Genomic DNA, 54,743 nt, shown 5'->3' on the forward strand with positions numbered 1-54,743 from the left:
TGGTACAACCTCAAACGCCTGCACAGCAGCCTCGGCTACCGAACCCCCGCCGACTACGAAGCCGCCGCCACAGCGGCCTGACCACCACACCGACGGTGTCCGTCAAAGCGGAACAAGCTCACCCGGGCCACGCCATAGGTAGAGGCTCATCCGCTGGAGCCGACATAAGGAATCGTTATGCCCAGGGATCTGGAGACCGCATGGCTGCGGTCCTTCGTCACCATCGTGCGCGCGGGCAGCATCAGCCGTGCCGCGGCGGCGCTCGGATGCGACCCGTTGCGCGACGAGGGCCTCGCCTACGCGGACCGGCTGCCGTCCGCGCGGCGACGTACCGCGCCGGGCGTCTTCCACGGCTTCCTCGCCTTCTTCGGCCTGCTCCCCGAGGCCCGCGAGGCCCTGGACGAGGCGGCGGCCTGGCTGCGGGAGCGGCCTGGCTGCAAGAGCGGCTGGCCCCGCGGACGTGACGCCCCCCGTGCGTGCCGTCCAGGTCTCTCCGCCCTCTGTACCTTTTGCACGCTTCCTCCGAATGGCCTAGCGTCGAACGGGACGCGTGACCCGTGGGCTCGCGGGCCCGTGGACCCGTGACCCGCGGCCCGTGACTCGTGACCCGTGCGAGGAGGCGCCCATGAGCACCGTGACGGCCCGCGACGGTACGGAGATCTTCTACAAGAGCTGGGGCGAAGGCCCCGCGGTCGTCTTCATCCACGGCTGGCCCCTCGACGCCGACGCCTGGGACGACCAGCTGAAGCTCGTCGCCGAGAACGGCTACCACGGCATCGCCCACGACCGCCGCGGCCACGGCCGCTCGGCACAGCCCTGGGACGGCTACGACTTCGACACCTTCGCCGAGGACCTCAACTGCCTCCTCACCCACCTCGACCTGCGGGACGTGGTGCTGGTCGGACACTCCATGGGCGGCGGCGAACTGGCCCGGTACATCGGGCTGCACGGTGCGGGGCGGGTCAGCAAGGCGGTGCTGCTGTCGGCGATCACGCCCGCCATGCTGCGCTCCGAAGGCAACCCCCAGGGCGTGCCGGGTGAGGTGTTCGACGACATCAGGAACGGCATCCTGCGGGAGCGCTCGCAGTACTGGCAGGAGCTGGCCGGGCAGTTCTTCAGCGCGGACGCCCCCGACTCCCGCGCCACCCAGGGCAACAAGGACGCCTTCTGGTACATGGCCATGCACCAGAGCATCAAGGCGGGGGTCGACTGCGTGACGGCCTTCCAGTACACGGACTTCACCGACGATCTGCGGCGGTTCACCGTGCCCACCCTCGTCGTCCACGGCGACGACGACCGGATCGTGCCTCTGGAGGCCACGGCCCGCAGGGCGGCCGGCCTCCTCCCGGACGCGACGCTGAAGGTCTACGAGGGCGGCTCCCACGGTCTGGCCCTGGTCCCCGGCGACAAGGAGCGCTTCCACGAGGACCTGCTCGCCTTCCTCGGCAGCTGAGCCGAACCGGTTCCCGGCGCACGGGCGCGTCGGGCCGCCGGTTCTCCGGTGCGATCGGTTCTTCGGTGCAGTCGAGCCGTCGGTGTCGTCGGGCTTCGGCCGTCAGGGATCCGGTTCGCCCACCAGAAGTTCGCCGCGCAGGGCGGCCAGGTCGTCGCTGTCCAGGCGCAGGCCGGAGGACAGGTAGTGGTCGAAGCTGCCGTAGTCCCGCTCGACGCGCGCGAAGGACGCGGCGAGGTAGGTCTTGCGCACACCGAGCAGCGGTTCGTAGGCGTCCTCCACCGCGTCGGGCAGGTGGGCGCGTGCCTGGCGGTTGTAGGCGGTCAGGTAGCGGTTGGAGGCCAGGTAGTCGCGCACGACGGTGGAGCGGGGCACGCCCAGCGCCGTGAGGAGGGCGGCCGAGGCCCAGCCGGTGCGGTCCTTGCCCGCGGTGCAGTGGTAGAGGACCGCCTCGCCGTCCGGGTCCGCGGCCTCGGTGAACAGGTCGCGGTAGGCCCGCGTCCGGTCCCCGCGGCGACGAACTCGCCGTAGGAGTCCCGCAGCAGCGTGCGGGCGTGGTCCGCCGAGGTGGGCTGGGTGTTGGCGATGGACGCACCGCCGCCCAGCACGTCGAGCCGCCGCGGCCGCTCCCCCTGGCCGAGGGCGTCGGGCTGCTTCCGCGCCTCGCCGGCGGTGCGCAGGTCGAGCACCGGGTCGATGCCGAGCCGGTGCAGCGTGCGGCGGTCGGCGGCGGAGAGCCGGTCGAGGCTCGCCGAACGGTAGAGCTTGCCCATCGCCACCCACCGCCCGTCCGCGGTGCGGTATCCGCCCGCGTCACGGAAGTTGGGGAGGGAGGCGAGGTGGAGGGAGCGGTCGGCGAGCCGCAGGGAGCGGCCCTTGTCGGGAACCAGCCGGAACCACCGGCGCCCGTCCTGCTCGGGGGACCGCAGGGTGACCGCGCCGCGTGCCTCCCCCTCGGCGACGCGGCCGCCGCCCTCGTCACCCTCTTCCTCGCCCTCGCCCTCGCCCTCGCCCTCGCCCTCGCCCTCGCCCTCGCCCTCGCCCTCGCCCTCGGCGTAGACGGTGACCGATCCGGCGCCCGGGGCCGACCACCGCACCGTCGAGGTGCCGTCCGCGTGGTCGGTCACCACCGCCGAGGTGAACGGGACGACGCCCGGCGCCACTTCCGCGCGCCTCTGGCGGGACCCGTCGCCGCACCCTGCCGCCACCAGGGCGACGACGACCGCCGCCCCTGCCCTCGCACGTTTCCGGCCCCTCGGGGCTCTCCTCGTCAGTCGCATGCCGTGAACGGAGGAAGGGCGGCGCGGCGCTGACAGGCGCGCGCCCGGTGACCGGGACGAGCCGCCGTACGCGGACCTCCCGCGCCGTGGTGTTCCCCGGCAGCAGGGGGTCAGTCGGGCAGCGGTCCGTCCGCGAGGACGGCGGCCCGGCAGGCGGCCTCGGTGCCCCACGCCGTCCGCAGGGCATGGACCTTGCGGAGCAGCAGGGTGAGGTCGTACTCGTCGGTGTAGCCGACGGCGCCGTGCACCCGCAGCGCGGTGCGGGCCGCGCGGTGGGCGGCCCCCGTGCAGGCCGCCTTGGCGGCGGGCAGGTCGCGTGGGTCCGCCGCCGCGTCCCCGCGTACGGCCAGCGCCGCGCCGCGCAGCAGCGGCGCCGCGAACTCCAGCGCGACGGCGGCGTCCGCCAGTTGGTGCTTGACGGCCTGGAAGGAGCCGATGGCCCTCCCGAACTGGTGCCGCGCACCGGCGTACTCCACGCTGCCCGCGAGCAGCGCCTGGCCCGCGCCCAGCAGTTGCGCCGCCGTCAGCAGCGTGGCCAGCGCCCGCAGCCGTCCGGTGTCGCCCGGCACCGCCTCGCCCGGGGTGCACAGGGTCAGGTGCCGGGTCGGGTCGAGGGACGGCAGCGGGGCGCCGCACGGGGCGGCGACGCAGAGCGCCGCGGGTCGCGCTCCGGCTGCCGGGGCCCAGCTCCCCGGCCCCGGTGCGCCGCCCCCGCGCGCGGGTGACGCGCCGGTCCGGTGGGTCAGGACGTAGGCGGCGTCGGCGGCGTGGGCGTCGACCGCGTAGCCGCGGGCCGCCGGGTCGGCGACCGTCGCCAGCAGGTCGCCCGTCAGCAGGTCCTCGCTCCAGGAGGGGGTACCCGGCAGCGCCGCCGCCAGGGCGACCGTCTCGACGAGCGGCCCCGGGGCTCCGGCGTGGCCGATTTCGACGAAGGCGGCGGCCAGTGCGGCCGGGTACCAGCCGAGGCCGCCGCTTGCCTCGGGTACGGCGAGGGCGGGCAGGCCGGTCGCGGCGAGGGAGCGCCACAGGGCGCGCCCCTGCGCGTGGTCGCCCGCGGCCCAGGCCCGGGCGGCCTGGGGTGGCGAGGCGTCGGTGAGAATCCCGCGCACCGTGCGGGCGTAGGCGGTCTGGTCCTGGTCGGGCAGCAGGCGCATGGCTGTTCAGCGTCCCCTCGGCAGGCCGAGCACGCGCTCGGCGACGATGTCGCGCTGGATCTCGTTGGTCCCGGCGTAGACCGGGCCCGCTTGTGCGAAGGTCCAGCCGTCCAGCCAGGCGGACTCCTCCAGCCCCTCGGTGATCTCGGCGGTGCCGGGTCCGAGCAGGTCGAGGGCGGTGTCGTGGAGTTCGATGTCCAGTTCGGACCAGAAGAGCTTGTTCATGGAGGAGGGGATGGCGGCCTTCGGGTCCCCGGGCGCGGACGCCGCCGCGTAGCCTGCCAGTTGGTAGGCGCGGGCCTTGATCCACACGTCGGCCACCTGTCCGGCGCGCGCGGTGTCGGCGGGGTCGGCGTACTGCCGCCACAGGTCCCGCAGGCGTGCGGCGGCGGCCGTGAACCGCCCGGGTGAGCGCAGCGTGAGTCCGCGCTCGTTGCCCGCGGTCGACATGGCGGCGCGCCATCCCGCTTGGGCCTCGCCGATGACGTCCGCGTCCGGCACGAACACGCGGTCGAGAAAGATCTGTGCGAAGGCGGGCTTGCCGTCCAGGCGTCCGATGGGCCGCACGGTGACGCCCTCCGCGTCCAGCGGGAACATCAGGTAGCTCAGGCCGCGGTGCCGCTCCGCCTCCGGATCCGTGCGGAAGAGCCCGAAGGCGCGGTCGGCGAACGCGGCCCGCGACGACCAGGTCTTCTGACCGCTCAGCAGCCAGCCGCCGCCGCCGCGGTCGGTGCGCTCGGCGCGGGCGCGCAGCGAGGCCAGGTCGGACCCCGCCTCCGGTTCCGACCATGCCTGGGCCCAGATCGTCTCACCCGAGGCCATCGCGGGCAGGACGCGGGCCAGTTGGTCCTCGGTGCCGTGGGCGAAGAGGGTGGGGGCGAGGAGGTTGATGCCGTTCTGGCTCACGCGCCCCGGAGCGCCCGCCGCGTAGTACTCCTCCTCGAAGAGCAGCCACTCGGTCAGGCTCGCCTCGCGGCCACCCAGGGCACGGGGCCAGGAGACGACCGACCAGCCGCCGTCGTAGAGCAGGCGTTCCCAGGCCCGGTGGGCGGCGAAGCCCTCCGCCGTCTCCAGCGAGGGCAGCGGCTCGGCGGGCACGTGCGCGGCGAGCCAGGCCCGCGCCTCGGCCCTGAACGCCTCCTCGGCCGAGGTGAGGTCCAGATCCATGGTCAGGCTCCCTCGGGTGCTTCGGCCGCAGGTGAGGCGGGGCGCCGTGCGGCGTCCCGCATCGCGCGCGCGTCCATGCCGCCGAGCGCGTCGGCCCCGGTCTCGGCGTTGTGCGCGTGCGCCACGTGGTGCAGGCCGAAGACGGAGTCGAGGCCGTTGTGCAGGCCCATCAGGTCCTCGGCCTGGTTGACGGCACGCTTGGTCAGGGCGAGTCCGAAGCGCGGCATCCCGGCGATGCGGGCGGCCAGCGCGTCGGCTTCGGCGGCGAGGCCGGCGCGCGGGACGACGCGGTTGACCATCCCGATCTCGTACGCGCGCCGCGCGCTCATCCTCTCCCCGGTGTAGAGGAACTCCTTGGCGATGCGCGGCCCCATCACCCAGGGGTGGGCGAAGTACTCGACGCCGGGGACGCCCATGCGCACGACCGGGTCGGCGAAGAAGGCGTCCTCGCTGGCCACGATCAGGTCGCACACCCAGGCGAGCATCAGTCCGCCGGCCACGCAGGCGCCCTGCACGGCGCAGACGACGGGCTTGGGCAGCTCGCGCCAGCGGCGGCACATGCCCAGGTAGACCTCAAACTCGCGGGCGTACCGCGCGTCGGCGCCCTCCTTGCCGACGTGGTCCCACCACAGTGACGCCTTGCGGGGGAAGGTCAGGTGGGCGTCGCGTTCGGGGGTGCCGATGTCGTGTCCCGCGCTGAAGTGCTTGCCCGCGCCCGCGAGGACGAGCGCATGGACCTCGTCGTCGGCGGCGGCGCGCTGGAAGGCCGCGTCGAGGGCGTAGGTCATCGCGGAGTTCTGCGCGTTGCGGTAGTCGGGCCGGTTGAGGGTGACGCGGGCGACCGCGCCGGCGCGCTCGTAGGTCACGACGTCGGCCGCGCCGGGGTTCTTCTCGGTGTCGTCGGGCATGGGCTGCTCTCCTCGGTGCTCGCGTGCTCTCCTCGGCGAAGGCTTCCCTAACAAGTGTTTGGTAGATTAGCTTGGCCCCGACGGCACGTCGAGACCCGCACCAGGCGGCGGAGCCGGCCGCGACCACCGCCGGACCGGGGAAACACCACCGCAGAACCGGGGAAGACGGCGACCACCACAGAAGGGGCCCCGCGTGATCCGAGCGAGCAGCACCCCGCCCGCCTGCCCAGCCCCGCACGGGCTGCTGGCCGGCCGCTCCGTCGTCGTCACCGCCGCCGCCGGAAGCGGGATCGGCGGGGCGACGGCACGCCGCGTCCTGGAAGAAGGCGCCGAGGGCGTCGTCATCGGCGACACCCACGAACGCCGCCTCGGCGAGAGCGCGCGGGCGCTGGCCGCGGAGTTCGGAGCCGAGCGCGTGCGGGCCGTGCGCTGCGACGTCACCGACGAGGACGAGGTGCGTGCCCTCCTGGACGCCTGCACCGCCCACCACGGCCGCATCGACGTGCTCGTCAACAACGCGGGCCTCGGCGGCACCGCCGAAGTGGCGGAGATGACCGACGAGCAGTTCTCCCGCGTCGTGGACGTCACCCTGGGCGGCACCTTCCGCTGCACCCGCGCGGCCCTGCGGACGATGCGCGACCAGCCCGACGGCGGAGTGATCGTCAACAACGCCTCGGTCGTCGGCTGGCGTGCCCAGCGCGGCCAGGCGCACTACGCGGCGGCCAAGGCCGGCGTCATGGCACTGACCCGCTGCGCCGCGCTGGAGGCCGCCGAACTCGGCGTACGGATCAACGCCGTCTCGCCCTCCCTGGCCCTGCACGACAACCTGGTGAAGGTCACCACCCCCGAACTCCTGGCCGAACTGACCTCCCGGGAGGCGTTCGGCCGGCACGCCGAGCCGTGGGAGGTCGCCAACGTGATCGTCTTCCTGGCCAGCGACTACTCCTCGTACATGACGGGCGAGACGGTCGCCGTCAGCAGCCGCCACCCGTGAGGCCCGAGGAGCCCATGAAGCCCATCGGGCCCGTGAGGCCGGCAACGATCCTGACCAGCGCCCGCGCCGCCCGACGGACAATGGACGCATGGTGACGTCGAAGAAGACCCCCCACAGCGCCGGGCGCCGGGCCGAACTGCTGGCGACCGCGGCCGAGGTGTTCGCGGAGCTGGGCTACAACGCCACGACCGTCCGCACCATCGCGGACCGCGCCGGAATGCTCGCGGGCAGCCTCTACTACCACTTCGACTCCAAGGAGTCGATGGCGGACGAGATCCTCAGCGCCTTCCTCACCGACCTGTGGGAGGGCTACCAGCGGATCGAGGAGACCGGCGCGGCACCACGCGCCACATTCGAAGGGCTGGTCACCGAGTCGTTCCGGCAGATGGAACGGCACCGCCCCGCCGTCGTCATCTACCAGAAGGAAGCACGCCGGCTCGCCTCCCAGGAACGGTTCCGCTACCTGGCCGACTCCCAGGAACGGTTCCAGAAACTGTGGACCCGCACCCTGGAGCGCGGCGTGGCCGACGGCAGCTTCCGGGCCGGCCTCGACGTGCCCGTCGCCTACCGGTTCGTGCGCGACACCGTCTGGGTGGCAGCCGTCTGGTTCCGGCCCGAGGGGCGCAAGAGCGCGGCCGAGATCGCCGAGCAGTACACGTCGATGGTGCTCGACGGAATCGCCACCTGAGACGCACGTTTCCGGTGGCCCCACCCAAGCGAGGAGTGTGAACGGGATGTCCCGCGGCGAGGCCCTCATAGTCGAAGCGGTCAGGACCCCCGTCGGCAAGCGCGGCGGCGCGCTGGCCGACGTCCACCCGGCGGACATGGCCGCGCACACGCTGCGCGCGCTGGTCGAGCGGGCGGGCGTGGACCCGGAAGCCGTCGAGGACGTCGTCCTCGGCTGCCTGGACACCGTCGGACCACAGGCCGGGGACATCGCCCGCACCGCCTGGCTGGCCGCAGGACTGCCCGAGTCGGTGCCCGGCGTCACCGTCGACCGCCAGTGCGGCTCCTCCCAGCAGGCCCTGCACTTCGCGGCCCAAGCCGTCATGTCGGGCACCTGCGACCTGGTGGTGGCCGGCGGCGTGCAGAACATGTCGCAGATCCCCATCGCCTACGCCTCCCGCCAGGCCGGCGACCCCCTCGGCCTCACCGAGGGCCCCTACCACGGCTCCACCGGCTGGCGGGCCCGCTACGGCGACGCGCCCGTCAACCAGTTCCACGGCGCCGAACTGATCGCCGAGCAGTGGGACGTCAGCCGCGAGGAGATGGAACGCTGGGCCCTGCGCTCCCACCAGCGCGCCGTCCGCGCGCTCGACGAGGGCCACTTCGAGCGGGAGACCGCACCGCTGGGCGACCACGCGACCGACGAGGGACCCCGGCGCGGCACCACCCTGGAGAAGATGGCCTCCCTCGACCCGCTGGTCGAAGGCGGACGGCTCACCGCGGCCGTCTCCTCCCAGATCTCCGACGCCTCCTCAGCCGTGCTGCTCGCCTCCGAAGAGGCCGTGCGCGTCCACGGCCTGACCCCGCGCGCCCGCGTGCACCACCTCTCGGCGCGCGGCGAGGACCCCGTCCGCATGCTCTCGGCGCCCATCCCGGCGACCGCGCACGCCCTCGAACGGGCCGGCATGTCCCTGGACGACATCGACCTCGTCGAGATCAACGAGGCGTTCGCCTCCGTCGTCCTGGCCTGGCTCAGGGACACCGGCTGCGACCCCGAGAAGGTCAACGTCAACGGCGGCGCCATCGCGCTCGGGCACCCGTTGGGTGCCACCGGTACCAGGCTGATGACGACACTGCTGCACGAACTGGAGCGCACCGGTGGGCGGTACGGCCTCCAGACCATGTGTGAGGGCGGTGGGCAGGCGAACGTGACGGTCATCGAACGGGTGTGACGCGTGTGCGCCTCTCTTTTCAGAGAGGCGCGGGTCGTTCGGTGGCTGCGGCGCCGTTGGGGCTCGGCGCGCCGTTCCCCGCGCCCGCTGGGTGTCGGCCGTGACGGGGTGGGTGGCTAGGCACGTTGGTCGTGTGCGGCGCCGTCCTGGTTGGTCGCGCCGTTCTCCCCGGCCCATTGGGGTGCACACGCGCCCCTGCCGTGCGGCCAGTCGTGTTGAGAGCGCAGCAGGGCGACGAAGGCGCGTTCGGCCGGGGAGAGCAGGCGGTCTCTGCGGCTCACCAGGCTGATGGGCCGGGCACGTGGCCGCGGGTGCACCGGGAGCACGGCCAGCGTGCCCGCCCGTGCCTCGCCGTCCACCGCGTGCTCGGAGATCAGCGCGAGCCCCAGCCCCGCGGCCACACACTGTTTGACGGCCTCAGGGCCCCACACGTCACCGCGCGGCGCCTGCCCCAGCCCCCACTCCTCCAGCACCTGCTCCTGGAGTTCCCTGGTCTGGGAGCCCGGCTCACGCAGCAGGAAACGCTGCTCGGCCAGCGCCTCGGGGGTGACCGGGCCGCCTGCCGCGGCGAGCGGATGCCCGGGCGGGGCGATCAGCACGAGCCGCTCCCCCAGCACCGCCTCCGCACGCAGCTGCGCGGCGTGCGGAAGACCCGCGACCACGGCGACACCGATCTGGCCGCTCAGCAGACGCTCCTGGACGGCCTCGTTGTTGCCGACGTAGATGTCGCACTCGATCCCGGGGTGCGCGGCGCGGTAGCGGGCCAGCAGCGCGGGCAGCAGGTAGGTGCCGACCGTGGTGGAGCCGCCCACCAGCAGCCGCCCGGTGACCAGCCCGCTCACCTGCCGGACCGCCGCGACGGCCTCCTGGGCGAGCAGGAAGACCCGCTCGCCGTACGCGGCCAGCACCTCGCCCTCGGCGGTGGGGGTGGCGCGCACCCCCGACCGGTCGATCAGCGGCACGTGCAGGGACTGTTCGAGGCGGCGGACCTGGTTGGAGACGGAGGGCTGGCTCATGTACAGCTCTCGCGCCGCGGCGGAGAAGCCCTGGTGCTCGACGACCTTCATGAAGATCCACAGTCGGTGAAGGTTGAGTTCCACGGCGCTCCCATGACGACCGGCACGACCGGCGTGCGCGGCGAGAGTACCCCGGAAAACCGCTGACCGTGAGGGGTCGGGCCGGGATGCGCGTGGTTATGGGCGGTATAGCGCTTCCGGTGGTTCTGACGGCCTCGCGGCCGGTGCTACCCATGACGGCAGCCCCTCGCCCCCTCACACCCTCATCTCTCCCCCCTTCCGCCGAGGACAGGACCCGCCATGGCCGACCTCGCACCACCGGACAGAGAGCACGGGACAACCGGACACACCGAGCGACCGCTGAGCACCCGGGAGGCGGTGCGCCGCACCCAGCCCTGGCGCCGGGCCACCCGCTGGCGCCGGCAGATCTTCGCCATCACCTGGATCGCCTACGCGGGCTTCTACTTCGTACGGCAGGCGTTCTCCGTCGCGAAACTCGGCATCCTCGACGACCCGCTCGTGGGCGGCGTACTGACCGAACGCGTGCTGGGCGTGGTGGACGCGATCTACCTGGTGGCGTACGCGGTGGGCCAGTTCACCTGGGGGATGTGGGCCGACAGGTTCGGCCCGCGCGTGGTGGTGGCGGGCGGCATGGCGGGCGCCGTGGTGGCCGCGGTGACGATGGGGATCAGCGGCACCCTGCTGGCGTTCGGCGCCGCGATGGTCGTCCAGGGCCTGGCCCAGTCCGCCGGGTGGGCGCCGCTGTGCAAGAACATGAGCAACTTCTTCGCCGTCTCCGAGCGCGGCCGGGTGCTGGGGGTGTGGAGCACCAACTACGCGTTCGGCGGGCTGGCCGCACCCCCGTTCCTCGGCTGGTGGGCGTACTCCGTCTTCGACACCTGGCGTGCCGCGTTCTTCACCGGCGCCGCCACGCTCACGGTGGTGCTCGCGCTCTTCCTTCTCCTCCAGCGGAACCGGCCGCAGGACGTGGGGCTCGAACCGGCCACCGACGAGCCGGACGGGGAAGAGCCGGCACGGGAGGAGCGGCCCGAGCCGCCGGCCACGGCACGGCGGGGCATGGCGGCCCTCTACCGCGAGACGCTGCGCGAGAAGATGGTGCCGACGCTGGGCGCCGCCTACTTCCTGCTGAAACCCGCCCGCTACGCGATCCTGCTGTGGGGCCCCGTGCTGGTCTCCAGACGGCTGCCGGAGATCGACAAGGTCGGCGCGACGCTGATCCCCGTCGCCTTCGGCGTCACCGGGGTCATCGCCCCGATCCTCAGCGGCTGGCTCTCCGACACCCTCTTCCGCTCCCGCCGGGTGCCGCCCTGTGTGCTCGCGCTCGCCCTGCTGACGGCGGCCATGGCCCTGTTCATGCCGCTCACGGAGACCGGCAGCCCCGGCGTGATGATCGCCGTGCTGGCGGTGATCGGGCTGGCGGTGTACGCGGCCGACGCGCTGATCTCCTGCGTGGCCGCCGTCGACTTCGGTTCCGAGCGCGGCGCGGGCACGGCAGCCGGGCTGGTCAACGGCTGCGGCTCCGTCGGCGCGGTGCTGGGCGGCCTGCTGCCCGGCTTCCTGTCAGGCGACGCGCTCTTCTACGGCTTCGCGGGCGCCGCACTGCTCGCGGGACTGCTCCTGCTTCCGCACTGGAACCGGCGCCCACGCGCCGCCGGAGAAGGGAACACACATGACAGCCAAGAGCGTTGACACCGCGGTCGTCGGCGGCGGCATCGTCGGACTCGCCCACGCGCTGGCCGCCGCGCGGCGGGGGGACCGTGTCGCCCTCTTCGAGCGCGACACGTTCGCCACCGGCGCCTCGATACGCAACTTCGGCATGATCTGGGCCATCGGCCAGCAGCGCGGCCCCATCTACGAGCGGGCGCTGCGCAGCCGCCAGGTGTGGCTGGAGGTCGCCGCCAAGACGGGGCTGTGGGCGGCGGAGGCCGGCTCGCTGCACCTGGCGCACCACGAGGACGAGGTGGCCGTGCTGGAGGAGTTCCTGGCCGCCGCGCCCGCGGCCAGGGAGCGCGGCGCCCGGATGCTGACCGCCTCCGAGGCGGCGTCCCGCGGCCCCGCCGTACGGCGCGAGGGGCTCAGCGCCGCGATGTGGAGCCCCACCGAGGTCAACGTCGATCCACGCGGCGCGATCCCCGCGGTCGCCTCCCACCTGGCCGGGGAGTACGGCGTCCACGTGCGGTTCGGCGAGACCGTACGCGCCATCGACATGCCGCACGTGACCACGACGGGCGGCACGTGGCGGGCCGAGCGCGTGTACGTGTGCAGCGGCAACGACTTCGCCACCCTGTATCCGGAGGTCTTCGCCGACAGCGGGCTGGTCCGCTGCAAACTGCAGATGATGCGCACCGGCGTGCAGCCCGGCGGCTGGCAGCTCGGCCCGATGCTGTGCGGCGGACTGACCCTGCTGCACTACGCGGCCTTCGACGGCCTGCCCGCCCGGCAGCGGCTCACCGAACGACTCGCCGCCGAGCTGCCGTTCGAGCGGGAGCACGGCATCCACGTGCTGCTGTCGCAGACCGCGGACGGGCGGCTGACCGTGGGCGACTCCCACGCCTACGCGATGACCCACGACCCGTTCCAGGACGAGTCGGTCAACGAGGCGGTGCTGCGCTACCTGGCACGCTTCGCCGAGGTGCCCTCCACTGAGATCACCGAACGGTGGGAGGGGTACTACCCGTCGCTGCGGGACGGCCGTACGGAGTTCGTCGCCACCCCCGAACCGGGAGTGACCGTGGTCAACGGCGTCGGCGGAGCGGGGATGACCCTCTCGTTCGGACTCGCGGAGGAGGTCGTCGGCTGAGCCGTCCACCGCCTGACGGCAGACGGTGAGCGGTGGGTGGTGAGCCGTGGGTGCTGGGCCACCACGCATAGGAACGCGGGAGCCGTTCATCCGAACGGCTCCCGCCCGCTCGCGCGCCCCCACCGCGCCCTCACTGTGCCCCGTAGACCGGTTCGGGGGCGGGGGCCTCGTCCAGGAGCTTGCGGATCGGAGCGTCCAGTTCCGTCACGTCCCAGCGGGCCGACTTGTCGGTGTGGGCGGTGCGGCGCCAGCCGTCCATGACGGTGATACGGCCGCCCTCGGCCTCGAAGACGCGTCCTGTGACACCGGCGGACGCGGCAGAGCCCAGGTAGACGACGAGGGGTGAGACGTTCTCCGGGGCCATCGCGTCGAAGCCGCCGTCGGTGGGCGCCGCCATGTCCTCGGCGAACGTCTGCTCGGTCATGCGGGTGCGGGCGGCCGGTGCGACGGCGTTGACCTGGACGCCGTAGCGGCCGAACTCCGCCGCCGCGACCAGGGTCAGCGCGGCGATCCCCGCCTTGGCCGCCGTGTAGTTGCCCTGGCCCACCGCGCCCAGCAGACCCGCGCCGGAGGAGGTGTTCACCACGCGGGCCCCAGAGGTGCGGCCCGCCTTCGTCTCGGCACGCCAGTGCGCCGCCGCGTGCTTCATCGGCAGGAAGTGGCCCTTGAGGTGGACGCGGACGACGGCGTCCCAGTCGTCCTCGTCGAGGTTGACCAGCATCCGGTCGCGCAGGAAACCGGCGTTGTTGACGAGGGTGTCGAGGCGGCCGAAGTGGTCGAGCGCCGTGCGGACAAGACCGGCGGCGCCCGCGCTGTCGGCGACGTCGTCGGTGCTCACGGCGGCTTCACCGCCCTCGGCACGGATTTCGGCCGCCACTTGTCGGGCGGGCGTCTTTGCACCGGTGGCGCCGTCCAGCGCGACGCCGAGGTCGTTGACGACGACCCGTGCGCCGGCGCGGGCGAACGCGAGCGCGTGCGCCCTGCCGAGACCCCGCCCCGCTCCGGTGACGACGACGACCCGGCCCTCGGCGGGCCGGGGAGCTGACGCGTGCTGTGCGGACATGTGTCCTCCTGGGGGTGGCCGAGCCCGGCCTCGGGTGGGACGGCCTCGGTCGGTGGTGGGCGGCTCAGGGCCTGTTGACGTTCGCCGCGTGCAAGAAGGCGGGGCGTTCGCCGCCGCCGTGGACCGCGAGCGAGGCGCCGGAGATGTAGCGGGCGGCGTCCGAGGCCAGGAAGACGCAGGCGTCCCCCACCTCCTCGGGTTCGGCGAGCCGCCCCATGGGCACCGTGGCGCCGACGGCCGCGACCCCGGCCTCGTCCCCGTAGTGCAGTGCGGTCCGCTCGGTGCGGGCCATGCCGACAACGACCGTGTTGACCCGGATCCGCTCCTGGGCCCACTCCATCGCCATCGACCGCGCCAGGTTCTCCAGGCCCGCCTTGGCCGCCCCGTACGCGGCCGTGCCCGGCGACGGGCGCTCGCCGCTGACGCTGCCCACCATCACGATCGCGCCGCCTCCGGTCTGTTCGCGCATGACGGCGTGGGCGGCGCGGGAGAGGTGGAGCGGGGCCAGCAGGTTGAGCTCGATCACGCGGGCGTGGTTGTCCGCCGAGCCCTCGGACAGGGGGCGGTAGGGGGTGCCGCCCGCGTTGTTGACCAGGACGTCGAGGGCTCCGTGGTCGCGGGCGACCTGGGCGCAGAATTCCTGCGCGGCGTGCGGGTCGCGGACGTCGAGGCGGAGGTAGCGCGCTTCGCGGCCCGCCGCGGTGAGCGGGGCCCCTGGTGGGTGGCGGCCGCAGACGACGACCTCGGCGCCGGTGCTCAGGAACGCCCGGCCGATGCCCGCTCCCACTCCGCGGGTTCCGCCGGTGACGACGACCACGGTCATGGTGCTCCCTCTGGTTGGTTCCGTAACGCCCGCGGCGGTCCGGTGCCGGGCCACAGATCCCGGTCGCGGACCCGGTGCCGGGTCCCAGATCCCGGTCGCGGTGCCGACCGGGCAGGACCGGTGAAACGGCTTCCTCTCTTCCGCGGCGCACCGGCGCACTGCTAGCTTCTCACCAAACAAACGTTAGGTGGAAAGGTAGCTGATCCGGCCATGACTGTCTCCACCTCCACACCACGCGACGGCGTCGCCGTGGTGACCGTCGACCATCCACCCGTCAACGCCCTCCCCGTACGCGGCTGGTACGACCTGGCCGAAGCCCTCACCGCCGCGGGCCGCGACCAGGCCGTACGCGCCGTGGTGCTGGCCGCCAGGGGCCGCGGGTTCAACGCCGGGGTCGACATCAAGGAGATGCAGCGCACCGAGGGGCACGAGGCCCTCATCGGGGCCAACCGGGGCTGCGCCGCCGCGTTCGCCGCGGTCTACGAGTGCGAGGTCCCCGTCGTCGCGGCCGTCCACGGCCACTGCCTCGGCGGCGGCATCGGCCTGGTGGGCAACGCCGACGCGATCGTGGCGAGCGAGGACGCCACCTTCGGGCTCCCCGAGCTCGACCGGGGAGCCCTCGGCGCGGCCACCCACCTCTCCCGTATGCTGCCGCCCCACCTGATGCGCACCCTGTACTACACGGGGCGCACCCTCACCGCCCGCGAACTGCACCGCCACGGTGCCGTGTGGGAGCTGGCCGAGAGCGCGGACACGCTGCCGGCTGCGGCGCTGGGGCTGGCGGAGGAGATCGCCGGCAAGGACGGCTACCTGCTGCGCCTGGCCAAGGAAGCCCTCAACGGGATCGACCCCGTGGACGTGCGCCGCAGCTACCGCTACGAACAGGGCTTCACCTTCGAGGCCAACCTGAGCGGTGTCGCCGACCGGCACCGGAACTCCTTCGTCGACGCGCGTGCCGCGCAGGGAGGCTGAGCGACGTGAGTGACCTCGACAAACGGCTGACGACCGAGGAGTTCGCCGCCCGCATCGAGTCCGGCATGACCGTCGGCATCGGCGGCTGGGGCTCACGCCGCAAGCCGATGGCGCTGGTGCGGGCGCTGCTGCGGACCAACGTGAAGGATCTGACCGTCCTCTCCTGCGGCGGGCCCGACGTGGGGCTGCTGGCGGCGGCCGGGCGGATCGGCAAGCTGGTGGCGCCGTTCGTGACGCTGGACTCGGTGCCGCTGGAGCCGCACTTCCGGGCGGCCCGCGAGTCGGGGGCTCTCGCCTTCGAGGAGTGGGACGAGTCGATGTTCCTGTGGGGGCTGACGGCGGCCGCGCACCGGCTCCCGTTCATGCCGGTGCGCGGCGGCCTCGGCTCCGACGTGCCGCGCCACAACCCCCGGCTGCGCACCGTCACCTCGCCGTACGACGACGGCGAGGAGCTGCTGGCGGCGCCCGCGCTGCGGATGGATGTGGCGCTCGTCCACGTCGACCGTGCCGACGTGCGGGGCAACGGGCAGTTCCGCGGCCCCGACCCGTTCTTCGACGACCTGTTCACCGAGGCCGCCGAGCGTACGTACCTGTCCTGCGAGCAGCTCGTGGAGCGGTTCGAGGGGCCGCCGCAGTCGCTGCTGGTGCAGCGGCAGAACGTCACCGGGGTGCTGCACACGCCGCGCGGCGCGCACTTCACCAGCTGCGCCCCCGACTACGGGCGCGACGAGGCGTTCCAGCGCGCGTACGTGCGGGCCGCGCGGGACCCGCAGGCGTGGCGGGCGTTCGAGGAGCGCTTCCTGGCCGGAGACGAGGACGACTACCGCAGGGCCGTCGACGACCTCGCGGAAGAGACCGGTTCACAGCGGAAGGACGCCAGCCAGTGACCCGCACTGCCACCGCCGCCACCCGTGCCGAAGTCTGCGTCGTCGCCTGCGCCGAGGCGTGGCGCGGCGACGGGGAGGTGCTGGCCGCCACGGCCGGCACCGTCCCGGCCCTCGCCGCCCGCCTGGCGCGGCTGACCTTCGGCCCCGAGCTGCTGCTGACCGACTCGGAGGCCATGCTGCTGGCCGACCCCGAGGACCCCACGCACATCGAGGGCTGGCTGCCGTACCGCAGGCACCTCTCCCTCGCGGCGCGCGGCAGGCGCCACATGATGATGGGCGCCAGCCAACTCGACAGGTACGGCAACCAGAACATCTCCTGCATCGGCCCGTGGGAGCGGCCCGCGCGGCAGCTGCTCGGCGCGCGCGGCGCCCCCTCCAACACCGTCAACCACCCGGTCTCCTACTGGGTGCCCCGGCACTCGGCGCGGGTGTTCGTCGAACGTGTGGACACGGTCAGCGGCGTGGGCTTCGACCGGGCGGCCGAGGCGGGGCCCGCGGCCGCCCGCTTCCACGGGCTGCGGCGCGTCGTCACCGACCTGGCGGTGCTCGACTTCGCCACCGCCGACCACCGGATGCGGCTGGCGAGCGTCCACCCGGGCGTCGACGTCCCACTCGTGCGGGAGCGCACGGGGTTCGAGCTCCAGGTGCCGGACGAGGTGCCCACCACCCGGGAACCGGGCGCGGAGGAACTGCGGCTGATCCGCGAGGTGCTGGATCCGGGCGGCGCCCGCGACCGGGAGGTGCCCGCATGACCGCGGGCCCCGCGGGCCCCCTCACCACGCCGCTGACCTCGCTCGCGGGGGTGCGCCACCCACTCGTGCAGACCGGCATGGGCTGGGTGGCCGGGCCACGGCTGGTCGCGGCGACGGCAGAGGCGGGGGCGCTGGGCATCCTGGCGTCCGCCACGATGTCGCTGCCCCGGCTCAGGGAGGCGGTGCGTGAGGTCAGGTCCCGCACGGCGGCACCGTTCGGCGTCAACCTGCGCGCCGACGCCGGGGACGCGGCAGAGCGGGTGCGGCTGTTGACCGAGGAGGGGGTACGCGTGGCCTCGTTCGCACTCGCTCCCTCGCGGGAGCTGATCGGCACGCTCAAGGACGCCGGGGTGGTCGTCATTCCGTCCGTCGGCGCGGTCCGGCACGCGGAGAAGGTCGCCGCGTGGGGTGCGGACGCGGTCCTGGTGCAGGGCGGTGAGGGCGGTGGGCACACCGGGCAGGTCGCCACCTCGGTGCTGCTGCCGCAGGTCGTCGACGCCGTGGACCTGCCGGTCATCGGCGCGGGCGGCTTCCGCGACGGGCGGGGGCTGGCCGCGGCGCTGTGTCACGGCGCGGCCGGCGCCGCCATGGGCACCCGGTTCCTGCTGACCCGCGAGTCGACGGTGCCCGACGCGGTCAAGGCCCGCTATCTGGCGGCGAAGGTCACCGACGTCACCGTCACCACGAAGGTCGACGGACTGCCGCACCGGATGCTGCGCAGTGAGATGGTCGCCGCGCTGGAGTCGTCGGGCCGGGTGGGCTCCCTGCTGCGGGCGCTGCGCCACGCCGCCGCCTTCAAGAAGGAGTCGGGTCTGACGTGGGCGGCGATGCTCCGCGACGGCCGGGCGCTGCGCCACGGCAAGGATCTGACCCTCTCCCAGACGCTGCTGGCCGCCAACACCCCGATGCTGCTGAAGGCCGCCATGGTGGAGGGACGTACCGACGCGGGGGTGATGGCGGCGGGGCAGGTCGCCGGGCTGATCGACGACCTGCCGAGCGTGGCGGAGGTGGTGGAGACGACGGTCGCGCAGGCGGCCCGGCGGTTGACCGAACTGGCCTCGCGGGTCGCCACCGGTCCGGCTGCCGCGTCCGGGCCGGCGCCGCCGGGGACTCCCTGAGGGCGAGGGCGGCCGTCGGAGCCGGCGCTTTTCGCCGGGTCACGGCCGCGTAGGGTGCCTGGCGTGAGCGGTGCGGAAGAGCCCTCCCAGTCGGTGCGTCAGCGGCGGGTCATCCTGCGCGGAGCCGCGGCGGCGCTGCGCGAGCGGGGAACGGGCGCCGGCATGGCGGACATCGCGCGGGCCGCCGGAGTGGGCCGGGCCACCGTCTACCGGCACTTCGCCACGCGTGAGGCGCTGCTGACGGAGCTGTCCCAGTTCTCCGCCGACGAGGGGGTACGCGCCGTGCGCGCGGCACTGCACGAGGGCGGGGAGCTGCGCGCCACGGTGGTGCGCACCACCCGCGCCCTGCTCGGGGTGGGACGCGCGTACTGGACGCTGGTGGCCTCAGGGCCTGCCGAGGGTCCGAGCGAGCGCGAGCTGGCGGTGTCCGGGCCGCTGGTCGAGCTGGCGCGGCGCGGGCAGCGGGAAGGCACCTTCCGCACCGATCTGAGCGCGCAACGCCTCGGTGCGCTGCACGGGGTGCTCATCCAGGGCGCGCTGCTGTACCCGCAGCTGATCGGGGACTCGCTCGACGAGGCCGCGGAGTCGGTGACGCGGCTGTACCTCGACGGCGCGTGCGTCGCACCGGCGGGTGACCCGAAGGGGCCGACCGGCTCAGTCGGCTGACCCGCCGTCGTCCGCCGCCGCCGAGACTGGCCTAGTCACGTTCGTCGTACGACCGCACCGCGCGTGCGTACGGCGCCAGCCACTCACCACCCGCGCAGCGGGCTCCCGCGGCCCCGTCCAGGGCGGCCCCGTGACGGAGACGGAGTACGCATGGCCAGCAGGAAGAACCTCCACGCCGACCGCACCGCGCTCGCCCACAAGGTCCGCTACGCCCTGACGCACCCGCACCGCGTCCCGGCCCACCTCAAGCGCGCCGGACGTGACCGCTGGCTGGCCTTCACCCACCGTGACCACGTCAGTTACTACCGGGCCGTCATGGCCTCCGACACCCGGCGCAGCCCCGAGGCCGCGGTGGGCAGCCCCACCCACGAGGCCTGGCTCCAGCTGGGCGAGCTCCAGTTCGACTACCTGCGCGCCCACGGGCTCGAACCCGGCCACCGGATGCTCGACATCGGCTGCGGCAACCTGCGCGCGGGCCGGCGCTTCATCGACTACCTCGACCCCGGCCACTACTACGGCATCGACATCTCCCCCGACGTGCTCGTCGCGGCGAAACGCACCCTCACCACCGAGGGCCTCCAGGCCAAGCTGCCCCACCTCACCCTCACCCAGGACCTCACCCTGGACTTCCTCCCCGACGCGCACTTCGACGTCGTCCACGCGCACAGCGTCTTCTCGCACTCCCCGCTGGAGATCATCGACGAGTGCCTGGCCCACGTCGGACGCGTACTGGCGCCCGGCGGCTTCTTCGACTTCACCTTCGACCGCACCCTGGGCAGCGAGCACCACGTACTGCGCGAGGACTTCTACTACCGCACCGAGACCCTCACAGCCCTGGCCAACGACCACGGTCTGCGCGCCCGCTTCATGGACGACTGGGAGCTGCGCGGCCACGGCCAGTCCAAGATCCGTGTGAGCGCGGAGCCCGCGCCGGGAGCCGGGGCACTCGTCGTCGCCGGTCGCCCTCGCACGTCCCTCCCGTAGCGCCCCTTCGATCGAGGCGCGCAGCCGGGTGCAGACCGCGACGCCCGCGGGCCGGTGCCCGGCCAGTTCGGGGCAGCGGGTGGTCGGAGAAGTCCACTGCACGGTGGTGTGCGGGAGGCTGCGCTGCTCGACCAGCACCCGGGTGGAGCAGGTGCGGCAGGTCACGGGCTCCAGCACGGCGCGGTCACGCCTCCCCTGCGGCGGCCGCGCTCCGGCGGCTCGCCAGGTTGAAGTAGGTGGGGAAGGAGTTGTGGACGTAGAAGAAGTGGGCCATGTCGACCACGTTGTCCACGATCTCGCGGCAGTTGGCGCCGTCGATGCGCAGCGTGTGCCAGGTCGAGTCGCTCCACTCGCCGCTGAACGCCCCCTCGATGCGTGGGATCGTCACCCCCTCAGGAGGTGACGCGCCCTGCGGGTCGTGCCAGACGAACAGCTGCCTGTTCTCCTCCAGCGTGCGCCAGGCGCGGATACGGGCCCGGCGCGGCACCCGGTGCGCGTACGGGATGCCGGCGCACCCGCCGTCGCCGCCCCACCGCCAGTCGTGGAAGGGGCAGGCGAGCGCGTCGCCCTTGACGGTGCCGTCGGCGAGGTTGCCGCCTTCGAGAGCGCCGACGGACTGACCCTCGCCCAGGTCGTGCGCCGCACCGGACTCCCCCGCTTTTCCGCGCACCGCATACTGGAACACCTGGCCGAGGTGAAGTACTTGCGCCGCGACGCGCACACCTACCGGCTCGGCATGCGCATCATGGAGCTGGGCGCCCTGGTCATCCACCAGGACCGGGTACGCGAGGCCGCGGCGCCCCACCTGCACCAACTGCACGCCACCACGGGACTTGTGGCGCACCTGGCGATCCTCGACGAGGGCGCGGCGGACGTCGTCTACCTCGACAAGGTCGGCAACCGCTTCGGCACCCTGCTGCCCTCCCGGATCGGCGGCCGGCTGCCCGCCGCGCGGACCGGAGTGGGCAAGGCGCTGCTCGCCCACGCGCCCCGCGCCACGGCGGCACGAATCCCCGAGCGGCTGCACGCGGAACTGGCACAGATCCGGGAACGCGGCGTGGCCCACGACCGCGAGGAGGCCATCCGCGGCGTCGCGTGCGTCGCCGCCCCGGTGGTCGGCGCGGGCGAGTGCACCCCCGCCCCGGCCGCCGCCTCCGTCTGCGGCCCCGCCCAGCGCGTACGGTCCGCTTCCGGCCTCCCCTCCCTGGTCCGCCAGGCGGCCGCCCACATCTGGCGCACCTCAGCCAACCGCGCCTGCTGACCGCGCCCCGCTGACCGCATCGTGGCCTAACCAAGGCCGGGACCGGGACCGGACCGGGATCCGGCCGGGGTGGGACCCCCGCGCTCCTGACCGGCTACCGGCCGCAGGCCGTCGACGCCGCCGACGTGCTGGATACGGGCCTGCTGCGAAGAGTCGCGGAGCTGGCGGGAGAGAGCGGCTGGGCCAAGCGCTTCTCGACGCTGGACTCGCTCCTCGCCCCGCGACTGCTCGGGGGCCATGCGCCACCCGCGCCCTCGCCCGTCGAACTCGCCTGGCGGGAACTGCGCCGCAGCGGAGGGCGGATCGCGGTGCGGGACCTGGCGACAGCCACCGGGTACAGCCACAAACACGTGATCGACCGCTTCCGCGACGAGATCGGCCTCGCCCCCAAGACGGTCTCCCGAGTGCTGCGCTTCCGCGCCGCCGTCGAACTGCTGGAGGGCGGCGCGAACCTGGCGGACATCGCACACGGCTGCGGGTACACCGACCAGCCCCACCTGAGCCGCGAGTTCGCCCGTTACGCCGGACGGGCACCGTCGGCGTTCTCCCGCTCCCGGGCCCCGGACGGCGGAGGGCTGCGGGACGACTGACCGACCGGGAAGCACGGGACGGATTCCCCGCGCCACAGGTGAAATCCCTACAAGACGCGCTGCCGAACTGCTCCTACCCTGACGTCATCCGCGACACGTCGTCCCCGAGGAGTGAGCGATGAAGCAGCAGCCCGCCCCGAACGCGCCCAGCATCTGCCCGTACCTGTTCTACCGGGACCCGGCCAAGGGATTCGCCTTCTTGCTGGAGGCGTTCGGCCTGGAGAAGCGGACGGTGCACGAGGTCGACGGACAGGTGCTCAACGCGCAGGCCGGCCTCGGCCCGTACACCGTCTTCGTCGGCCAGGCGCGCACCGAGAGGAAGCTCCAGCCGGCGTCGGAGCTGCCGGCCGTGCACGCCGGGGTGATGATGGTCGTCGACGACGTGGACGCCCATTACCGGCGCGCCCATCAGGCCGGAGCGGTCATCGAGTACGAGCCGCGGGACATGCCGTACGGGCTGCGCGAGTACGGCGCGCGCGACCTGGAGGGCAACCTGTGGTTCTTCGCCTCCCACCTCACCAGCTGATCCCCCACGGGCAGCCGCCGCGCAGCCCGACGCCGTCCGTCCGATGCCGTCCGCCTCCGGCCACCGGGCGGCCCGCCTGCCGAGGTTTCGGGCGCACACCCCGCCGGAGTGCCGATGGCCGCGGCCACTACCCGGCGGGCGAGGCGGCCGGTCGGCGGCGGAACACCTCCGCCACCGCGGTGTTCGCCACCACGACGACCGCCATGACGACGGCGGCGACCAGGTGCCCGACTCCGTACAGCGCGGCCGCCCCACCGCCCAGCACCAGCGCCTTGACGGCGAGCACCACGGGCAGCCGCGGCCGCAGGCGCGCCCTCGGCGCGGCGAAGAGCGACCACAGCACGACCGCCACCAGGGGCGCTCCTGCTCCCAGCAGAACGCGAAGAGCCGTGTCGTCACCGACGGACGCCCCCCACCAGCCCAGACACGCCAGAGCGGCCAGTTCGAGCAGGAACGCCAGGACCTCGTTGGCGGCGTACCAACCCCGCTCATCCAGCATGTGCGAAGGCGCGATACGGGTCTGATGAGCCGGGCGTTCTGCGCATGGTGTCCTCTCGGCCGTCGGCCACGGCGACCTCGCGTGCGGCGGCCTGCCGCAGCCGGCCCGGGCGACTCGGGCACCGACAGTAGCGGAGAGGCACCGGGGGCGGGAGAGCTGAGAGCGACTCAGTTCCGGGAGGAGGTGGTGGCGTCCTCGGCGGCCAGTTCCCTGGCGATGTCGATGAGCTGGTCCCCCTGGCCGCCCACGAGCTCGCGCTCGCCCGCGCGCAGCAGGATCCGGGCGCCGGAGACGCCGTAGCGGCGGGCCCAGCGGTCGGCGTGCTCCAGGAAACTGGAGTAGACGCCCGCGTGGCCCATCATCAGCTCCAGGCGGCCCAGCTTGCATCCCTCGTCCATGACGGGCAGCACCACGTCCTCCGCCGCGTCGGCGATCTTGAGGACGTCGATGCCGGTACGGATGCCGAGGCGTTCGGCCACCGCGGTGAACGCCTCCACCGGGGTGTTGCCCGCGCCCGCTCCGAACCGCCACCGCAGTAGCGCGCCACCTCCACGGGGTGTCCCCGCTCAGCTCCATGTCGTCGAGCAGGTGCCCGTAGTCGGGCTCGTCGACGCCCATCATCCGCTGCATCACGGGCGAGGAGAGCCCCACCTTGTGGCCGACGACGCGGGCGCCCGCCCAGCACCGGTCGTGGATGCCCAGGAGCTGGACGGCGTACGCGTCGTCGGTGTCGATACCGGGCCAGGTGACGCGCAGCGGTGGCACCGGGATGCGCGCCCGCTCGGCCGCGCCCAGCGCGTCGGCGGCCTTGCGGCGCTCGGCCTCGTGGAGCATGTGCTCTCCCGTCCCGTCCGTCGGTCCGATCGGCTCTCGGACCGTAGGCAGGAGCGGACCTGGCCGGTGCCGGAGCTCCCGTTGAGCGGGACGGGACGGGCCGGGCCGCGGGCGGGAAGGGCAGGTCGAACCTGAGGAGGAAGGGAGGAGGGAGGAGTGCATCGCGGCCGCAGTGGCTCACCGTGTGTTCCATTATGGCTGCGCGAAGGGTGCTTCGTCACCGTCCCGCAGGACGAGATCCGGCGCGAAAACCGCTCCTAGGGTGAACGCATGCATCCCGAACCCGCCCCCGCGTCCACGCACGAGTCCACTCACGAACTCGCGCACGAACTCGCCACGATGAAGGCGGCGGACAACGCCGCCGCGGCCCAGGCCAACAGCCACGACCCTGCGGAGCAGCTCGCCTGGCGGCGGCTGACCGCCCGGCACGGTGACCGGCTGCGCGTCATGCTGGAAGCGCACGGCCACTGGCCCACCACCGAGGAGGTGGGAGAAGAAGGAGTGCTCGGCGCCTGGCTGATCGCCCAGCACGCCGACCGCCAGCTCGACGTGCAGCGGCTGGCTCTGCGGCTGCTCGAACAGGCCGTCGAGGACGGTACGGCGGGGCCCGAGGGCCCGGGCCGCCTGGCCTTCCTCCGCGACCGGCTGCACGTCAACGCGGGCCTGCCCCAGCGCTACGGCACCCAGGTCCAGGGGGTGTCCGGGGCGGGGGAGCCGATCCTGTGGCCGGTGGAAGACCCGGAGAAGATGGACACCTACCGGAGCGAGGTGGGCATTGCGCCGTTCGCGGAGTACGTGGCGCGGTTCCTGCCCAAGGAGTAGCGGAGAGGGGGCCCGCCGGAGAAGCGGCGGTGACGGGGCGCGAGGCGGTGCCGCGCGGTCACCCGCCCGGCTCGCGCCACATCGCCCACATCACAGGCCCGCCCAGGGGGAGTTGGTGCCTCAACCCAGCACGGCGAAACCGTGCCGCTCGTACAGGGCGCGGCTGCGCCGCGAGGACGCCTCCAGGCAGGCGGGCAGGCCCTGCCGGTCGCACCCGGCGAGCCGGTGCCGCAGCAGCGCTCCGCCGATACCCAGGCACTGGCGGCCCGGTGTGACGGCGATGGCCTGCACATAGGCGTGGTCCTCGTGGGGGTGGCCTTCGCCGGTGGCCTCGCCCAGCGCCGACAGGCGGGCGTCCCCGGGGCGACGCGGCCCAGCGCGGCGGCCAGCCACCACGACTCTCCGTCGTCACGCACCAGTCCGAGAGGCGAGTATGCCGCACAGCGGGCCACCCGTCAGCGGAATCAGACCGTCAGCACGACCTTGCCGAACAGCTCGCCGCCCGCCATCTTCTCGAAACCCTCGCGGGCGCGGTCGAGCGGAAGGCAGGTGTCGACGACGGGACGGATGCCCTTGGCCGCGCAGAAGCTGAGCAGGGAAGCCAGCTCCTCCTTGCCGCCCATGGTCGAGCCGACCACCTTCAACTCCAGGAAGAAGATCCGGTTCAGTTCCGCGGCCGGCGGATTGGGCCCGCTGGTGGCCCCGGAGATGACCAGGGTGCCGCCCGGGCGCAGCGACTTGACCGAGTGCGACCAGGTGGCGGCGCCCACCGTCTCCAGCACGGCGTCCATCCGGTGCGGAAGCCGCGCACCCGACTCCACCGCGGCCTCGGCGCCCAGGTCGAGGGCGCGCTGCCGCTTGGCCTCGTCCCTGCTCGTGGCGAACATCCGCAGCCCGGCGGCCGCACCCAGCACGAGCGCGGCGGTGGCGACGCCACCGCCTGCGCCCTGCACCAGAACGGAGTCGCCGGGGCGCACGCCGGCGTTCGTGAACAGCATCCGGTACGCCGTCAGCCACGCGGTCGGCAGGCAGGCGGCCTCCTCGAAGGACAGCTCCTTCGGCTTCGACAGCACGTTCCACTGCGGCACGGCCACCCGTTCGGCGAACGTGCCCTGGTAGCGCTCCGTGAGGATCGAGCGGGGCTCCCGCGGGCCGACGCCGTGCCCCGTCTGCCCGATCACGGAGTGCAGCACGACCTCGTTGCCGTCGTCGTCGATGCCCGCCGCGTCGCAGCCGAGGATCATCGGCAGCGACTCCTCGCCGAGGCCCACGCCGCGCAGGGACCACAGGTCGTGGTGGTTGAGGGAGGCCGCCCTCACCGCCACGGTCGTCCAGCCGGGCGGCACCTTCGGCTCCGGCCTCTCCCCCAGCTCCAGCCCGGCCAGCGGGTCTTCCTTGTCGATACGCGCGGCGTAAGCAGCAAACATGCCGCCGACGCTACGCGCGCTGCCCCGCGCGGGACAGCGCGCGCGGGGTGCAAGCGATCCATCTCACGCGCTCATAGGAGGTGACCTCGATGGTCGTCAGCACGCCGTCGGGGATCGGACCATTCGCCGTGACCGAGGAAATGGCGCTTGGGGGCCGAAACGCCGTCCGGACGCGCCCTGCCCTTCCGGTACGCCTCCACGACGAGGCCCCGCTCCCCGTACAACCACACATCCGGTCGGTGCTGCATGCACCGCTCCTGCAACCACTGGATGATCTCGTCGTGATTTCCGTCCGGCACCTTCTTGACCCCGATCCGTCCGTCGAGGAACTCCGACGTGACGGTCTCGGGCGAGGACGAGGCGATCGCCTCGAACTCCTCCACCTGCGTCTGCTCCGCGCGCGGCTGCGCGTCCCGCTCGGCCACAACCGTCATGGTGCACTCCCTCTCGCTGGGAGACGGTCTTGGTGACGCGGGTGGCTCGTCGTACAGAATCACCCTTGCGCACGCCCATACGGGTGACGTCGGGGGCGTCAGCCGTGCAGCGGCAGCGCCTCCGCCAGGGTGCGCCACTCCCCACGGGGCAGGTCCGTGCCCGTGTTGGCGGTGACGACCTGGAGGGCCATGTGGTCGGCGCCGGCGGCGAAGAACTCGTCCACGCGGGCGCGGACCGCCTCGGCGTCGCCGATGGCGAAGACGGCGTCGACCAGGCGGTCGCTGCCGCCGCCGTCGAAGTCGGACTCGGCGAAGCCCAGGCGCAGCAGGCTGTTGCGGTAGTTGGCCAGGGCCAGGTAGTGGGAGAGGTAGTCGCGCGCGGTGCCGCGGGCCTCGGCGCGGTCGGCGCCACGGGGCTGGAGGACGACCTTCAGCTCGGGCGCGAGCAGCGGTTCGGCGCCCAGGACGGAGCGGGCCTCGGACGTGTGCTCGACCGTCACGAGGTAGGGCAGCGCGCCCAGCGAGCGGTCGGCGGCCAGCTTCAGCATCTTCGGGCCGAGGGCCGCCAGCGCGCGCTGCGCTGCGGGCACGCCGCGCGGTGCGTTGTCGAGCACGTCGAGGTAGGAGCGCATCGCCGAGTAGGGGCGGTTGACCAGCGGGTGGTCGAGCGTGGCGCCGCTCTTGGCCTCGTCGTGGCTGACGCCCAGGCCCAGCAGGAAACGGCCGCCGAACTCGTCCGTCAACTGCGCGTGGCGCGCGGCGACCTCGGGCGCGGCGTGCTGCCAGATGCTGAGGATGCTGGTGCCCACCGTCGCCCGCGAGGTGGCCGCCAGCAGCCGGTAGGCCATGTCGGGCGAGGGACTGCCACCGAGCCAGAGCGTGCCGTATCCCAGCTCTTCCAGCTCGGCGGCGGCCTCTTCCACCTGCGGCCTGCGTGCGGCGTCGTCCGTGCGCAGCGCGCTCGCCCAGATGCCGATCCTGCCCAGATGCGCGTTGTATGCCATGGCGCCCACAGCATCACATCGGCGCCCGCTATTCCAGGAACGACAGGTGCGGACAGCCGGCGCCCGCGACGGCTGCGGACACCGGCTGCCTGCCCGTCGCCGTCACAGCACCTTGGACAGGAACGACTTGGTCCGCTCGTGCCGCGGGTTGGACAGCACCTCGCGCGGGTCGCCGGACTCGACGACCACGCCGCCGTCCATGAAGACGAGCGAGTCGCCGACCTCCCTGGCGAAACCCATCTCGTGGGTGACCACGACCATCGTCATGCCGTCCCGGGCCAGTGCCTTCATCACGTCGAGGACCTCGCCCACCAGCTCGGGGTCGAGCGCGGACGTCGGCTCGTCGAAGAGCATCAGCTTGGGGTCCATGGCCAGGGCCCGCGCGATGGCGACCCGCTGCTGCTGGCCGCCCGACAGCTGGGCCGGATAGCTCTCCCGCTTGTCGGCCAGACCCACCCGGTCCAGCAGGTCCTCGGCCCGCTTGCGCGCCTCGGCCCTGGGGACGCGCTTGACCTGGACGGGCGCCTCCATCACGTTCTCGACCGCCGTCATGTGCGGGAAGAGGTTGAAGCGCTGGAAGACCATCCCGATGTCGCGCCGCTGCGCGGCGACCTCGCGGTCGCGCAGCTCGTAGAGCTTGCCGCCCTTCTCGCGGTACCCGACGAGCGTGCCGTCGACGTACAGCCGGCCCGCGTTGATCTTCTCCAGGTGGTTGATGCACCGCAGGAAGGTGGACTTGCCCGATCCTGAGGGGCCGACGACGCAGAAGACCTCGCCGGTCCGCACCTCCAGGTCGATGCCCTGGAGGACGTGGACGGGCCCGAAGGACTTGTGGACGGCCTCGGCCTTGACCATCGTGCTCATGCGCCGATCCCTCCCGCGCCCTGGGCGCCGGAACCGGTGCCGCGGCCGAATGTGAACAGGTTCTTGCGCGCCCGCTGCCAGGGCGTGTCCGGCAGCTGCCGCGACGATCCCCGCGCGAAGCGGCGTTCCAGGTAGTACTGGCCGACGCTGAAGACGCTGGTGATGACCAGGTACCAGACGGTGGCCACCATCAGCAGCTCGACGACGGCGCTGGAGGTGTTGCCGATGTTCTGCCCCTTGCGCAGCAGTTCCTCGTACATGACCACGGAGCACAGGGACGAGGTCTTCAGCAGGTTGATGAACTCGTTGCCCGTCGGAGGCACGATCACCCGCATCGCCTGCGGGAGTACCACGCGGCGCATGTTCTGCGCCTGCGTCATGCCGAGCGCCTGCGAGGCCTCGGTCTGCCCCTCGTCCACCGACTGGATACCGGCCCGGCAGATCTCCGCCATGTAGGCGGCCTCGTTGAGGCCGAGGCCGAGGAGCGCCGCCATGAACGGAGTCATGACGTCGGTCATCTCGTCCTTGTAGATCGGCATGATGTCGAGGATCGGGAAGATCAGTGCGAGGTTGAACCACAGCAGCAGTTGCACGTAGACGGGCGTGCCGCGGAAGACCCAGATGTAGCCCCAGGCGACCGACGAGGTCACCGGGTTCTTCGACATCCGCATCACCGCGAGGATCACGCCCAGCACCAGGCCCATGAGCATCGCGAGCACGCTGACCACCAGCGTGTTCTTGACGCCTTCGAGGATCTGGTCGTCGAAGAAGAAGTCGCCCACGGAGCCCCAGCGCAGCCCCTCCGCGGTGGCGAAGGCGCGCACCAGGAGCGCCAGCAGCGCGAGGACCACCACGGCGGAGACGTACCGCCCCCAGTGCCTCACGGGTATGGCCTTGATGGCCTCCGGGACGTCCTTCGACGGGGGTGTCCCGTCGGACTCGGTCGCTTCGGTGGGTGTTTTCACGGGGGCTTGCCTCTCAGCGTCCTGGGCGGCCTTGCACGGGGCCCTTGGTGCGGTTCTCGTCTGTGGTGGCCCGGCTCAGGTACCGGCGTTGACGGTGACCTTTTTCACGCCGCCGTCCTGGACGCCCCACTTCTCCAGCGCACGCTGGTAGCTGCCGTCCTCGATGATCGCCTTCATGGCGGCCTGGAGCGCGTCCCTCAGCTTCCGGTTGTCCTTGCTGACGGCGATGCCGTAGGGGGCCGACTGCATCTGCTTGCCGACGACCTCGAAGTCACCGCTGGACTTGGCGGCGTTCGCGGCGACGGGGAAGTCGGAGATGTCGGCGACGACGCCCCCGGTCTTCAGCCGCACGCGGGCCTCGTCGTCGGTGTTGTAGGCCTCGACGTCGATCTTCTTCTCGCCGTCCTCGACGCACTTCTTGGTCTGCGTCTTGAGGATCTCGTGCGAGGTGGTGCCGCGCTGGGTGGCCACCTTCCTGCCGCACATCTGGTCCACCGAGTCGATCTTCTCGGGGTTGCCCTTGCGGACCAGGATGGAGGAGCCGGCGGAGAGGTAGTCGACGAAGTCGACGCCCTTGCCCGCCTTCTTGCCCTCGTCGTCGAGGCCCTTCTGGCGGTCCTTGGTGTCCGTCATCGCCGACATGATCATGTCGAAGCGGCCGGTCTGCATGGAGGTGATCAGCCCGTCGAAGGTGCCGTTGGCGAACTGGAAGCGGACGCCGAGCTTCTCGCCCATCGCCTCGGCGATGTCCACGTCGAGGCCGACGATGTCGGCGCCCTCCTTGTACTCCATCGGCTTGTACGCGGCGTCGCTGCCGACCTTGATGACACCGGCGTCGCGGATCTTGTCCGGCAGCTTGCCGCTCAACTCGGCCTTGCCGCCCGAGGAGCCGCCGCCCTGAGCGCCGTCCGTCTGGTCCCCGCAGCCGGCGAGCAGCAGGGCACCGCTGACCGCGAGGGCGACGGGCACGATCCGGGCGCGCCGCGCGGCCCCGCGCACGGTCGTGCCTGCGGTGACGGGCCTGCTTGCGGTCATGGGCGGGTCCTCCTGGCGGTGAGGGAGCAGCCGTGGGTCGGGCACACACCTTCGGATGTCGCGACCGTGTCCGACGCGTGAACGAATGAACGGATGGGGGGCATCTTGCCATCCGGACATGCGGGTGCAGGACGCCGCCGAGGTCAAAATCGGATAACGGAGAAGCGAATCCGATTACAGGGCGCGCCACGAGGCCGTAGAGGCGGCCGACAGCCCCCGCATCACCTCACACACCCCTCTCTCGTCTCACTCCGTGGACAGCTCGCCCGCGATCCGATGATTTGCCCCGGATCGCGGCGGGATGGTCACCGGTGCGGCTGGAAGTGAGTCGTCCGCAGCGGCGGTCGTCGGGTAGAAAGGTCGATTACACCCCTCACCCGGGGACCAGGGCGCGTGTGCGGCGCGCCCGGCGTCCGTACCTCCCTCCGGGCCGCGGCCATCCGCTCGCCCGGGAAGCGGACGCGGTGCCCGCCCGTTCCTCACCGCAGGGAGCGGTCACCCTCACCAGATTCGAATAAGGGGTTCAACACAGTGGCAGCGGAGATCGTCAACCAGAAGGACGGGCTGGAGCCGGACGTCATCGACCCGGCCTTCGCCCTGCACCGGGGCGGCAAGATGGCCGTGCAGGCGACGGTGCCCGTGCGCGACGCGGACGACCTGTCCCTCGCCTACACACCGGGCGTCGCGAAGGTTTGCAGCGCCATCGCCGAACAGCCCGAGCTCGTCGACGACTACACCTGGAAGTCACAGGTCGTCGCGGTGGTCACCGACGGCAGCGCCGTCCTCGGACTGGGCGACATCGGCCCGAAGGCCTCCCTCCCCGTCATGGAGGGCAAAGCCATCCTCTTCAAGCAGTTCGGCGGCGTGGAAGCGGTGCCGATCGCTCTCGACACCCAGGACGCCGACGAGATCGTCGACACGGTCGTCCGGCTCGCGCCCTCGTTCGGCGGCGTCAACCTCGAGGACATCGCGGCACCGCGCTGCTTCGAGATCGAGACCCGCCTCAAGGAGAAGCTGGACATCCCCGTCTTCCACGACGACCAGCACGGCACGGCCATCGTCACCCTCGCGGCGCTGCGCAACGCGGCCAAGCTGAGCGGCCGCGCCCTCGGGCAGCTGCGCGCGGTCATCTCCGGCGCGGGCGCCGCAGGGGTCGCCATCGCCAAGATCCTCATCGAGGCGGGCATCGGCGACGTGGCGGTCTGCGACCGCAAGGGCGTCGTCTCCAGCGACCGCGAGGACCTCACCGAGGTCAAGCGCGAACTGGCCGGCTTCACCAACAAGGCCGGCCTCACCGGTTCCCTGGAGAACGCGCTGGCCGGCGCCGACGTGTTCATCGGCGTCAGCGGTGGCACGGTGCCCGAGGAGGCGGTCGCCACCCTGGCCGAGGACGCGTTCGTCTTCGCCATGGCCAACCCCAACCCGGAGATCCACCCGGACGTCGCCCGCAAGTACGCCTCCGTGGTCGCCACGGGGCGCAGCGACTACCCGAACCAGATCAACAACGTCCTCGCCTTCCCCGGCGTCTTCGCCGGAGCGCTCCAGGTCCGCGCGACCGACATCACGGAAGGCATGAAGCTCGCCGCCGCGGAGGCGCTGGCCGCCGTCGTGGCCGACGAGCTGAGCCCCGAGCGGGTGATCCCCTCCCCCTTCGACGAGCGCGTCGCCCCGGCGGTCACCTCGGCGGTGGCGGCCGCGGCCCGGGCGGAGGGCGTCGCCCGCCGCTGACCCCTTCCCCCAGGGATGCCTCACCCCCTGCTCCCCGGTTCCCGCCCCTCCAGCACCCGAGGGTGACCCGCAGCCCCTCGGGTGCCTGTCAGCCTCTCGGGTGTTTGAGGAGCGGGGGGCCGGGGTGCGGTCTTGCAGGACGGAGTCCGGGGAAGAGCCCGGGAAACGGGAGGGGCCGGGGCCCACTCCTCCCTCTCACCGCAACCCGAGCACCAACGCGTCAGTGGGCGAAGCCCACACCGCCCGCGCCTCGGCGAAGCCGGCGTCGCGCAGCGTGGCCGCATGCCACCCCGCGTCCTGGAACTCCTCGTTGTTGTGGTCGTGCCGCACCTCGGACGGGTTCCCGAACAGGGCGAACCGCTCGGCGGCGACCTTCCCCAGCGCCGGGTCCTCGGCCAGCGCCGCCCACCAGCCGCCCCAGTCGAGGCGGCCCTCGCCCGTCCGCTGCCGCCTCCGCGTCTCCTCGTACGTGTGGACGGCGGCGTTGATCCGCGGCGTCGACTCGTCCGGCATGTGGTCGGCGTTCATGAAGACGCCGCCCTCCCGCACCAGCCCCGCCAGCTGCCCGTAGAGGGTGCGCAGCGGTTCGGTCCGCATCCAGTGGAGCGCCGTCGCGGTCAGTACGGCGTCGAAGGGGGCGTGTTCGCTCAGCGCGCCGGTCCAGTCCGGGTCGCTCAGGTCGACCGTCAGGAACCGGGCCCTTGGGTCCTCGGCGAAGGTACCGCGGGCGATGGTGAGCAGCGCGGGGTCGCGGTCGACACCGACAGTCGACGCCCGCGGCATCCGCTGGAGCAGCCGGTCCGAGATACTGCCCGTACCGCAGGCCAGGTCGAGCACCTTGGGTGCGGGGCCGACCAGGGCCTCGGTCATCTCCAGCATGACCCGGAACCGCTCCTCGCGGTCGGGCAGGTACTCCTCCTGCTGCCGGTCCCAACTGTTCTGCCAGGCCGCCCAGTCCGCCTCGGGCAGTGCGTGGGTCGTCATGACGCCCCCTCTGTCGTAATACCCTCGTAGTGGATTCAGCTGTTACCGACCATAGAACGTCCGCCGTAAGGATCACAAGTGGAACTCAACTATTACTCGGATTTGGCCGTGCGGCTGGTCAACAGCGAGCAGCCGGAGCGCGGGGAGGACACCCTCACCTCCGTCGACGCGGTGCGTGAGCTGTTCGGGTCGAACAGCGCCATGTGGCGGCGCGCCACCGAAGCGGACGTGGGCAGGCTGCGCGCCGTCCGCACCCGGCTGCGCGCCGTCTTCGCCGCCGCCTCCGAGAGTGACGAGGTGCGCGCCGTCGACCTCCTCAACGCCCTGCTGATGGAGTTCCCGACGAGTCCCCAGATCTCCGGGCACGGCGACCTGGACAGCGAGGGGCGGCCCCGCTGGCACATGCACCTGGCCGAGCAGCCCGCGAACGCGACCGCCGCCTACGCGGCCACGGCCTGCATGGGCCTTGCCTTCCACCTCACCGACCTGGGCGTGGACCGGCTGGGCATCTGCCAGGCGACGCCCTGCCGCAACGCCTACCTCGACACCTCCACCAACCGCTCCCGCCGCTACTGCTCCGACCGCTGCGCGACCCGCGCCAACGTGGCCGCCTACCGGGCACGCAAGCGGCGCGAGAGCAGCCCCGAGGGCCCCGAGGCCCCGGAAGACGCGACCGGCGCGACGGGCTGAGCGGGGGTACCGACGAGCCGACGGGTCCTAGTCCGACACCGCCGGGGCGTCGGCCCGTACGGCGGGCGGGCGCGGCCGCAGGGGTCCTGTCACCGGCCGTACCGCGGAGAAGGCCCAGCGCGCCACCGCCACGGGCGAGTGCGCCGCCCCGCGCGCAGGCCGCAGCCGCAGCCAGGCCCGCGCGACGACGAGGTCGTCCGGCACCGCGCCGAACTCGCGGCTGTCGTTGTGCACCAGCGGATTGTCGCCCCTGACCCACCAGCCACCCGGGCGCCGCTCGACCGCGCGCTTGACGATGAGCAGGTCGTGCTGGAAGGGGTGGCGCAGCACGACGATGTCCCCGGGGCGCACGGCCGCGCCGTAGGTGACCACCAGGTGGTCGCCCGGCCGCAGCGTCGGCCGCATCGAAGGGTTGTAGACCTCCGCGAGACCGATCCTCTTCAACGGCCCGCGCTGTGGCGTACCCTCCGGCATCTTCTCCGCCTCCGGTCGTCCCGGCCGCGCCACCGTGCCCGGCCCGATTACTCCACCAGATCCAGTCCGCGACTGGACTTTTGTCCTAAGCCCGTGGGGGCACACGCGAAAAGGCTTCCCACACGGAGTAATCTCGCACGTGAGAAGACGATCACGAGGAAGGATGGCTTTTATGCTCTCCCGACTGTTCGCACCGAAGGTGCGGGTCAGCGCCCATTGTGACCTGCCGTGCGGCGTCTACGACCCCGCCCAGGCCCGGATCGAGGCCGAGTCCGTGAAGGCCATTCAGGAGAAGTACCAGGCCAACGACGACCCGCACTTCCGCACCCGCGCCACCGTCATCAAGGAGGAGCGCGCGGAGCTGGCCAAGCACCACGTCTCGGTGCTGTGGAGCGACTACTTCAAGCCCCCGCACTTCGAGAAGTACCCGGAGCTTCACCAGCTGGTGAACGACACCCTCAAGGCGCTCAGCACGGCCAAGGGCTCCACCGACCCGGCCACCGGGCAGAAGGCGCTGGACTACATCGCCCAGATCGACAAGATCTTCTGGGAGACCAAGAAGGGCTGACCTCCTTCTAAGGTCCTGACCTGCGGTTTCCGCAGTGTCCGACGATCCGCACCCGGCCCGCGGGGCTCCGGCACGGAGTCCGTGACGGGCCGGGTGCGGTCGTCTTCCCCCGGCCACACGTACAGGTGCGCGTGAATCCGCAGCGTGACGACGGCGGACACGCGGCCGAGGACGACCCGCACCTGCCTCACGCCGCACCGCCCGCGATGACCGCCGTCCTTCCCTCCTCGGAGCGCGCCGCCTGGAAGCGGCAGCGCCCGGTCGCCCCCGACCCGCCCCAGGAGGACCCGCACGGGGTGGCCAGTTCGGCATCTTGTCGCTGAACGGTCAAGAGTGTTCGATGCCCGCAGCGACAGCCGCGACTCACACGGGGGACTGGCCATGGGTTCCACCAAGCGCTTAGCAGCGACAACACTGGCAACAGCGATCTCGGCAGCGACGCTGGTCGGTTGCGGAACCGAAGGAAAGATCATGGACTACGACGACGTGAGCGTCTGGTCGTCCGCGGACCCCCGGGGCCGCCAACCGATCGGCACGCTGACCACGCTGTCGAAGGTGACCGTCAAGTGCGTGGAGCGCGGCCGGGCGGACGCGAACGGAATGGGATACGGGGACACGTACAAGATCGACTTCGAGGGCGGCACGGGGTATATCGATGCGAACACCTCGATCCTGACCGACGACGGTGAACTGTCGCCCAACAGCGTGGACGAGTGCTGAACCCTGCCCGGCGGCATTCTTCCGGGCCCGGCACAGGCGGAGCCCGCCGCGCGCGGCGAGCAGGCGACGAGCTCGTCGCGCCGGCGGCATACGGCGCCGAACTGGCCGATGACGGGGAGAGGGAGGCGAGGCTGACCGCCCTCGGGCCCCACGGGGCCTGCCCGCGGCCCACAGGGCGCGGAGACCGCACCCGGCCCGCCGCCCCGCCTCGGGGGCCTGGCGGACCGGGTGCGGTCTTCGCGCGTCGCGGAATCAACTTCGGCCCATTTGGCCGAAGTCGCTCGGAACCCTGTCCGCAGAGAGGATGATGGGACTTCCGGCGGCGCGACCGCCGGGCGCACCACGGGGGCTTGGACGGCGACTCCCCGCTGGTGCGGGGGCCCGCCGCCGCGCCTATCGGCGGCGGGCCCCGAGCGGCCCGGGGCACCGCGCGATCCCCCCTCGCGCCCCGGGCCGTGCCGGTGGGGTGGTGCCGCGGTCAGCTGTTCGGTTCCCAGGGGCCGAAGGGCGGGCCGACGAGCCGGGCCTCCACGAGGTCGCGGGCCACCTGGTGGAGAGCCTGCCGGTGGGAGCGGGCGTAGGCGCGCAGCGTGCGGAACGCCTCGTCGGGGGTACTGTGCCGGCGCTCGGCGAGCATCCCCTTGGCCTGTTCGATGACGATCCGGCTGCTGAGCGCCCGCTGGAGTTCGTCGGCGCGGCGCAGCGCCGCCTGGTGCGCCAGGCCGAGCGCGCACGCCTTGGCGAGGAAGCCGAGTGCGGCATGCGTCGCCGTGTCGGGCGGGTCGTCGTCGTGGAGGTACACGACCAGCACGCCCACCAGGGCAGACCGGTCCGTCGCGGCCTGACGGGCGGGCCCGGGCCCCGGCTCGGGTACGGCCCCGCCCTCGTCCCGCAAAGGGACGGTGAGCACCGCGCGCATGCCCGCCTCGTACGCCACAGGGCCGTACCGCGGCCACCGCGCGGCATCCGTGCCGTCCAGCGGCAGCCAGGGAACCTCCGCCCCCGTGCGCAGCGTATCGGTGGCGGGCCCCTCACCGAGCGCGTGCTCCGCCTGGAGGAGCCCGGCGGCGTGGGCGCCGCAGTGACCGTGGGGCGTCGGGCCGGGTGGGGCGGTGCCCGCGAGGAGCGCGGCGGTCTCGGCGCGGTGGCCGTCACCGGCCAGCCGGCGGCCGGCGCGGGCCGCCAGCCCGGCCGGCAGCGGGCGGCAGCCGCCCGCGGCAGCCTCGTGCGCGGGGCCCGACGAGCCCGCGGGGAAGCCCCCGCGCCCGGCGCCCTGCGTACCTGAGGAAGCGGCCCCGGCCTCCGGTGCGTCCTCGCCCGGCGCCTGCGGCGGGCCGGTGGCGGGTACCCGTGCGCCGGCCAGCTCCAGCAGCGCGGCCGCCAGCTCGCGTTCGCGCGCGCCGTCGTCGGCGTACGGCTGCGGAGGGGGCGTCGGCGCGTCCGGGGCCGCCTCGTGCGCGGCCGCCGCGCTGGACCTCGGCACAGACATCCTCACTCCGGTCCTGTTCCGCTTCCTCACACCCGCCTGTCCCGGCGCTCGTTCCCGGCGCTCGTCGGCCTTCCGCACGGTCGGGACGGGACAGCGCGCGGGACGGCACGGCTCAGAACAGCGTGCACCTGTTCGCGGCGCAAGCGTCAGCGCGCTTCGATGTCGCTTGGTGGCTACCCACTTCGCGATGTGGGCTGCGGGGGCCGACCGCGCGGCCTAGCATCGAAGGTCCGGCCCGCGGCCCGAGCGAGGAGGTACGGGTGTCATGCACGACCCGGTGCGCCGCGTCAGGCTGAAGACCGCGGACCCGCAGGAGGCCGAGCACTTCCTGCGCCAGGCCTACGTGGAGCACAGACCTCGGCTCTCCGGCGACCGGGAGCGGTTCCGCTTCAACGCCTCGCTCACCCAGGCGGGCGCGGTCGGCGTGGAGCGGATCGCGCAGTCGATGGTGCTGGACGCGGAGACCGAGCCGCACGCCTGCGTGTACGTCGTCCAGGTACTGGGCGGCAGGTTCGAGATGGCGGCCGGGCGGAACGAGCTCCGCTCGGGCCCCGGCGACCTGCAGCTGTGCGACCCGTACGTGCCGACGCGGGTGAAGTGGGACAACGTACGGCTGGGAATCGTGCGCATCGGGCTGCGCGAGGTGGAGCGGATCGCGGCGGAGAGCGAGGGCACCGACGCGGCGACGAGCCGGTTCGCCCTCACCCGCCCCGTCTCGCCCGAGCGGGCCCGCTACTGGCAGGCGGTCGTCCGCCACGTCCACCACGACGTACTGGCCAACCCTGAGGCCGTGGGCAGTCCGCTGGTGCTGGCCGAGGCGACGCGGCTGCTGGCGACCGCCGCGCTGGCGACCTTCCCGCGCAGCCCCGCCGAGCGGTCCAGGCTGCCGGCCCCGAGCCGCCCAGCGCCTGCGACGCTGCGCCGCGCCTTGGACTACATCGACGCCAACGCGGCGCGCCCCATCGGCGTGGGCGACATCGCGCAGGCGGCCGGCGCCAGCCCGCGCGCGCTGCAACACGCCTTCGCGCGGCACTGCGAGACGACTCCGACCGGCTATCTGCGCGGGGTCAGGCTGGAGGCCGCGCACCGGGAGCTGAAAGCGGCCGACCCCGCCTCCGGTGTGACGGTCGCGGCGGTGGCCGCCCGCTGGGGGTTCGCCAAGGCGGGACGGTTCGCGGGTCGTTACCGTGCCAGATACGGGGTCGCCCCCAGCCACACCCTGCGCACATGAGCCGTACCCCGCGACGCGGCGGGGCGAAGGAGAACGTCATGCCGTCCGAGTACGCCCGCACCGCCGCGCGGGAGTTCTCGACCACCGATCCGCAACGCGCCCACGCCTTCCTGCGGCACGCGTACGCCGAGAACGTCATGAAGATCCACGGCAGCCGGGACGGCTTCCGGATGAGGCACACCTACGACGAGGCCGGCCCGCTGTCGGTGGCCGTGCTGAAGCACACCATGGCTGTCGAACACGTGGCGCAACCGCTGGGGCGGCTGCTGCTGGCACGGGTGCTGGACGGGCACATCGAGCGCCGTACCGGTGGTGAGACGGTGCGCGCCACGCGGGGCGACGTCTTCCTCGTGGCACGGCCCGAGGCGCCGTACACGGTCGCCTGGGAGAACGTCAGCCTCCAGCTGGTCAGCCTGGACCAGGCCGTCCTGGCGAGCGTCGCGGGGAGCGCCGCCGGGCCCGAGGTGCCCGGCGGCTTCGGCGCCGCCGACGTGCGGTTCACCGGGTGCGGGCCGCTGTCCTCGAACGCGGCCCGCTACTGCTCGAGCGTGCTGGACCTGGTGACCGCGCAGGTGGTGCCCGACGCCCGGGCCGTGTCGGAGCCGCTGGTGCTCGACAGCGCGGCACGGTCCCTGGGGGCCGCGCTGCTGACGACGTTTCCCAACACCGCGGTGGCCCGCGACGACCCGCCGGCCGCCGCCACAGGACGGACGGGTTCCGAGGCGGTCGTGCGGCGTGCCGTCGCCTATCTGGAGGCGCACGCGCACGAACCCGTCGACCTCGCCGAGGTGGCCCGCCAGTCCCGCACGACACCGCGCGCCCTCCAGCGCGCCTTCCGCGCCCGACTGGACACCAGCCCGAGCGCCCACCTGCGCCGCCTGCGGCTGGAGCGCGCCTATCAGGAGCTGGCCGCGGCCGACCCCGCGCGCGGGGAGACCGTCACGGCCGTCGCCCGCAGGTGGGGGTTCGGGCACCCGGGCCGCTTCGCCGCGGCGTGCCGCGCGGCCTACGGGCGCTCGCCGCAGGAGGTGCTGCGCGCCTGAGGGCCCGTAGGGCCCGCCCCGCAGGGCCCCGGCCGCCCGCACCACGCGGTCGCGGCCCGGGGCGTCAGCGCGGCGGGGTGAGGTCCACGGCGGGCGGGTTGAGGCGGGCGAAGGGGGCCTGACGCTGGGCCAGCCAGTGCGGGTACGGGGCGTGCCGCGCGCTCGCGCCCTCCAGCCTGGCGACCTGCTCGGGGGTGAGCCGCCAGCCCACGGCGCCGAGGTTCTGGCGCAGTTGCTCCTCGTCGCGGGCGCCGAGCACGACACTGGCCACGGTGGGGCGGCGCAACAGCCAGTTGAGCGCGACCTGGGCGACCGTGCGGCCGGTCTCCTCGGCGACCTCGTCCAGCGCGTCCACCACGCGGAAGAGCGCCTCGTCCTCGACCGGCGGTCCGAACCGTGCGGTCTCGTGCAGCCTGCTGCGCTCGGGCAGGGGCGCGCCCCGCCGGATCCTGCCCGTCAGCCGGCCCCAGCCCAACGGGCTCCAGGCCAGCGCGGCCACGCCCTGGTCGAGGCCCAGCGGCATCAGCTCGTACTCGTAGTCGCGGCCGGTCAGCGAGTAGTGGACCTGGTGGGAGACGTAGCGCGGATAGCCGTGCAGGTCGGCGGCGGCGAGGGACTTCATCAGCTGCCAGCCGGGGTAGTTGGAGGCCCCCACGTACCGCACCTTCCCGGAGCGGACCAGCTGGTCCAGGGTCGAGAGCACCTCGGCCACCGGCGTGCCCGCGTCGAAGGCGTGCAGCTGGAGCAGGTCGATGTGGTCGGTGCCCAGCCGGCGCAGCGCTTCGTCCACCCCGCGCAGCAGCCTGGAGCGTCCGGTGCCCATCTCGTCGGGGCCCTCGCCCAGCGCGCCACCGATCTTGGTGGAGATCAGCACCCGGTCCCTGCGGCCCCTCACCGCGGCGCCCAGCACCTCCTCGCTGGCTCCGGCGGAGTAGGCGTCGGCGGTGTCGAACATGGTGACGCCGTTCTCCAGGCAGATGTCCACCATGCGGCGGGCCTCGTCGGCGTCGGTGGTGCCCATGGGCCCCAAGAGGGGGCCGCTCGCCCCGAAGGAGCTGGTGCCCAGTGTCAGTTCCGGCACGTGCAGCCCGGAGTCCCCCAGCCGTCGGTACTCCACAGGTCTCTCCCTCGCTCCGTCATGATCGCCCAGTTGCTCGGGCAACCGTCCTCCACCGGGCCCGAGTTGGGCAAGACTCCCGGAAAACCGCTGGTCCGCACGGGGAGAGGCTGACAGGCTGCACGGCCATGAGCCTCGACCCCGGGCCGACCGGCCCCCGCTCCGACGCGGCGCCCGGCCACCCCGGCGCGGCGCCCGGCCCCGGCACGGCCTCCGACCCCGGCGGGGTCGACGGCGTCGTCATCAGCACGCTCGCGCAACGCCCCGAACTGACCGGGCGGCTCTACGAGATCGACGAGGACTGGCCCGCGTTCGTCGGGCACGACCCGGCCGCGAGCACACTGCTGACCTGGGTTCCCGAGCTCTTCCCCGCCTCCTGCGTGGTGGCCACCGAGGGCGACCGCGTCATCGCGCGCGGATTCGCTGTGCCCTTCGCCGCCCACGTGGACGGCAGGGAGGAGACGCCCGACGGCGGCTGGAGCCGCGTGCTGCGCTGGGCCTTCACCGACCGGTGGACGGGACGCCCCGTGACCGCGGCGAGCGCCCTGGAGATCACCGTCGACACCGGCCACCTCGGCCGCGGGCTCTCCTACCGGATGCTGGCCGCACTCCGCCGAACGGCCGCACAACAGGGCCTGCCGGCACTGCTGGCTCCGGTACGGCCGACCGCCAAGCACCTGAGGCCACGCCTGCCCATGGCCGCGTACGCCCGCGAGCGCCGCGACGACGGACTGCCGACCGACCCGTGGCTGCGCGTCCACGTACGGGCGGGCGGCACCGTGGAGTCGGTGGCTTCCGCCTCCATGACGGTGAGCGCCTCACTCGCCCGCTGGCGGGAGTGGACCGGGCTGCCCTTCGACAGGGACGGCGACGTGGAGGTCCCCGGCGCCCTGGCACCCGTCCACTGCGACCTCACCCACGACCACGCCGTCTACGTCGAACCCAACGTGTGGGTGCGTCACCGGCTGTAGGTCACCTCTCGTCGGACGCCGGGCCGAGGGGCACGGCCGGCGGGGCGGGCTCGCCCGCGGGCCGGTCCTCCGCGTGGCGCAGCCGCCACAGCGAGGTCGTCTCCGCCGCACGGGCCGCGTGCAGCGGTGCGGCGGGATCGGTCGCGCGGGCGTGCTCGGGCCGGGCGTCCAGCCGGCCCGCGACCCGGAGCCCGGCCGCCGAGACCCACTCCAGCAGTTGCTCGCGAGGGCGCAGCCCCAGGTGTTCGGCCAGGTCGGAGAGGATCAACCAGCCCTCGCCTTCCGGGGCGAGCCGCTCGCCCAGGCCGCTGAGGAAACCGCGCAGCATGCGGCTGTCGGGGTCGTAGACCGCCTGCTCCAGTACGGAGGTGGGTTTGGCGGGCAGCCAGGGCGGGTTGCACACGACGAGGTCGGCGCGGCCCGTCTCGCGGGAAGGGAACAGGTCGGCGCGTACGACCTCCACCGCCTGGGCGACGCCCAGCCGCGCCACGTTCTCGCGGGCGCAGGCCAGCGCCTGCTCGCCCACGTCCGTGGCGGTCACCCGGCCGACACCGCGCCGGGCGAGCACGGCGGCGAGGACGCCCGTCCCCGTGCCGATGTCGAATGCGGTGAGGCCGCCCGGGCCCTCGCCCCCCGGCGCCCCGCCACCGTCGGCGCCGGCTTCCGGCCTGGCGCCGGCTTCCTTCCCGGGCCCCGCTTCCGTTCCGGGCTCGGCTTCCTTCCCGGACCCGGCGCCCGCGGCGCGGGGCAGCGGGGCACGGGCGACCAGGTCGACGTATTCGCCGCGGACCGGCGAGAAGACGCCGTGGCGCGGGTGGATCCGCGCGCCGCCGAGCGCCTCGATCGGCACGCCCTTGCGCCGCCACTCGTGCGCGCCGAGCACGCCCTGGAGTTCACGCAGCGACACCAGCGTGAGCGCCCCGACGGGGCCGGGCGGGGCGCCGTACGCCTCGACGCACGCCTCCCCCACCCGCGGTGCCCGGCGCAGCGGCACGGCCCAGGACCCGTCGGCCGCCGTCTCCAACGGGACCAGCAGCATGCCCAGGACGCGGGCGCGGCGGGTGCGCGCCTGGCGGTAGAGGTGGAAGCTCTCGCGGGGCGTGGCCCCCTGCTTGGGCGGCTTGCGATCCACGCGGCGGCCGAGCGCGGCCAGCAGCTGGCGGGCGCCGTGGTAGTCGCCGCGCCACAGCAGCGCGGTGCCCTCGCAGACGAGTTTGTAGGCGAGGTCGGCAGCCATCCGGTCGTCGGCCACGGCCACCCGGCGCGGTGCCCGGGCCCCGCTCCCGGAGCGCCACGCGGCCGTGCGCCACGCCCCGTCCTCGTCCCAGCCGACGGCGTCGGTCCGGCCGATGTCTCCCGTCCGGCCGCCTTCGTCGGTCCGGCCCACGGCGTCGTCCTGGCCGGCGGACTCGGCCCGGCCCACGGCGCCGGTCCGGCCCGCGGCGTCCTCGTGGCTGCCGGACTCGGTCCGGCTTCCCGCGCCGGCCTCGCTTCGTGCGTTCACCGGGCAAACCCTAGCCGCGCCCGCCGACAGCCCCGGCGCCGTACCGGCCGACGACCCCGGTCCCGCGCCTCCTCGCCGGCGACGCCCGGGGGTCCGCCGGACAGCCACGCGAACGTGTGAAATGCCGCCCCGGCCCCGGGCACCGCGTCCGGCGCCTCGGGGAACCCGCCGATCACGGCATACGTTGAGCGGGATACCGGACGCACCGGACCGGCACGCACACCACGGAGGCAGGACCATGGCAGGCTTTCTCGACCGCGCCAAGGAGCAGGCCCAGCGGGGGCTCGCGCAGGGCAAGGAGAAGATGGAGGAGGTCCAGGCCCAGCGCACGGGCAACGACCTGCTGCGCCGCCTGGGAGCCGCTTACTACGCGGAGCAGCGCGGCACCGGCTCGCCCCAGGAGGTCCAGCAGGCCCTCGCCGCCGTCCAGGAGCACGTCGCGCAGAACGGCGACGGCTTCCTCAAGAGCAGCTGACGCCAAAGGCAGCTGACGCCAAGGGCGGCTGACGCCCCACGGGAGGGCCGCGCGAGGGCGGCCCTCCCCTCGGCTCAGCCGAAGCGCACGCGGTGGAGCATCAGCAGTGCGGCCGCCATGTTCGCCGCGGGCACCTCGCCGGCGGCGATCATGTCGGGCACCTCCTTGAGCGGGACCCACTCCCGCTTCTCGGACTCGAAGTCGTCCTCGGGCGGGCCGAGGTATTCGGCGCTGGGCGACCAGTAGATGTGGTGCCGCGCGTCGGTCAGCCCGTTGGACGGTTCGACGGTCATCAGGTGGTGGAGCGGCCCGGGACGCCAGCCCGTCTCCTCCACCATCTCGCGGGCGGCGGCCCGCGGCAGGTCCTCGCCGTCCTCGACGACGCCGGCCGCCAGTTCCCACCCCCAGCTGTCCGTGACGAAGCGGTGCCGCCACAGCAGCAGCACCTCGTTGCGCTCGTTGACGGCGGTGGCCATGGCGACGGGGCGCAGCCGGATCAGGTAGTGATCCAGGTGGCGCCCGTCGGGCAGTTCGACATCCGCCAGATTCACCCGAAGCCACTGGTTCTCGTACACAGTGTGTTCACCCAGGTTCTTCCATCGCACGTGATGTGCCCCCTTCCCGACGGAGGTTGGGCACATCCCAGCATGGCGCGCGCTCCCACTGACAGGGGCGCTCGGCGCGCCCGGTGCCTAGAACGGCACGCTCAGCGAGTCCTCGATGAGCTTCGCGGCTTCGGCCGCCGAGGTCCCGGGGTGCTGTGCCAGGCGCTTTTTGACCCTGCGCATGCGCCCGCGCAGGCGCTGCGACTCGATGCCCTGCGCGGTGTCCACCATCTGGGCCGCTGTGGCTGCCGCGCGCTCCGGCTCTCCGGCGTGCAGGGCCACGTCGGTGAGGGTGGCGAGCCGGTTGACGCGGCCGCGGACGTGCGCGGGCGCACGCGCCGCCTCCTGGGCGTAGCCGGCGGCGGCGGACAGCTCGCCGAGGAGGAGCAGCGCCTCGGCCAGCCGGACCTCGACCAGGCCAGGTTGGACGTAGCCGGTCTCCTCGGGTTCCTCAGCGGGCCGGATGCGCTGGGAGTACGTCTCGGCACTGCGCATGCAGGTGTGGGCCCCGCGCCGGTCGCCGAGCCGTGCGTAGGCGCCGGCCTGCATCGCGTACAGATCCGTGGCGAGCGCGGGGCTGATGCGCGGGCCCAGAGTGCGCAGGACGGCCTCGGCGCAGGCGAGTGCGTGCCGGGTGTCGGAGAGGAAGAGGGCCTGGTTGACCAGGAGGGCGACGACGTAGCCGCCGAAGAGCCGGTCGCCCGAGGCCTTGCCGAGCCGGAGCGCCTGGTGGAAGTAGCGCTGTGCCAGTCCCTGTGCGTCGGCGTCGTAGGCGCAGATGCCGCTGATGGCGGCCAGCGATCCGGCTGCCCGGTGGAGCCGCCGTCCTGTCGCGTCGTCGTAGCTGCCGCGCAGGAGGGGGGCGACCTCGCCGTTGAGGAAGCCGACGACGCGTGACCTGGTGGCGACGCCGCCGGCGTTGCGGTACAGGTGCTCGTAGTGGCTGCGGGCCGCGTGCAGCACGGTGACGTCCGCGCCGGTGACCTCGACGCCGCCTGTGGTGCGGGAGACGTCCAGGTCCTCGGGCGGGTTCTCCCATTCCCACACCGGTGCGACGGCCGCTGCTCCGGTCAGCAGAGTGGGGCCTGGCCAGTCGCCGTGCACCTGGTCGGAGCGCCACAGGGAGGCGGCGCGCTCCACGAACCGGCCGAGTCCGGGCCCTTCGGGTCCCGTCGGGGTGCCGAGGGTGCGTCCTGCCGCTGCGACATCCATACCGATGTCACTGAGGGTGAGGGTCCTGCCGAGTTGGCGGCCGAGTACCTCGCAGATCAACTCGGGGACCCTGCCGCGCGGCCGCTGTCCCTTGAGCCAGCGCGCCACGGCCGTGTGGTCGTAACGCAGAGTGAGATGTGCGTGGGTTCCTAATCGGTTGACTCTCGCCGCGAGTCCGGCCCGCGACATCCCTGACTGGTCAAGGAGCGCGTCCAGTTGACTGTTGGGCTCCATTACCGCCCTCCGTCGTCCAACGTGTTGTTTCGCAGAGTAACGGACTTGCTTTCACACGGGGTGTGAAAGCACCACGCAGCCGTGCGTCCGGCACATGCTCCCCAAGCCGCGAGCGGCGCGCTTACCTGAAGACGTCCGCGTGCATGACAGCACAGTCAGCACACGGAGAGCTACGGAAGAGCATCGTCGGATTCCGGAAATGAGGCAGAACGATGAACGACCCCATCCGGCTCGTCCTCGGGAGGGGCCATGTGTCCCTCTGACCCCGTACGTGTCACGGCACAACCGGGACCCCGGCCCCGTGGCCGCACTCCGAACGGGGCGCTGCGCGCCCTGTTGGAGGAGACCGAGTGGACGCAGGCGGCGTTCGCGCGTGCGCTGGCTCGTCTCGGCGCCGAGGTCGGTGTCCACCTTCGGTACGACAGGACTTCAGTCGCCCACTGGCTGCGCGGCAGCCGCCCCGACCCACGGGTGCAGCACCTGATGGCGGAGGCGCTCTCCCGCCGCCTGGGACGCCGCGTCACCGTCGCGGAACTGGGCATGCGACCCGGTGCCGCCGGCGCGCGGGCAGGGCGCGCGGCCGCGGGAGAACGCTCGGGCGGTGCGGACGGCGACGACGAGGCGTCCGATCCCTTTGGGGCGCCCCGGAGGCCGCAGGGCACCGGGGACCCGACGGAGCCCGAACACGCCTTCGGGCTCGGTCAGGCCGGTGACGCCGGGCATCCGCGGAACGCCAGAGCGCACCCCGTGGACGTCCGCCTCTTCGGCCTCACGAGGCCCTCCCACGTCGCCGACCAACTCACCGCGCTGACGGCGCCCGTGGTGCCGCCGCCCCGCGCGGACAGCCCTCCACCGGCGCCGTACACGCTGCGGCTGCTGACGGAGACGGTGCGCTCGCCCTCGCCCCGGGACGGGGAGGTGCCCGAGGGCGCACCGGGCGCGCCCGTGCCCGCGCCGCTGCCCGGCGCACGCAACACCTGCACCGCGCGCGGCTCGCGCCCCACGAGCCGCACCGGGCCCGGGGAGGTGGCCTCCGTCCACGAACACGCCAGGTTCTTCGCGCTCCAGGCGGACCGGCACGGCGGGGGCCACATCAGGACCTCGCTGGCCGCCTTCCTCTCCGGACTGGTGAGCTCCCTGCGCACCGGTGAGGAGGGGGTGCACCAGCGGGGCATGCAGGCAGGCGCGGCGCGGCTCAGCTTCCTGCTGGCCCGCGTCTACGCCGACGAGCAGCGGCACGGGCTGGCCCAGCGCGCCTTCCTCACCGCGGCCGAGCTCGCCGAGGATGCCGCCGACCCGGACGGCGTCGCGCTGGCCCGGCGCGCCCTCAGCTCCCAGGCCCACCAGTTGGGCCACCCCCGGGTCAGCCTCGCGCTGGCCGAAGCGGCGCTGGCGGCGGCGCCGGCCGACGCCGACCCCTCGACCCGCGCGTTCCTGTACGCGGGGCTGGCCGTCGCCGGTGCGGCCGACGGCGACCGGCGGCGGGCACTGGAGGCGATGGCGCGGGCGGAACGCCAGCTGGCCCGCGCCCCCGCGGACCTGACGACCGGACCTGAGAGCCCCAGCGGCGAACCGGTGGGCACCTACCGGCACGCGGCGCTGCTCTACCAGTCCAGCCAGATGCGGACCGCGCTGGGCGACCGCGACGGCGCGATCCGGGACCTGCGCGCCTCCTTGCACGCACGCCCCGCGGACGAGCTGCGCTCACGCGCCCTGTGCCGGGCCGAGCTGGCCGAACTGCTGCTGTCGCGAGGCCGCCTGGAGGAGGCCTGCGCCGCCTGGAGCAGCTTCCTGGCGGAGTCGGCGCAGGTCCACTCGGGCCGGGTGCGGGCCGCGCGTGCGCGCATCCCGGGACTCCTGCGTCCGTACGGGCGCGACGCCGGGGTGCGCTCACTCCTCGCACAGGCGAGCCCACCGAGCGGTACCGGATCCTCCGGCTAGAAGCGGCCCGATTCGGGGTATGAGCCCAAGGGACACAGTCGGCGCCGCGGTGCCTGGCACCTCACCGGCGCACGGCGGCACCATCCGTGACGTGACACAGCAGACGGGGGCGAGATGGCCACACCCATCACAGCGGCCGCTTTCGTCCAGGCCCTCGAAAAGGAGGGCGTGACGGTCGAAGAGGTACGCGACTGGCGCAACCACAACCGCAACGGGCAGGGCCCGTGGGGCCCGGTGCACGGCATCATGATCCACCACACCGCCACCAGCGGTGCGAAGGAGACGGTCGATCTGATCTACGACGGACGGTCGCAGCTGCCGGGCCCCCTCGCCCACGGCTGCGTCACCAAGGACGGCACCGTCCACCTGACCGGCCACGGCCGGGCCAACCACGCGGGCTCCGGCGATGACGACGTGCTCCGCGCCGTCATCGCCGAGCGGACCACCCCCGCGCCGAACCAGCAGAACACCGACGGGAACCGGTACTTCTACGGTTTCGAGTGCGAGAACCTCGGCGACGGCAAGGACCCCTGGCCCGACGAGCAGCTGGACGCCATCGAGCGGGCGGCGGCGGCCCTGTGCCGCCACCACGGCTGGGGCGCCCGCTCGGTCATCGGCCACCTGGAGTGGACGGACCAGAAGGTCGACCCGCGCGGTTTCACCATGGACGAGCTGCGGAAGCGGATCGCCGCCCGGCTCAAGTGAGGTTCCCCGCCGGGCAGGGCGGACGCGGGTGGTGTCCACAATGGAGGGGTGGCACCCGAGTCCGCCCCCGGCGCTGATCCCCTCGACGCGCTCGCTCCGCGTCTTCCCTCCCCTCTCCAGGAGGTCGAGGACGAGCGGTTCGCGCGGCGGGGGGTGCGGCTGCTCCTCAAACGGGACGACCTCATCCACCCCGCACTCGCGGGTAACAAGTGGCGCAAACTCGCCCCCAATCTGCGCGCTGTGGCCGAGACCGGTCACCGCACCCTGCTGACCTTCGGGGGCGCCTACTCCAACCACCTGCGGGCCACCGCGGCCGCCGGGCGGCTGCTCGGGCTCCGCACGGTCGGGGTGGTGCGCGGCCACGAGCTGGCCGGCCGGCCGCTCAATCCGTCGCTGGCCCGCTGCGCCGAGGACGGCATGCTGCTGCACTTCGTCCCGCGCTCCGTCTACCGCCGGCGTGCGGAGCCCGCGTTCCACCAGGAGCTGCACAGGCGGTTCGGGCGGTGCGCCGTCGTCCCCGAGGGCGGCAGCAACGCGGCGGCCGTACGCGGCTGCGTCCTGCTGGGCGAGGAGTTGCGCGGGCGCACCGACGTGGCGGCCGTCGCCTGCGGCACCGGTGGCACTCTGGCCGGCATGGCGGCCGGTCTTCGCGCAGGTCAGCGCGGTCTCGGTGTGCCCGTACTGAAGGGCGGGTTCCTGGGCGGCGAGGTCCGCGCGCTCCAGCGTGCGGCCTTCGGCGGGCCGCGTGGTGACTGGCGGCTGGAGGAGCGTTTCCACGAGGGCGGCTACGCGAAGGTGAGCGCGCGGCTCGCCGACTTCGCGGAGGACTTCTCCGCACGGCACGAGCTGCCCCCGCTGGAGACGGTCTACGTGGCCAAGCTGCTCCTCGCCCTCACCACGCTCACGGAAGAGGGTGCCTTCACCCCGGGGAGCACCGTGACGGCCGTCGTGACCGGACCCTCGTGGAGCCCGATTCGGTGACACGGAGTGAGAAGGATCATCACCCTTCGTGAGCGATCACTCACCGGCCCCTCGGCCGTTCTTACGTTCCGTAGTCGGTACGGTCGCCCCTCGCGCCACACGGATTCACGGCCGGGTCACCCACAGGGGCGGGTTTCGGCCCTTGTCCGAGGGTGTGCTTCCAGGGGCTATGAACGCAACGCGTGACGGGTATTGACTTGGCAGGCCCTCTCATCGGCGCCTCCTGGCCCGCCCTCGGGCACCCAGGGTGTTCGCCGGGCGTGAGGGCCTGGCCCGGGACAGTCGCTCGCGACGGGTCCGGGCGCCAACACAGCGTAATCACAGAGGAATTGGGGTCCTCAACCCCTAGCCACAGAAAGTACCCATGTGTTTACTATGGGTGACGCTCGCGGGTTGAGGCGGCGACGATCAGTGCGTGCGGCATCGTGACACGGATCGCGATAGCGTCGCTGACGAAACGAACCAACAGCCGCGTCGGCCGCGAGGCCCAACCGGCTCGTGTCACCTTGGAGGTGAGGGTGTCCCAGATCGCAGGCGACCCCGCGTCGCAGGACTTCGTCGAGGTCCGGCTGCCGGCCGCGGGTGCCTATCTGTCGGTGCTGCGGACGGCCACCGCCGGGCTCGCGGCCCGCTTGGACTTCACCCTCGACGAGATCGAGGATCTGCGGATCGCTGTGGACGAGGCGTGCGCGATCCTGCTCCAGCAGGCCGTCCCCGGCTCCGTGCTCAGTTGTGTCTTCCAGCTCGTCGGCGACTCGCTGCACGTCACCGTCTCGGCGCCGACGACCGATGGCCGGGCACCCGAACGCGACACCTTCGCGTGGACGGTGCTCTCGGCCCTGGCCGGTGAGGTGGGTTCAGCAGTGTCGGATGACCGTACGGTGAGCATCAGCCTGCACAAGAAGCGCGGTGCGGGGCCCGGGGCGTCGTGACCGAGCACGAGGCAAGTCAGACGTGGTCAGGCCGCCCGGGGGCGGTCTCCCGGGGCATTCCCGAGCAACAGCCCCGTCCGCACCCGGCCGACCCCAGCATGCAGCGACCCAGGCAGGCGAAGCGGGCGGACGCTATGAACCAGCAGCAGCACGAGCGGCGTGGGCGGGCGGCCCACGGCGACTCCCGCGGGCTCGACCCGCAGGATCGCGACGGCGCGCGCGCCCTGTTCATCGAACTGCGCAAGCTGCCGGACGGGCCCGAGCGCGCCGAGCTGCGCAATCAGCTGGTACGCATGCACCTGCCCCTGGTCGAGCACCTGGCCCGCCGGTTCCGCAACCGCGGCGAGCCGCTGGATGACCTGACGCAGGTCGCGACGATCGGCCTGATCAAATCGGTCGACCGTTTCGACCCGGAGCGCGGCGTCGAGTTCTCGACGTACGCGACACCCACGGTCGTCGGCGAGATCAAACGCCACTTCCGTGACAAGGGCTGGGCCGTGCGCGTGCCCCGCCGCCTCCAGGAGCTGCGGCTGTCGCTCACCTCCGCGACCGCCGAGCTCTCCCAACAGCACGGGCGCGCCCCGACGGTCCACGAGCTGGCCCAGCGGTTGAAGATCTCGGAGGAGGAGGTGCTGGAAGGGCTGGAATCGGCCAACGCCTACAGCACCCTCTCGCTCGACGTGCCCGACACCGACGACGAGTCGCCGGCCGTCGCCGACACCCTCGGCGCCGAGGACGACGCGCTGGAGGGCGTCGAGTACCGCGAATCGCTCAAACCGCTCCTGGAGGAGCTGCCGCCGCGGGAGAAGAAGATCCTGCTGCTGCGGTTCTTCGGGAACATGACCCAGTCGCAGATCGCCCAGGAGGTCGGCATCTCGCAGATGCACGTCTCCAGGCTCCTCGCGCGGACCCTGGCCCAGCTCCGTGACCGCCTGCTGGTGGAGGAGTGACCCCTTCCCCCGTCACTTCCCCGCCCCGAACCGGGGGCTCCGTCCCCGGACGCCTGGTCCTCAACCGCCGTACGGGCTGACACCGGCCCGTACCCGGCTGCCTCCCGGACGACGTCGGGGGGAGGTTGAGGACCGGGTGCTTTTGCCCGGCGCCCCACTCACCTCGGGGCGATGCCCAGGGCTTCCGTCGCCTTCGGGTTGACGAGGCACGCCAGCACGGCGACCGCGGCCAGCGCCAGCGCGGCGGCCGCGGCGATCAGCCCGCCCCCGTTCTGTGCCATCTGCCAGGCGACGGGCAGGGCGAGCAGCTGGACGATCATCGAGGGCCCGCGGCTCCAGCGGCGCCTGTGCCACAGTCCGCGCGCCGCGGCCAGGGGCAGCGCGGACAGCGCCAGGACCGTCACGGCGAGGGTGGCGGCCTGGACCATGTCGTCGGGGCTGCCGGTGGCCAGCAGCACGAGCGAGAAGAGGCCGAACGCGGCGACGATCACGCCTTCGACGCCGGTCACCACGGCGGCCGCCACGATCCTGCGCGGCCCCGGCGCCTTCGTTGCCGCCTCGGCCGCCTCGCCCGTGCCGTCGCCGTCCATGGGCTCTTCCGTATCCGTCTCGGTCACGCTCACACCAGAAGCGTAGCCCTCCGGATCCGGCGGGGCTGGGCCCCGTACCGCGGGGTAGGTACGCTCACCCCATGCGCGCACTCCTCGTGGTCAACCCGGCAGCAACCACCACCAGCGCACGCACCCGCGACGTGCTGGCCCACGCGCTGGCCAGTGATCTCAAACTGGAGATCGCCACCACCGAGTACCGCGGGCACGCCCGCGACCTGGCACGCCAGGCGGCGCAGGGCGGCACGACGGAGCTGGTCATCGCGCTCGGCGGAGACGGCACGATCAACGAGGTCGTCAACGGTCTGCTGCACGAGGGCCCCGATCCGCGGCGGCTGCCGCGGCTGGCCGTGGTGCCGGGCGGGTCCACCAACGTCTTCGCCCGCGCCCTGGGCATGCCCAACGACGTGGTGGAGGCCACAGGGCATCTGCTGGACGCGCTGGAGTCGCGCACGGAGAGAACCGTCGGGCTGGGGCTCGCCGGGGGCGTGCCGGGCAGTGACGACGCGGAGGTGCCCGCACGCTGGTTCACTTTCGCCGCGGGGTTCGGGTTCGACGCCGGGGTGGTCGGCAGAGTGGAGCAGCAGCGCGAGCGCGGCAAGCGTTCGACGCATCCGCTGTATGTGCGGCAGGTCGTACGCCAGTTCCTGCACGAGCCGCACCGCCGGCACGGCACGATCACGCTTCGGCGCGAGGGCGCCGAGCCGGTCGGCGACCTGGCGCTGTCGATGGTCTGCAACACCGCTCCGTGGTCGTACCTGGGGAACAAACCGCTGTACGCGGCGCCGGAGGCGTCCTTCGACACGGGCTTGGACGTGCTCGGCCTCAAGCGGCTGACGCCGCTGGCGGTGAGCCGTTACGGGACGCAGTTGCTCACCTCCAGCCCCGAGCGGGGGCCACGCGGCAAGCACGCGGTCACACTCCACGACCTCACCTCCTTCACCTTGCATTCGCAGGCTCCATTGCCGTTTCAGATGGACGGTGACCACCTGGGACTGCGTACGAGCGTGAGCTTCACAGGCGTACGGCGTGCACTGCGTGTGATTGTGTAAGTGGAAGGCCCGAAAGTCCTTCCACTCGAACGTTTAGACCAGGATCCACCCCCTGGAATGACGGCTGTGAGCTAGCCGACACCAAGGATTCAAAAAAAAGTTTCCGGAAGGGGTTGTATCCGCCGCCGAGGTTTGCGAGTCTCTTCATGGCGATCGGGACGGCCCGTCAACAGGGCCCCCTTGAGAGCCGGAATCCCCTCCCCTAACTCCAGTGGGACCCGCATCACAGTTGATGAGGCCCCACTTCCCACGCGGAGGGATTCGTGAAAGCGTTCACATTCACAAGCAAAGCCACACACGAGGAGAGGTAGCAGCCATGGACTGGCGTCACCACGCCGTTTGCCGCGAGGAAGACCCCGAGCTGTTCTTCCCCATCGGCAACACTGGTCCTGCGCTGCTGCAGATCGAGGAAGCCAAGGCCGTCTGCCGCCGCTGCCCCGTCATGGAGCAGTGCCTGCAGTGGGCTCTGGAGTCCGGTCAGGACTCCGGTGTCTGGGGTGGCCTCAGCGAGGATGAGCGTCGCGCGATGAAGCGCCGCGCCGCCCGCAACCGGGCGCGGAACAACGCCGCGACCGCCTGACGCCCAGCCCGGCACCAGCTGCACCCCCGAGACGCAGCGCGCAGTGCCCTCGGAGCGCCTGGCAGACAGAGCGCCCGCACAAACGCAGAGCGTACAGCGCTGAACCCCCGAGTCCGTGCCCAACGGACCGGGGGTTCAGCGCTTTTCGCCTCCGGCGGTGTGGCCGGACGTAGACGCGCCCCGAAGGGGCGCGGGGAACGGCGCGACCAGCCACAGTCCACCCGAGGACCGCACACTGCGGCCAGTGGCACCCCCGTGCCGAAGCCGGACCCGCACAAGCGCGCTAGCGCTTCTCCGCCGCCACCGGCAGGTCGAACAGCACCCGGGTGCCGCCGCCGGGTGCCGGCTGCATGTCGAAGGTGCCGCCCAACTCGCCCTCCAGGAGGGTCCGTACGATGTGCAGGCCCAGGTTGCCCGCGCTGCGGGGGTCGAATCCGGCGGGCAGGCCGCGGCCGTCGTCCTCGACGGTGACCAGCAGCCGCACCTCCTCACGGCCCGAGGCCGCGCCCCGTACGGCGCGCACCTCCACGGTGCCCTGCTCCCCGGAGCCGAAGCCGTGCTCGATGGCGTTCTGCAGGACCTCGGTCAGCACCATGGACAGCGGTGTGGCGACCTCGGCGCCCAGGATGCCGAAGCGGCCCGTGCGGCGGCCGGTGACACGGCCGGGGGAGATCTCGGCGACCATCGAGAGGACCCGGTCGGCGATCTCGTCGAAGTCCACCCGCTCGTCCAGGTTCTGGGAGAGCGTCTCGTGCACGATGGCGATGGAACCGACCCGGCGCACCGCCTCGCTCAGCGCGTCCCTGCCCTGTGCGGAATCCATTCTGCGGGCCTGGAGGCGCAGCAGCGCGGCCACCGTCTGGAGGTTGTTCTTCACCCGGTGGTGGATCTCCCGGATGGTGGCGTCCTTGGTGATCAACTCGCGCTCGCGGCGGCGCACTTCCGTGATGTCGCGCAGCAGGATGAGCGAGCCGATGCGGGTGCCCTTGGGCTTGAGGGGGATGGCGCGCAGCTGGACGATGCAGTCGTTGGCCTCGACCTCGGCGCCGCGCGGGGCCCAGCCGCTGGCGAGCTTGACCATCGCCTCGTCCACCGGGCCGCGGGAGGGCGCCAGTTCGGCGGTGGCCTCCCCCAGGTGCAGGCCGACCAGGTCGGCGGCCAAACCCAGCCGGTGGTAGGCGGAGAGCGCGTTGGGGCTGGCGTACTGCACGTATCCGTCGGCGTCCAGCCGGATCAGGCCGTCGCCGACGCGCGGCACGTGGTCCATGTCGACCTCGTGCCCGGGGAAGGGGAAGCTGCCTGCCGCGATCATCTGGGCGAGGTCGCTGGCGCTCTGCAAATAGGTCAGCTCCAGCCTGCTGGGGGTGCGCACGGTCAGCAGGTTGGTGTTCCGCGCGATGACGCCGAGCACCCGGCCCTCGCGCCGTACGGGGATCGACTCGACGCGGACGGGCACCTCCTCGCGCCACTCCGGGTCTCCCTCGCGCACGATCCTGCCCTCGTCCAGCGCGGCGTCCAGCAGGGGGCGCCGGCCGCGGGGCACCAGGTGCCCGACCATGTCGTCCTGGTGGGAGGTCGGCCCGGTGTTCGGCCGCATCTGGGCCACCGAGACGTAGCGGGTGCCGTCCAGGGTGGGCACCCACAGCACGAGGTCGGCGAAGGAGAGGTCGGCGAGCAGCTGCCATTCGGAGATCAGCAGGTGCAGCCACTCGAGCTCGGCGTCCGAGAGCGC

At 73.0% G+C, this 54,743-nt stretch carries 57 protein-coding genes and 2 pseudogenes (1 of these 59 running past the window's edge); 33 read left to right on the forward strand and 26 right to left on the reverse strand.

Annotated elements, in window-relative coordinates:
* Positions 1-177 precede the first annotated feature (177 nt).
* Entirely contained in the window at positions 178-585 is a 408-nt protein-coding gene (locus DQ392_RS34765) for a helix-turn-helix domain-containing protein (RefSeq protein WP_220182591.1), read from the forward strand.
* Positions 586-625: 40 nt separating this feature from the next.
* Positions 626-1,453: an alpha/beta fold hydrolase gene (locus tag DQ392_RS05410; protein WP_114014337.1), complete on the forward strand. Its 828-nt coding sequence runs from the start codon at positions 626-628 to the stop codon at positions 1,451-1,453.
* A 102-nt stretch (positions 1,454-1,555) separates the two neighbouring features.
* Here the strand turns inward: DQ392_RS05410 and DQ392_RS36135 are convergent.
* The 4 genes and pseudogenes from DQ392_RS36135 to DQ392_RS05435 all read right to left on the reverse strand — a co-directional run bounded on the left by DQ392_RS36135 (position 1,556) and on the right by DQ392_RS05435 (position 5,962).
* Positions 1,556-2,733, reverse strand: a pseudogene (locus DQ392_RS36135) (tyrosine-protein phosphatase).
* Between the two features lie 110 nt (positions 2,734-2,843).
* Positions 2,844-3,887 carry an acyl-CoA dehydrogenase family protein gene (locus DQ392_RS05425; protein WP_114014338.1) on the reverse strand — a complete coding sequence of 348 codons (1,044 nt, stop codon included), beginning with the start codon at positions 3,885-3,887 and terminating at the stop codon, positions 2,844-2,846.
* 6 nt (positions 3,888-3,893) lie between these two features.
* A complete protein-coding gene (locus DQ392_RS05430) occupies positions 3,894-5,054 on the reverse strand; it encodes an acyl-CoA dehydrogenase family protein (protein ID WP_114014339.1) in 1,161 nt (386 codons plus the stop codon).
* 2 nt (positions 5,055-5,056) lie between these two features.
* Positions 5,057-5,962: an enoyl-CoA hydratase gene (locus DQ392_RS05435; protein WP_114014340.1), complete on the reverse strand. Its 906-nt coding sequence runs from the start codon at positions 5,960-5,962 to the stop codon at positions 5,057-5,059.
* A 193-nt stretch (positions 5,963-6,155) separates the two neighbouring features.
* Here DQ392_RS05435 and DQ392_RS05440 point away from each other — a divergent pair, with 193 nt between their 5' ends.
* The 3 genes from DQ392_RS05440 (at position 6,156) to DQ392_RS05450 (ending at position 8,854) form a co-directional block, all read left to right on the forward strand.
* Positions 6,156-6,956, forward strand: coding sequence for an SDR family oxidoreductase (locus DQ392_RS05440; RefSeq protein ID WP_114014341.1), 801 nt, complete (start codon positions 6,156-6,158; stop codon positions 6,954-6,956).
* Between the two features lie 88 nt (positions 6,957-7,044).
* Positions 7,045-7,644 (forward strand): TetR/AcrR family transcriptional regulator, encoded by a 600-nt coding sequence (locus tag DQ392_RS05445; protein WP_114014342.1) that lies wholly within the window; start codon positions 7,045-7,047, stop codon positions 7,642-7,644.
* 46 nt (positions 7,645-7,690) lie between these two features.
* The gene (locus DQ392_RS05450) at positions 7,691-8,854 is read left to right on the forward strand and encodes an acetyl-CoA C-acetyltransferase (protein ID WP_114014343.1); all 1,164 of its coding nucleotides are present in this window, start codon (positions 7,691-7,693) and stop codon (positions 8,852-8,854) included.
* A 116-nt stretch (positions 8,855-8,970) separates the two neighbouring features.
* Here the strand turns inward: DQ392_RS05450 and DQ392_RS05455 are convergent, their stop codons facing one another.
* Positions 8,971-9,954: a LysR family transcriptional regulator gene (locus tag DQ392_RS05455; RefSeq protein ID WP_114014344.1), complete on the reverse strand. Its 984-nt coding sequence runs from the start codon at positions 9,952-9,954 to the stop codon at positions 8,971-8,973.
* A 216-nt stretch (positions 9,955-10,170) separates the two neighbouring features.
* Here DQ392_RS05455 and DQ392_RS05460 point away from each other — a divergent pair, with 216 nt between their 5' ends.
* Both DQ392_RS05460 and DQ392_RS05465 read left to right on the forward strand, forming a co-directional pair.
* Positions 10,171-11,580: an MFS transporter gene (locus tag DQ392_RS05460; protein WP_114014345.1), complete on the forward strand. Its 1,410-nt coding sequence runs from the start codon at positions 10,171-10,173 to the stop codon at positions 11,578-11,580.
* Positions 11,561-12,691 (forward strand): TIGR03364 family FAD-dependent oxidoreductase, encoded by a 1,131-nt coding sequence (locus DQ392_RS05465; RefSeq protein WP_114014346.1) that lies wholly within the window; start codon positions 11,561-11,563, stop codon positions 12,689-12,691. The genes DQ392_RS05460 and DQ392_RS05465 overlap by 20 nt, the downstream gene beginning before the upstream one ends.
* Before the next feature lie 130 nt (positions 12,692-12,821).
* On the opposite strand, the gene DQ392_RS05470 is transcribed toward DQ392_RS05465, so the two are convergent.
* On the reverse strand, positions 12,822-13,754 hold the full coding sequence (locus DQ392_RS05470) for an SDR family oxidoreductase (RefSeq protein ID WP_114014347.1): 933 nt from the start codon (positions 13,752-13,754) through the stop codon (positions 12,822-12,824).
* Between the two features lie 64 nt (positions 13,755-13,818).
* Entirely contained in the window at positions 13,819-14,577 is a 759-nt protein-coding gene (locus tag DQ392_RS05475) for an SDR family oxidoreductase (RefSeq protein WP_114014348.1), read from the reverse strand.
* Between the two features lie 210 nt (positions 14,578-14,787).
* On the opposite strand from DQ392_RS05475, the gene DQ392_RS05480 reads away from it, so the two are divergent.
* The 6 genes from DQ392_RS05480 to DQ392_RS05505 all read left to right on the forward strand — a co-directional run bounded on the left by DQ392_RS05480 (position 14,788) and on the right by DQ392_RS05505 (position 19,956).
* A complete protein-coding gene (locus DQ392_RS05480) occupies positions 14,788-15,549 on the forward strand; it encodes an enoyl-CoA hydratase family protein (RefSeq protein ID WP_114014349.1) in 762 nt (253 codons plus the stop codon).
* 5 nt (positions 15,550-15,554) lie between these two features.
* On the forward strand, positions 15,555-16,436 hold the full coding sequence (locus tag DQ392_RS05485) for a CoA transferase subunit A (RefSeq protein WP_425470486.1): 882 nt from the start codon (positions 15,555-15,557) through the stop codon (positions 16,434-16,436).
* Entirely contained in the window at positions 16,433-17,188 is a 756-nt protein-coding gene (locus tag DQ392_RS05490; RefSeq protein WP_114014350.1) for a CoA-transferase subunit beta, read from the forward strand. The genes DQ392_RS05485 and DQ392_RS05490 overlap by 4 nt, the downstream gene beginning before the upstream one ends.
* Positions 17,185-18,306 (forward strand): NAD(P)H-dependent flavin oxidoreductase, encoded by a 1,122-nt coding sequence (locus tag DQ392_RS05495; RefSeq protein ID WP_114014351.1) that lies wholly within the window; start codon positions 17,185-17,187, stop codon positions 18,304-18,306. Before DQ392_RS05490 ends, DQ392_RS05495 begins: the two co-directional genes overlap by 4 nt.
* Before the next feature lie 63 nt (positions 18,307-18,369).
* Positions 18,370-18,972: a TetR/AcrR family transcriptional regulator gene (locus DQ392_RS05500; RefSeq protein ID WP_114014352.1), complete on the forward strand. Its 603-nt coding sequence runs from the start codon at positions 18,370-18,372 to the stop codon at positions 18,970-18,972.
* A 150-nt stretch (positions 18,973-19,122) separates the two neighbouring features.
* Positions 19,123-19,956 (forward strand): class I SAM-dependent methyltransferase, encoded by an 834-nt coding sequence (locus tag DQ392_RS05505; RefSeq protein ID WP_114014353.1) that lies wholly within the window; start codon positions 19,123-19,125, stop codon positions 19,954-19,956.
* Between the two features lie 184 nt (positions 19,957-20,140).
* On the opposite strand, the gene DQ392_RS05515 is transcribed toward DQ392_RS05505, so the two are convergent.
* Positions 20,141-20,641, reverse strand: a complete 501-nt coding sequence (locus tag DQ392_RS05515) for a Rieske 2Fe-2S domain-containing protein (RefSeq protein WP_425470487.1) — start codon at positions 20,639-20,641, stop codon at positions 20,141-20,143.
* Between DQ392_RS05515 and DQ392_RS05520 the strand changes: the two genes are divergently transcribed.
* The 3 genes from DQ392_RS05520 (at position 20,591) to DQ392_RS05530 (ending at position 22,333) form a co-directional block, all read left to right on the forward strand.
* Positions 20,591-21,217 (forward strand): IclR family transcriptional regulator, encoded by a 627-nt coding sequence (locus tag DQ392_RS05520; RefSeq protein ID WP_425470488.1) that lies wholly within the window; start codon positions 20,591-20,593, stop codon positions 21,215-21,217. The two genes, DQ392_RS05515 and DQ392_RS05520, sit on opposite strands and share 51 nt — an antisense overlap.
* A gap of 125 nt (positions 21,218-21,342) precedes the next feature.
* Complete coding sequence (locus DQ392_RS05525; protein WP_181856285.1) at positions 21,343-21,807, forward strand: helix-turn-helix domain-containing protein; 465 nt, start codon at positions 21,343-21,345, stop codon at positions 21,805-21,807.
* Between the two features lie 118 nt (positions 21,808-21,925).
* The gene (locus DQ392_RS05530) at positions 21,926-22,333 is read left to right on the forward strand and encodes a VOC family protein (protein ID WP_114014355.1); all 408 of its coding nucleotides are present in this window, start codon (positions 21,926-21,928) and stop codon (positions 22,331-22,333) included.
* Between the two features lie 127 nt (positions 22,334-22,460).
* Here the strand turns inward: DQ392_RS05530 and DQ392_RS05535 are convergent, their stop codons facing one another.
* Positions 22,461-22,832, reverse strand: a complete 372-nt coding sequence (locus tag DQ392_RS05535; RefSeq protein ID WP_181856286.1) for a YrdB family protein — start codon at positions 22,830-22,832, stop codon at positions 22,461-22,463.
* A gap of 167 nt (positions 22,833-22,999) precedes the next feature.
* Positions 23,000-23,311 (reverse strand): hypothetical protein, encoded by a 312-nt coding sequence (locus DQ392_RS05540; RefSeq protein WP_245981202.1) that lies wholly within the window; start codon positions 23,309-23,311, stop codon positions 23,000-23,002.
* Positions 23,312-23,936: 625 nt separating this feature from the next.
* On the opposite strand from DQ392_RS05540, the gene DQ392_RS05550 reads away from it, so the two are divergent.
* The gene (locus tag DQ392_RS05550; protein WP_114014356.1) at positions 23,937-24,488 is read left to right on the forward strand and encodes a DUF6624 domain-containing protein; all 552 of its coding nucleotides are present in this window, start codon (positions 23,937-23,939) and stop codon (positions 24,486-24,488) included.
* A 120-nt stretch (positions 24,489-24,608) separates the two neighbouring features.
* On the opposite strand, the gene DQ392_RS05555 is transcribed toward DQ392_RS05550, so the two are convergent.
* The 7 genes and pseudogenes from DQ392_RS05555 to DQ392_RS05585 form a co-directional block, all read right to left on the reverse strand.
* Complete coding sequence (locus tag DQ392_RS05555; protein WP_245981203.1) at positions 24,609-24,881, reverse strand: GNAT family N-acetyltransferase; 273 nt, start codon at positions 24,879-24,881, stop codon at positions 24,609-24,611.
* Between the two features lie 71 nt (positions 24,882-24,952).
* Positions 24,953-25,915, reverse strand: coding sequence for a zinc-binding dehydrogenase (locus DQ392_RS05560; RefSeq protein WP_114014358.1), 963 nt, complete (start codon positions 25,913-25,915; stop codon positions 24,953-24,955).
* Positions 25,916-25,985: 70 nt separating this feature from the next.
* A pseudogene (locus DQ392_RS05565) lies at positions 25,986-26,349 on the reverse strand (Uma2 family endonuclease); the annotation flags it as partial.
* Positions 26,350-26,447: 98 nt separating this feature from the next.
* A complete protein-coding gene (locus tag DQ392_RS05570) occupies positions 26,448-27,353 on the reverse strand; it encodes a TIGR03620 family F420-dependent LLM class oxidoreductase (protein ID WP_114014534.1) in 906 nt (301 codons plus the stop codon).
* Between the two features lie 102 nt (positions 27,354-27,455).
* Positions 27,456-28,217 (reverse strand): amino acid ABC transporter ATP-binding protein, encoded by a 762-nt coding sequence (locus tag DQ392_RS05575; RefSeq protein ID WP_114014359.1) that lies wholly within the window; start codon positions 28,215-28,217, stop codon positions 27,456-27,458.
* Positions 28,214-29,182: an amino acid ABC transporter permease gene (locus tag DQ392_RS05580; RefSeq protein WP_114014360.1), complete on the reverse strand. Its 969-nt coding sequence runs from the start codon at positions 29,180-29,182 to the stop codon at positions 28,214-28,216. The genes DQ392_RS05575 and DQ392_RS05580 overlap by 4 nt, the downstream gene beginning before the upstream one ends.
* Before the next feature lie 75 nt (positions 29,183-29,257).
* The gene (locus DQ392_RS05585) at positions 29,258-30,217 is read right to left on the reverse strand and encodes an ABC transporter substrate-binding protein (protein WP_114014361.1); all 960 of its coding nucleotides are present in this window, start codon (positions 30,215-30,217) and stop codon (positions 29,258-29,260) included.
* Between the two features lie 531 nt (positions 30,218-30,748).
* Between DQ392_RS05585 and DQ392_RS05590 the strand changes: the two genes are divergently transcribed.
* Positions 30,749-31,945, forward strand: a complete 1,197-nt coding sequence (locus DQ392_RS05590) for an NAD(P)-dependent malic enzyme (RefSeq protein WP_114014362.1) — start codon at positions 30,749-30,751, stop codon at positions 31,943-31,945.
* A gap of 195 nt (positions 31,946-32,140) precedes the next feature.
* Here the strand turns inward: DQ392_RS05590 and DQ392_RS05595 are convergent, their stop codons facing one another.
* Positions 32,141-32,929, reverse strand: a complete 789-nt coding sequence (locus DQ392_RS05595; protein WP_114014363.1) for a class I SAM-dependent methyltransferase — start codon at positions 32,927-32,929, stop codon at positions 32,141-32,143.
* Positions 32,930-33,007: 78 nt separating this feature from the next.
* Between DQ392_RS05595 and DQ392_RS05600 the strand changes: the two genes are divergently transcribed.
* On the forward strand, positions 33,008-33,619 hold the full coding sequence (locus tag DQ392_RS05600) for a CGNR zinc finger domain-containing protein (protein WP_114014364.1): 612 nt from the start codon (positions 33,008-33,010) through the stop codon (positions 33,617-33,619).
* Positions 33,620-33,646: 27 nt separating this feature from the next.
* Here DQ392_RS05600 and sodX read toward each other — a convergent pair whose 3' ends face one another.
* On the reverse strand, positions 33,647-34,093 hold the full coding sequence (sodX, locus tag DQ392_RS05605; RefSeq protein ID WP_114014365.1) for a nickel-type superoxide dismutase maturation protease: 447 nt from the start codon (positions 34,091-34,093) through the stop codon (positions 33,647-33,649).
* A gap of 172 nt (positions 34,094-34,265) precedes the next feature.
* On the opposite strand from sodX, the gene sodN reads away from it, so the two are divergent.
* From sodN to DQ392_RS05615, 3 genes are all read left to right on the forward strand, one after another.
* On the forward strand, positions 34,266-34,661 hold the full coding sequence (gene sodN / locus DQ392_RS05610; protein WP_027735690.1) for a superoxide dismutase, Ni: 396 nt from the start codon (positions 34,266-34,268) through the stop codon (positions 34,659-34,661).
* Between the two features lie 131 nt (positions 34,662-34,792).
* Positions 34,793-34,984 carry a hypothetical protein gene (locus DQ392_RS34000; protein WP_147266493.1) on the forward strand — a complete coding sequence of 64 codons (192 nt, stop codon included), beginning with the start codon at positions 34,793-34,795 and terminating at the stop codon, positions 34,982-34,984.
* A 148-nt stretch (positions 34,985-35,132) separates the two neighbouring features.
* The gene (locus DQ392_RS05615; protein ID WP_114014366.1) at positions 35,133-35,381 is read left to right on the forward strand and encodes a hypothetical protein; all 249 of its coding nucleotides are present in this window, start codon (positions 35,133-35,135) and stop codon (positions 35,379-35,381) included.
* Positions 35,382-35,859: 478 nt separating this feature from the next.
* Here DQ392_RS05615 and DQ392_RS35065 read toward each other — a convergent pair whose 3' ends face one another.
* Positions 35,860-36,870 (reverse strand): ANTAR domain-containing protein, encoded by a 1,011-nt coding sequence (locus DQ392_RS35065; protein ID WP_245981204.1) that lies wholly within the window; start codon positions 36,868-36,870, stop codon positions 35,860-35,862.
* A 265-nt stretch (positions 36,871-37,135) separates the two neighbouring features.
* Between DQ392_RS35065 and DQ392_RS05625 the strand changes: the two genes are divergently transcribed.
* Together DQ392_RS05625 and DQ392_RS05630 are read left to right on the forward strand one after the other, a co-directional pair.
* Positions 37,136-38,101, forward strand: coding sequence for an AraC family transcriptional regulator (locus tag DQ392_RS05625; RefSeq protein ID WP_114014367.1), 966 nt, complete (start codon positions 37,136-37,138; stop codon positions 38,099-38,101).
* Positions 38,098-39,144, forward strand: a complete 1,047-nt coding sequence (locus tag DQ392_RS05630; protein ID WP_147266494.1) for an AraC family transcriptional regulator — start codon at positions 38,098-38,100, stop codon at positions 39,142-39,144. Before DQ392_RS05625 ends, DQ392_RS05630 begins: the two co-directional genes overlap by 4 nt.
* A 64-nt stretch (positions 39,145-39,208) precedes the next feature.
* Here DQ392_RS05630 and DQ392_RS05635 read toward each other — a convergent pair whose 3' ends face one another.
* Positions 39,209-40,261 carry an aldo/keto reductase gene (locus DQ392_RS05635; RefSeq protein ID WP_114014369.1) on the reverse strand — a complete coding sequence of 351 codons (1,053 nt, stop codon included), beginning with the start codon at positions 40,259-40,261 and terminating at the stop codon, positions 39,209-39,211.
* A gap of 128 nt (positions 40,262-40,389) precedes the next feature.
* Between DQ392_RS05635 and DQ392_RS05640 the strand changes: the two genes are divergently transcribed.
* A complete protein-coding gene (locus DQ392_RS05640) occupies positions 40,390-41,232 on the forward strand; it encodes an N-acetyltransferase (RefSeq protein WP_245981205.1) in 843 nt (280 codons plus the stop codon).
* A 1-nt stretch (position 41,233) separates the two neighbouring features.
* On the opposite strand, the gene DQ392_RS05645 is transcribed toward DQ392_RS05640, so the two are convergent.
* On the reverse strand, positions 41,234-42,583 hold the full coding sequence (locus DQ392_RS05645) for a N5-glutamine methyltransferase family protein (RefSeq protein WP_114014536.1): 1,350 nt from the start codon (positions 42,581-42,583) through the stop codon (positions 41,234-41,236).
* A gap of 391 nt (positions 42,584-42,974) precedes the next feature.
* On the opposite strand from DQ392_RS05645, the gene DQ392_RS05650 reads away from it, so the two are divergent.
* Positions 42,975-43,211, forward strand: coding sequence for a hypothetical protein (locus DQ392_RS05650; RefSeq protein WP_114014370.1), 237 nt, complete (start codon positions 42,975-42,977; stop codon positions 43,209-43,211).
* Positions 43,212-43,285: 74 nt separating this feature from the next.
* On the opposite strand, the gene DQ392_RS05655 is transcribed toward DQ392_RS05650, so the two are convergent.
* Both DQ392_RS05655 and DQ392_RS05660 read right to left on the reverse strand, forming a co-directional pair.
* Positions 43,286-43,816, reverse strand: a complete 531-nt coding sequence (locus DQ392_RS05655; protein WP_114014371.1) for an NUDIX hydrolase — start codon at positions 43,814-43,816, stop codon at positions 43,286-43,288.
* Between the two features lie 87 nt (positions 43,817-43,903).
* A complete protein-coding gene (locus tag DQ392_RS05660; RefSeq protein ID WP_114014372.1) occupies positions 43,904-45,262 on the reverse strand; it encodes an NsdA family TPR-like regulatory protein in 1,359 nt (452 codons plus the stop codon).
* Positions 45,263-45,511: 249 nt separating this feature from the next.
* Here DQ392_RS05660 and DQ392_RS05665 point away from each other — a divergent pair, with 249 nt between their 5' ends.
* The 5 genes from DQ392_RS05665 to DQ392_RS05685 all read left to right on the forward strand — a co-directional run bounded on the left by DQ392_RS05665 (position 45,512) and on the right by DQ392_RS05685 (position 50,771).
* A complete protein-coding gene (locus DQ392_RS05665) occupies positions 45,512-47,203 on the forward strand; it encodes an NsdA family TPR-like regulatory protein (RefSeq protein ID WP_114014373.1) in 1,692 nt (563 codons plus the stop codon).
* Between the two features lie 114 nt (positions 47,204-47,317).
* A complete protein-coding gene (locus tag DQ392_RS05670; RefSeq protein WP_114014374.1) occupies positions 47,318-47,908 on the forward strand; it encodes an N-acetylmuramoyl-L-alanine amidase in 591 nt (196 codons plus the stop codon).
* A 48-nt stretch (positions 47,909-47,956) separates the two neighbouring features.
* A complete protein-coding gene (locus tag DQ392_RS05675; RefSeq protein WP_114014375.1) occupies positions 47,957-48,889 on the forward strand; it encodes a 1-aminocyclopropane-1-carboxylate deaminase/D-cysteine desulfhydrase in 933 nt (310 codons plus the stop codon).
* 518 nt (positions 48,890-49,407) lie between these two features.
* The gene (locus DQ392_RS05680) at positions 49,408-49,821 is read left to right on the forward strand and encodes an ATP-binding protein (RefSeq protein WP_027735701.1); all 414 of its coding nucleotides are present in this window, start codon (positions 49,408-49,410) and stop codon (positions 49,819-49,821) included.
* Entirely contained in the window at positions 49,818-50,771 is a 954-nt protein-coding gene (locus DQ392_RS05685; protein WP_114014376.1) for an RNA polymerase sigma factor SigF, read from the forward strand. Before DQ392_RS05680 ends, DQ392_RS05685 begins: the two co-directional genes overlap by 4 nt.
* A gap of 158 nt (positions 50,772-50,929) precedes the next feature.
* Here DQ392_RS05685 and DQ392_RS05690 read toward each other — a convergent pair whose 3' ends face one another.
* Positions 50,930-51,388: a hypothetical protein gene (locus DQ392_RS05690; RefSeq protein WP_425470490.1), complete on the reverse strand. Its 459-nt coding sequence runs from the start codon at positions 51,386-51,388 to the stop codon at positions 50,930-50,932.
* Between the two features lie 74 nt (positions 51,389-51,462).
* Here DQ392_RS05690 and DQ392_RS05695 point away from each other — a divergent pair, with 74 nt between their 5' ends.
* Together DQ392_RS05695 and DQ392_RS05700 are read left to right on the forward strand one after the other, a co-directional pair.
* Positions 51,463-52,431, forward strand: coding sequence for a diacylglycerol/lipid kinase family protein (locus DQ392_RS05695; protein ID WP_114014378.1), 969 nt, complete (start codon positions 51,463-51,465; stop codon positions 52,429-52,431).
* 316 nt (positions 52,432-52,747) lie between these two features.
* On the forward strand, positions 52,748-53,011 hold the full coding sequence (locus tag DQ392_RS05700; RefSeq protein ID WP_016469673.1) for a WhiB family transcriptional regulator: 264 nt from the start codon (positions 52,748-52,750) through the stop codon (positions 53,009-53,011).
* 283 nt (positions 53,012-53,294) lie between these two features.
* Here the strand turns inward: DQ392_RS05700 and DQ392_RS05705 are convergent, their stop codons facing one another.
* Positions 53,295-54,743, reverse strand: the 3' portion of a protein-coding gene (locus DQ392_RS05705) for a PAS domain-containing sensor histidine kinase (protein WP_181856306.1). It continues 27 nt past the right edge of the window; only the last 1,449 of its 1,476 coding nucleotides appear in the window; the start codon falls outside the window, past its right edge — the gene reads right to left on this strand; its stop codon occupies positions 53,295-53,297.

Origin of the sequence: Streptomyces reniochalinae (genome assembly GCF_003323735.1) — a bacterium.
GTDB lineage: Bacteria > Actinomycetota > Actinomycetes > Streptomycetales > Streptomycetaceae > Streptomyces > Streptomyces reniochalinae.

Bases quoted from the DNA above. Each gene is read 5' to 3' on its own strand.
- sodX (WP_114014365.1), bottom strand. From the start codon at position 34,093: ATGCCGGAGGGTACGCCACAGCGCGGGCCGTTGAAGAGGATCGGTCTC.
- DQ392_RS35065 (WP_245981204.1), bottom strand. From the start codon at position 36,870: ATGTCTGTGCCGAGGTCCAGCGCGGCGGCCGCGCACGAGGCGGCCCCG.
- DQ392_RS05480 (WP_114014349.1), top strand. From the start codon at position 14,788: ATGACTGTCTCCACCTCCACACCACGCGACGGCGTCGCCGTGGTGACC.
- DQ392_RS05450 (WP_114014343.1), top strand. From the start codon at position 7,691: ATGTCCCGCGGCGAGGCCCTCATAGTCGAAGCGGTCAGGACCCCCGTC.
- DQ392_RS05550 (WP_114014356.1), top strand. From the start codon at position 23,937: ATGCATCCCGAACCCGCCCCCGCGTCCACGCACGAGTCCACTCACGAA.
- sodN (WP_027735690.1), top strand. From the start codon at position 34,266: ATGCTCTCCCGACTGTTCGCACCGAAGGTGCGGGTCAGCGCCCATTGT.
- DQ392_RS05410 (WP_114014337.1), top strand. From the start codon at position 626: ATGAGCACCGTGACGGCCCGCGACGGTACGGAGATCTTCTACAAGAGC.
- DQ392_RS05585 (WP_114014361.1), bottom strand. From the start codon at position 30,217: ATGACCGCAAGCAGGCCCGTCACCGCAGGCACGACCGTGCGCGGGGCC.
- DQ392_RS05660 (WP_114014372.1), bottom strand. From the start codon at position 45,262: ATGGAGCCCAACAGTCAACTGGACGCGCTCCTTGACCAGTCAGGGATG.
- DQ392_RS05575 (WP_114014359.1), bottom strand. From the start codon at position 28,217: ATGAGCACGATGGTCAAGGCCGAGGCCGTCCACAAGTCCTTCGGGCCC.
- DQ392_RS05570 (WP_114014534.1), bottom strand. From the start codon at position 27,353: ATGGCATACAACGCGCATCTGGGCAGGATCGGCATCTGGGCGAGCGCG.
- DQ392_RS05670 (WP_114014374.1), top strand. From the start codon at position 47,318: ATGGCCACACCCATCACAGCGGCCGCTTTCGTCCAGGCCCTCGAAAAG.
- DQ392_RS05460 (WP_114014345.1), top strand. From the start codon at position 10,171: ATGGCCGACCTCGCACCACCGGACAGAGAGCACGGGACAACCGGACAC.
- DQ392_RS05435 (WP_114014340.1), bottom strand. From the start codon at position 5,962: ATGCCCGACGACACCGAGAAGAACCCCGGCGCGGCCGACGTCGTGACC.
- DQ392_RS05495 (WP_114014351.1), top strand. From the start codon at position 17,185: ATGACCGCGGGCCCCGCGGGCCCCCTCACCACGCCGCTGACCTCGCTC.
- DQ392_RS34765 (WP_220182591.1), top strand. From the start codon at position 178: ATGCCCAGGGATCTGGAGACCGCATGGCTGCGGTCCTTCGTCACCATC.
- DQ392_RS05470 (WP_114014347.1), bottom strand. From the start codon at position 13,754: ATGTCCGCACAGCACGCGTCAGCTCCCCGGCCCGCCGAGGGCCGGGTC.
- DQ392_RS05430 (WP_114014339.1), bottom strand. From the start codon at position 5,054: ATGGATCTGGACCTCACCTCGGCCGAGGAGGCGTTCAGGGCCGAGGCG.
- DQ392_RS05445 (WP_114014342.1), top strand. From the start codon at position 7,045: ATGGTGACGTCGAAGAAGACCCCCCACAGCGCCGGGCGCCGGGCCGAA.
- DQ392_RS05665 (WP_114014373.1), top strand. From the start codon at position 45,512: ATGTGTCCCTCTGACCCCGTACGTGTCACGGCACAACCGGGACCCCGG.
- DQ392_RS05425 (WP_114014338.1), bottom strand. From the start codon at position 3,887: ATGCGCCTGCTGCCCGACCAGGACCAGACCGCCTACGCCCGCACGGTG.
- DQ392_RS05615 (WP_114014366.1), top strand. From the start codon at position 35,133: ATGGACTACGACGACGTGAGCGTCTGGTCGTCCGCGGACCCCCGGGGC.
- DQ392_RS05560 (WP_114014358.1), bottom strand. From the start codon at position 25,915: ATGTTTGCTGCTTACGCCGCGCGTATCGACAAGGAAGACCCGCTGGCC.
- DQ392_RS05475 (WP_114014348.1), bottom strand. From the start codon at position 14,577: ATGACCGTGGTCGTCGTCACCGGCGGAACCCGCGGAGTGGGAGCGGGC.
- DQ392_RS05695 (WP_114014378.1), top strand. From the start codon at position 51,463: ATGCGCGCACTCCTCGTGGTCAACCCGGCAGCAACCACCACCAGCGCA.
- DQ392_RS05535 (WP_181856286.1), bottom strand. From the start codon at position 22,832: ATGCTGGATGAGCGGGGTTGGTACGCCGCCAACGAGGTCCTGGCGTTC.
- DQ392_RS05465 (WP_114014346.1), top strand. From the start codon at position 11,561: ATGACAGCCAAGAGCGTTGACACCGCGGTCGTCGGCGGCGGCATCGTC.
- DQ392_RS05530 (WP_114014355.1), top strand. From the start codon at position 21,926: ATGAAGCAGCAGCCCGCCCCGAACGCGCCCAGCATCTGCCCGTACCTG.
- DQ392_RS05625 (WP_114014367.1), top strand. From the start codon at position 37,136: ATGCACGACCCGGTGCGCCGCGTCAGGCTGAAGACCGCGGACCCGCAG.
- DQ392_RS05700 (WP_016469673.1), top strand. From the start codon at position 52,748: ATGGACTGGCGTCACCACGCCGTTTGCCGCGAGGAAGACCCCGAGCTG.
- DQ392_RS05650 (WP_114014370.1), top strand. From the start codon at position 42,975: ATGGCAGGCTTTCTCGACCGCGCCAAGGAGCAGGCCCAGCGGGGGCTC.
- DQ392_RS05640 (WP_245981205.1), top strand. From the start codon at position 40,390: ATGAGCCTCGACCCCGGGCCGACCGGCCCCCGCTCCGACGCGGCGCCC.
- DQ392_RS05505 (WP_114014353.1), top strand. From the start codon at position 19,123: ATGGCCAGCAGGAAGAACCTCCACGCCGACCGCACCGCGCTCGCCCAC.
- DQ392_RS05630 (WP_147266494.1), top strand. From the start codon at position 38,098: ATGAGCCGTACCCCGCGACGCGGCGGGGCGAAGGAGAACGTCATGCCG.
- DQ392_RS05595 (WP_114014363.1), bottom strand. From the start codon at position 32,929: ATGACGACCCACGCACTGCCCGAGGCGGACTGGGCGGCCTGGCAGAAC.